This is a genomic window from Amycolatopsis coloradensis (assembly GCF_037997115.1).
Lineage (GTDB): Bacteria > Actinomycetota > Actinomycetes > Mycobacteriales > Pseudonocardiaceae > Amycolatopsis > Amycolatopsis coloradensis_A.
Map to the genome: position 1 here is coordinate 6440199 of NZ_CP150484.1, position 55896 is coordinate 6496094.

Here is a 55896-nt window from a genome sequence, read left to right on the forward strand (position 1 = left end):
TTCCGATCTAGGAAAACGCGTCTTCCTGGGGGAGGTCCCGGGTACCGGTCAGCTGCCGGGGCGGTCCACGTCACCGCGCCAGGCGCCGGACTCGTGGCCCCGGCTCTCGATGAACTCCTTGAACCGCTTCATGTCGCCCTTGACCCGGCGGTCGAGCACACCGAGTTTGTCGGCGACGTTCTCGGCGAAACCTTCCGGATCGATCTCCATCTGCGCCGTGACCCGGGTCTTGTTGTCGCCCAGGCGATGGAACGTGATGACGCCCGCGTGGTCGGGGCCGGAGTCCGACGTCCACGCGACGCGCTCGTCGGGATGTTGTTCGGTGATCGTCGCGTCGAATTCCCGGCTCACCCCACCGAATTTGGTCACCCAGTGGGTGTGGGTCGCGTCAATCTGGCGGATCTCCTCGACACCTTCCATGAACTGCGGGAAGCTCTCGAACTGAGTCCACTGGTTGTACGCGGTCGTCACCGGGACTTCGACGTCCACCATTTCGGTGATCGTGCTCATGCATCCTCCTGTCGGTTGGGTGCTTTTCGAGCCGGCACTTTCCGGCTACCCGGCGCTCAGCGGGGCGAAACACGCTGTGATTGACCGGCCGGGCCGCCGGGTACCCGGCGGGCAGAACGCTCCGAGGAGGTGCCCCATGATCGAAGAGACCCACCGGAAGCCGTCCGCAGAGAAGTCGGTCGGCGAACTGGTTTCCGATCTCAGCGACGAGGTCAAACACCTCGTCCGCGACGAGATGCGGCTGGCCGTGTTCGAGTTGCAGCGCAAAGGGAAGAAGATGGGCTTCGGTGCCGGATTGTTCGGCGCCGCGGGCGTCTTCGCGCTTTTCGGGCTGGCGACCCTGATCGCCGCGGTGGTGCTGGCACTCGCGCTGGTGATGCCCGCGTGGCTGGCGGCCGTGGTGACGGGCGCGGCGCTGCTGCTGATCGGCGGCCTTTCGGCCGTCGTCGGCAAGAAGGAGGTCACGAACGCGACTCCGCCGGTGCCGGAAGAGGCCATCGAAGGTGTCCGTGAGGACGTCGACACCGTCAAGCAAGGAGTGCGGTCATGACCGATTTCCCCAAGAACGCCGAAGAAGCCCGCGCCGATCGCGACGTGACGCGGGAAGAACTCACCGAGACTCTCGACGCGCTCGGCAAGAAAATGGACGTCAAGGCGAGGGTCAACGACAACCTCGACACCAAGGTCGACGAGGCGAGCGCCAAGATCTCCGAGAAGGTCTCCGAGCCCGCGGCGGAAAAGTTCCGTCGGGGCACCGAAGTCGTCCGTGCGAATCCCCTGCCTGTTTTCGCCGGTCTCCTGGCGTTGCTCATCACCATCCGGCTGATCATGCGAAAGAGGTCTTCGTCGTGAACAAGGTTCTCTACAAGCCGTTGAACATGATCGTCAGCGCCGCGGGCGGGGTGCTCGCCGGGATCGCGTTCAAGCAGGTCTGGAAACGCGTGAGCGGTGAAGAAGACGCGCCGAACGCCACCGACCGGGACTTCACCTGGACCCAGGTGATCGTCGCGGCCGCCACGCAGGGCGCGATCTTCGGCGCGGTGAAGGCCGCCACCGAACGGGCGGGCGCGGTCGGCTACCGCAAGGCGACCGGCGACTGGCCCACGGAGGACTGACGATGCGCGTGGTGATCATCGGAGGCGGGTTCGCCGGCTACAACGCGGCCAAGACCCTCCTCAAATCGGTCGGCGACGACACGGAAGTCGTCGTGCTGAACCCGACCGACTATTTCCTCTATCTCCCCCTGCTCCCCGAAGTCGCCGCCGGGATCCTCGAGCCGCGGCGGATTTCGGTGTCCATCCCCGGCACGCTGCGCGGTGTGCGCCTTGTGCTCGGTACCGCCAAGTCTGTCGACTTCGACGGCCGCAGCGTGAGCTACACCGACCCCGAGGGCCGCGAGCACTCCCTCGGCTACGACCGTCTCGTACTCGCCGCGGGCAGCGTCAACAAGTTGCTGCCGATCCCCGGCGTTCCCGAGTACGCCCACGGTTTCCGCGGTCTGCCCGAGGCCCTCTACCTGCGTGACCACGTCACCCGGCAGATAGAACTCGCCGCCTCGGCGCAGGATCCGGCCGAACGCGACGCGCGCTGCACGTTCGTCGTGGTCGGTGCCGGCTACACCGGCACGGAGGTCGCCGCGCAGGGGCCGGCCTTCACCGCCGCGCTCGCCGCCCGGCATCCCGAACTGAAGGATCAGAAGATCCGGTGGCTGCTGCTGGACGTGGCCGAGCGGGTACTGCCGGAACTCGACCGGCGGCTCGGCGCCACGGCGGACGAAGTGCTGCGCGAACGCGGCGTCGAGGTCCTGATGAAGACGTCGATCGACAACGCCGGCGAAAAGGGGGTCACGCTGACCTCCGGTGAATCCGTGCCGACCCACACCCTCGTGTGGTGCGTCGGGGTCCGGCCGGACCCGCTCATCGAGGACCTGGGGCTGAAGACGGCCAAGGGCAGGCTCGTCGTGACAGCGCAATTGAACGTCCCCGGACGGCGCGACGTCTACGCGTGCGGGGACGCGGCGGCCGTCCCGGATCTGACCAGGCCCGGCGAATACACGCCGATGACGGCCCAGCACGCCGAACGCCAGGGCAAACTCGCCGGGCGGAACGTGGCCGCGTCGCTCGGGTACGGCTCGCACGGCACCTACCGGCACCACGACCTCGGCTTCGTCGTCGACCTCGGCGCCCACCAGGCCGCGGCGAATCCCTTGCACATCCCGCTTTCCGGATTCGCCGCCAAGGCGGTGACCCGTGGCTACCACCTGCTGGCCATGCCGGGCAACCGCCTGCGCACCGCCACCGACTGGGCGCTGGAAGCGGTGACGAAGCGGCAGACAGTCCAATTAGGACTCGTCCGCTCGGGTTCGGTGCCGCTGGACACGGATTCTCCCGAACTCCCCCGCACCAACTGCTAGAGGAGAGACGCCCATGACCACCGAATCCGATCCTGTCCGCGCCGAAGGCCCCTCGGTCGTCACCGACGGCGGCGTCGAAGGGGCGAAACTGCTGGTCCTCGACCCCGCGGGCGAGGGCAAGCACGGTGAACTCCCGGCGACGTGGCGGCCGCTCGCGGCCCAGCGTCAGATCATCTGGTGCAGGCTGCCGGTGGACGGCGCGCTCAGCCAGGCCGAAGACGTGCTCGGCGACGCGGAACCCGGTGGCCCGCCGATCGACGTCGTGGCCGCCGGCGACTCGGCCGAGGACGCGCTGCGGCTGGCCGAACGCCACCCCGGAGCCGCGTCCCATGTCCTGCTGGTCGACCCGGTGCCGGACGAGTCCTCCGACCTCGCCGAACGGGTGCGCTCGTCCGGGACCGCGGTGGACGTGCTCCCCCACAGCACCGGCGAACCGTACAACCGGGTACCGCCGCCGCTGCCGCTCGGGCATCCGGACGTCGTCGCGGGGATCACCAGGATTCTCGAGGACGTTTAGCCGCCGGACGGCAGCGGTATCCGGCGACCATGAGCGAAACCGTTGCGGACCATGTTCTGACCAGGCTGCGCGAATGGAACGTGGAGCAGGTCTTCGCCTATCCCGGGGACGGGATCAACGGGCTGGTGAGCGCGTTCGGCGCGGCGGAGAACAAGCCCCGTTTCGTGCAGACACGGCACGAGGAGATGGCGGCGTTCGCGGCCGTCGGCTACGCGAAACTGAGCGGACGGCCCGGCGTCTGCATGGCGACGTCCGGACCGGGGGCGATCCACCTGCTCAACGGCCTCTACGACGCCAAACTCGACCACGTGCCGGTGGTGGCGATCGTCGGGCAGACGGCGCGCAGCGCGATGGGCGGCAGCTACCAGCAGGAGGTGGATCTGCAGGCGTTGTTCAAGGACGTCGCGAGTGAGTATCTCGTCGAGGTCAACGTCTCCGAACAGCTGCCGAACGCGCTCGACCGCGCCCTCCGCACGGCCATCGCGCAGCGCGCGCCCACAGCGCTGATCATCCCGGCTGATCTGCAGGAGGAGACCTACCAGCCGCCGCAGCACGAGTTCAAGCACGTTCCGTCCTCCCCGCCCGATCATCCGCGGGCCAGTGTCATCCCGCCCTCGGAAGAGGTCGCTCGCGCCGCGGAGGTGCTGAACGCGGGCGAAAAGGTCGCGATCCTGATCGGACAGGGCGCGCGCAACGCCGTCACCGAGCTGCGCGAGGTCGCCGAGCTCACCGGCGCCGGAGTGGCGAAGGCGTTGCTGGGCAAGGACGTCCTGCCCGACGACCTGCCGTACGTCACCGGCTCCATCGGCCTGCTCGGCACACGGCCGACGTACGAGATGATGCGGGACTGCGACACGTTCCTGATCGTCGGCTCGAATATGCCGTACGCGCAGTTCCTGCCGGAATTCGGTCAGGCCCGCGCGGTCCAGATCGACATCGATCCCCGGTTCCTCGGGCTGCGGTATCCGACCGAAGTCAACCTGCTCGGTGACGCGAAGGGCACGTTGCAACAGCTGATTCCTTTGCTGGAGCGCAAAACCGGCCGCGGCTGGCGGGAAAAGATCGAGAAGAACACCGGGGAGTGGCACGAGACGCTGACCCGCCAGGCGATGCTGGAGGCGGATCCGGTCAACCCGATGCGGATCGTGCACGAACTGTCCGAGCGGATCCCCGAAGACGCCATCGTCACCGCAGACTCCGGTTCGGCCACCAACTGGTACGCCAGGAATCTCCGGATGCGCGCCCGCATGCGGGGCACGCTCTCCGGCACCCTCGCGACGATGGGCTCCGGCGTCCCGTACGCGATCGGCGCGAAGTTCGCCCACCCCGACCGGCCGGTGATCGCCCTGGTCGGCGACGGCGCGATGCAGATGAACGGGATGGCGGAACTGCTGACCATCGCCCGGTACCGCGAACTGTGGGCCGATCAGCGATGCGTCGTCTGCGTGTTCCACAACGGCGATCTGAACCAGGTCACCTGGGAACTGCGTGCCATGGGCGGCTCGCCGAAATTCGAGCCGTCGCAGACCTTGCCGGAAGTGTCCTATTCGGACTTCGCGCTGGAGATCGGCCTGGGCGGGATCGCCGTCGACGATCCCGCCCGGCTCGGTGAAGCGTGGGACGTCGCGCTGTCGACCAACGTGCCGACCGTACTGGACGTCCGCTGCGATCCCGAGGTGCCGCCGATTCCGCCGCACGCCACCTTCGAGCAGGTGAAGGCGCTGACCGAAGCGGTCCTGAAGGGTGAGCCCGACGCCTGGCACCTGGTGGCGCAGGGGATCAAGACGAAGATGCAGGAAATGCTGCCTTCGCGCCGCTGAGATCAGATCAGGCGCTGGCGCCACCGTCGAGGACGATGTCGTGACCCACGACGTACGAGGACTCGTCCGAAGCCAGCCAGAGCACCGCCGCGGCGATCTCCTCGACCGCACCGATCCGGCCGAGCGGAATGACCGAACCGAGCCGTTCCGCGCGGTCGGCCTCGGATTCGCCGGGCCGGAACGACATCCCGGTGTCGGTGGCGCCGGGGCTGACCGCGTTGATCCGGATACCCTCGCCGATGTGGTCGCGGGCGGCGGTGCGCGTCAGCACGTCCACGGCGGCCTTCGAAGCGGCGTAGGCGGCCATTCCCGGCAGACGGTAGTGCGAGCCGATGTTGGAAGACATGTTGACGATGACTCCCCCGCCGCCCGCCCGCATCTGAGCGATCTCGTGCTTCATCGACAGCCACGTGCCCGTGAGATTCGTCCGCACGACGGCGTCGAAGCCCTCTTCGTCCAGATCCGCCGTCGGCGCGGGACTGCCGAGGATGCCCGCGTTGTTGAAGGCGATGTCGAGTTTGCCGTGCCGGCGCACGGTCTCGGCGACGAGACGCTCGACTTCGGGACCGGCGCTCACGTCGGCGGTCACCGCGTCGGCGGTTCCGCCGTCGGCCTCGATCTCCTTCACCGTCTGACGGAGCTTTTCGCCGTCCCGCCCGGAAACGACGACCTGAGCGCCTTCACGCGCGAACGCCGCCGCCGTGGCGCGGCCGATCCCGGAACCGCCTCCGGTGACCAGGACGACCTTGCCGCTGAATCGCTTCCCCACAGTAGTAACCACTTTCTGGTCCGATCGTTCCATTATTAGTGTTGGCGAGCGGCGTCGAGTACCGCGATGGCCTGCTTCGCGGTAGCCCTGACCCGCGCCGCGGGATCCGGCCCCTTGCCCAGCACCCGCATGCCCTGCAGAACGGTGAGCAGGAAACCGGCGAGCTCCTCCGGATCCGCGGCGGCGTCGAGTTCGCCCTGAGCCTTCGCGCGGCTCAACGCCATCCGCACGGCCAGTTCGAGCGCGTCCCAGCTGCGCTCGACCACCCGCGCGACCTCGGGATCCTTCGGCATCATCTCCATGGCGGCGTTGACCACGAAACAGCCTTTACGCCCCGATTCGCCCAGTATTTCGGCGAGATACCGGTCGATGAGCCGTCGCACGCCCGCGAGCGCCGGGCCCGGCCCGGCGAAGTCCTCGACGAACCGCTCGTTACCCCTGGCGATGTAGCGGTTCAAGGCCGTCAGGTACAGCTCGTGCTTGGTGCCGAACGTGGCGTAGAGACTCGCCTTGCCGATGCCGAGTTCGGCGACCAAGTCGCTGACCGAGGTGGCCTCGTACCCCTGCCGCCAGAACAGTTCCAGCGCGGCTTCGCAGGCCGCGTCGACGTCGAATTCCTTCACCCGGGACACGAAGAGAAGCCTAACCGCATCTGGACCGATCGGTCAAGAAAGCGCCCGCCGCAATTAGTCGCCTACTTGCGGGGGAGGGAAGCGACAGAGCCGGCTCAGGAGGCGGAATCGTAGGCCGACCGGGCCTCTTCCACCTTCGGCAGGTTCTCCGTCGACCAGTCCGCGAGGGTCGCGAAAAGCGGCGCCAGGCTCCGGCCGAGGTCGCTGATCTCGTACTCGACCCGGGGCGGCACCTCGGCGTGATAGGTCCGGGTCAGCAGGCCGTCGCGTTCCAGTTGCCGCAGCCGTTGCGTCAGCACCTTCGGCGTGATCGAACCGATGCGCCGCTCGAGTTCGACGAACCGCTGCCTGCCGAATTCGTTGAGCGCCCACAGGATCGGCGTGGTCCAGCGGCTGAAGACGAGGTCGACAACCGGGGCGATCGGGCAGGCCTGTTCGGGGGTCGTCGTGGCGTCGGCACGCATGAGGCCAAGGTACGCCGGGTTGCCGAGTTGTCATGATCCGGATACCCCACGGCCCCGCCGGTGCGCGTAACGTTCTGTCATGGACTTGACCACCGAAAGGCTCGTCGTCCGTGATTGGTCCGAGGACGACACCGAAGCCGCGCTGGCGATCTACGGCACCACCGACGTGACCCGGTGGCTCACCCCGGCGATGGACCGGGTGACCGACGCCGCCGCAATGCGTTCGGTTCTGCAGGCCTGGCAACAGGCGCAGCCGAATCTCGTGCCGCCGCGCGGGAGATGGGCGGTGCAGCGCAAGGAGGACGGCCTGGTCGTCGGCGGGCTGGGCATCCATCTGCTGCCACCGTACGAAGAGGACCTGGAGATCAGCTGGCAGCTGCATCCGGACGCCTGGGGCGAGGGTTACGCCTCCGAGGCCGCCCGCGCGCTGATCGGCTGGGCGTTCACTCAGGACACGGACGAACTCTTCGCCGTCGCGCGGCCGAGCAACGTGCGTGCCATCGCGACCGCGAAACGGCTCGGGATGATCTGGGTCGGGGAAACCGACAAGTACTACGGGCTTCGCCTGCAGGTGTACCGGATCCGGCACACCGACATCGTCTAGGCGCTGTCCACACGGGACACTTCGCCCGAGACGGCGTGACCCGCGCCGCGCCCGTCCGCCGTGGCGACGATCCGGCCTCGTTCGACGCGGATCGCGACTTCGGTCTCGTCGCTGACCGCGAGCACCCCCGCGGCCGCCGCCAGCGTCCCGGTCGCGTCGCACACCACGCGCAGTCGCGGCCGGAATGGTTCCGGGAAGGCCTGCCGCAGACCGCCGCACACTTCCGCGACGATCAGCCGGGTCAGCGGCACCAGCTCGGCGGGCTCACTGGTCACGACGACGACGGTGACTTCGCCGCCGGAGGCCCGGACGGCCTCTTCCGCGGCGGCCAGCCGGTGCGTGCCCAGAACCACGACCACGCCGTCGGCGGGTACGAAGGATTCGGCGCGCACGAGATCGACGGCCCCGGGCGGTGACCAAGGCCGGTCGGCCGCCTGTGCCGCGGGCGCGATCACCGGCGGCGTCCACCAATCGTTGAAGGCCAGCCCCGCCAGCCGTTCGCAGGCGCTCACGACGTCGAAGGGTTCGACGAGCCCCGGCGCGGCGGCCGCCAACTGGCCGGCGCCGTGCAGGGTGGTCAGCACGGTCTCCGCGAGCCGGACCCGGCGCGGAATCGGCGACCCCGGCGGCCGCTCCGGCGGGTCGAGCCGCTCCAGCGCGAGCCCCAGCAGGAGGCCGTTGAGCTTAACCAGCTGAGCGAACGGCCGCCGGACGCGCTCGTCCGCGAGTACTTCCGGCATCAGGTCGCGCGCGAGGCCGGCCTGATCGTCGTCCAAGGGAAATGCGGCCACTCTCGACCTGGCCAGTGCGCCCAGCGCGCCCTCGAGCGTCTCGCCGGGCACCGCGTGCGGCGCCCCCGCGGCCTGCTCGGCCAGCTCGGCCAGAACGGCGAAGTACAGCGCACGTTTTCCGGGGAAGTTCGAGTAGACCGCGCCGCGGGTGAGCTCAGCCCGCTCGGCGATGACGTCGATCTTGGCGTCCCGGAAGCCCTGTTCCGCGAACTCGTCACGCGCGGCGGCCAGCACCTTCGCGCGATTGCGCTCCTGCGTCTCCGCCCTGCTCAGCCGGACCATCGGCCTCCCGTCTGCCGGCACGTTGCCCTTGGACCCGGATCAAGATACCTTGACCATTCAGATGATGAGAACATCTGATTTGAACATTCGAACTGGGAGAGCCACCTTGACCGACGTTCCCGAGATCCTCCTGACCGACCCCGAGGTCCTGCGCGACCCGTTCACCGCCTACGGACCGATCCGTGAGCGCTCCCCGATCGCCAAACTCAGCGCACCCGGGTTCTCGATGTGGGCGGTGCTGCGCCACGAAGAGGCGCGGAAAATGCTGAGCGACCCGAGGTTCACCCTGAGCGCGAACAGCTACCAGCGGATGGACATCCCCGACCACTGCCGCCCGTACATGCGGACGATGCAGGAGGTCGAGGGCCCGGAACACCTCCGGCTCCGGCGGCTCGTCGCCCCCGCGTTCACCCCGCGCAAGGCCGCCGCCCTCCGCCCGGGGATCGAGCGGCTCGTGGACGACCTCCTCGACGAACTCGCCGGGCAAGACCGGATCGACCTGGTCACCGCCTTCGCGCGTCCACTGCCGGTCGACGTGATCTGCGCACTGGTCGGCATCCCCGCGGCCGACCGCCCGCGGTGGCGCGAATACGGCGCCCTGGTCTCGGCAGGCGACGGCGCGGGACTCGCGAAAGCGGTCCCCGGGATCGTCGAGGGCGCGCTCGCCGCCATCGCGGACCGGAAACTCGACGCGGGCGAGGACGTCGTCTCGCAACTGCTCCGGATCCAGGCCGAAGACGGCGACCGGCTCAGCGAAACCGAACTGGTCGCCCTGGTCTGGCAACTCGTACTGGGTGGCCAGGTGCCCGGAAACCTCATCGCCAACGCCGTCGAAATCCTGCTCTCCCACCCCACACAGCTGGCCGAGCTCCGCGAGGACCCGGCGCTCATGCCCGGTGCGGTCGAGGAAGTGATGCGCTGGCAGAGCCCGCAACTGCTGACGATCCCCCGATTCGCCACCACGGACGTCCGGATCGGCGATGTCGTCGTCCCCAAAGGAGAACCTGTTACCGTCGCGATCGCGGCGGCGAACCGGGACCCGAGGGCGTTCGGAGACCCGGACGTCTTCGACATCCGGCGCGCGGCGGGGCCCGCCTGGCATCTCGCCTTCGCCCATGGGCCGCACTTCTGTCTCGGCGCTTCCCTGGCCAAGGTTCAGGCCGAGGTCGCGCTGACCGCCCTGCTGCGCAGGTTCCCCGATCTCGCCCTCGCCGACGGCCTGCTGCGGATCCCGGACCCGGGCACCTGGCGGCTGAACGCATTGCCGGTCACCCTGCACTCCACGGTTGCGAACTGAAACACGTTCTAATAGCGTGACCGGATGTGAGACACGGGATAGTGCTGTTCACCAGTGACCGGGGTATCAGCCCGGCGGCCGCCGCGCGGGCGGCCGAAGCCGCGGGCTTCGACACCTTCCACGTGCCGGAACACACGCATATCCCGGTCAAACGGGAGGCACCACATCCGCGCACCGGCGACTCGTCGCTGCCCGACGACCGTTACCTGCGGACGCTGGACCCGTGGGTCGCGCTGGCGACCGCAGCGTCGGTGACCACCCGGATCCGGCTCGCGACGGCGGTGGCCCTCCCGGTCGAGAGCGACCCGATCACGCTGGCGAAGACGATCGCCAGTCTCGATCACCTCTCGGCCGGGCGGGTCACCCTCGGCGTCGGCTTCGGCTGGAACGTCGACGAACTGGCCGATCACGGCGTCCCCGGCGGCAAACGGCGAACGGTCCTGCGCGAGTACCTGGAAGCGATGCGCGCGCTCTGGACACAGGACGAAGCCTCGTACGAGGGAGAGTTCGTCTCGTTCGGCGCCAGCTGGGCATGGCCGAAACCGGCTCAAGCGCATATCCCCGTCATCGTCGGCGCCGGCGGCACGGAGAAGACGTTCCGCTGGATCGCGAAGTCGGCCGACGGCTGGCTCACCACGCCCGGCGACACGGACATCGAGGACAAAGCCCGGCGGCTGCGCGAGATCTGGCGCGAAGCGGGCCGCGCCGGCGAACCGGAGATCTCGGCGCTCGGCGTCCGCCCGGATCCGGAGAACCTGGCCAAGCTGGAGGCGGCCGGGGTCACCGAGACGATCTTCGGCCTCCCGGACCGCTCCCCCGACGAGGTCGAGGCATGGCTTCAGCGCCTCGCCGGGAAACTCAGCCTGCCCGCTGGGAGTCGATGAGGTACCGGCCGCCCTGCTGGACCAGGACGAAGGTCTCCCGCTCCGTCGTGGTCCCGCCAGAGGCCCGCACGTAGGTGAGCGTCGCCGTCACCGTGTTGCCGGATTCGGTCACGTTCGACACGGTCACCGCGCTGAACTGCTTCCAGTAGTTCGAATACCGCTCGAAGCTCTGGTTCCTTTTCTGCTTGAAGTTGTCGCTCAACGTCGCGAACCCCGCCTGGAGGTTCCCCGGGATGAGCGCGTAGTACGCCGCGAGCGCCTGACCCGGCGTCTGCGCCGGAGGCGGCGCGGACGAAGACGACGAAGACGGTGTCGAGGGCGGCGCGGACGACGGCGATGGCGGCGGCGCGACCGGCTCCGACGTGGTCGGGACGGCGGACTGCGACGGGGAGGGCGGCGGCGCCTGGCCGGACGGGGTCTCCTCGTCGCGGCTGAGCACCACGACCACGGCCGCGGCGGCGGCCGCCGCGAGCACGAGGAACACGGCGATCACGCCGATCAGCATTCCCTTGCGCGCCTTCGGCGGCGGTTCTTCGGCGACGAGCGTCGTCGGCTCCCCCGCCGCGAGCGCCCGCAACTCCCGCTCGGTCTCGGCCATCGTCGGCCTGCTGTCCGGCCGGACGTCGAGGAGCCGGTTCAGCAGCGGCGTCAGGATCCCCGATTTGGTCGGCGGGGTGATCTCGCCGCTCGACGCGCGGTACAGCAACGCGATCGGGTTCTCGGCCGTGCCGTACGGCGTGCCGCCTTCGAGGGCGGTGTAGAGCGTCGCGCCGAGCGAGAACACGTCGGAGGCGGACGTGGCGTCCTCGCCGCGGGCCACCTCCGGCGCCAGGAACGCCGGTGTCCCGGAGATCTCGCCGGTCGCGGTGAGCTGGACGTCGCCCATCGCCCGCGAGATCCCGAAGTCGGTGATCTTGACGGTGTCGTCGTGGCCGAGCAGGACGTTGCCGGGCTTGATGTCGCGGTGGACGATGCCCGCCCGGTGCGCGGCCGCCAGCGCCGAGCACAGCTGGATGCCGAGGCGGATGACGTCGTCGACCTCCATCGGCCCTTCGCGCAGTTTGTCCGCGAGACTGGTCGAAGGCAGGTACTCCATGATGATCCACGGGCGGTCCTGCTCGTCGATCACGCCGAAGACGGTGATGGCGTGCGGATGCACCAGCCGCGCGGCGATCCGCGCCTCGCGCAGCGCGCGGTTCTTGGCCTCGTCGGCCTTCTGCTCACCGGCTCCGTGCGGCAGAAGGAGTTCCTTGACCGCGACCGTGCGCTCCAGGTTCTCGTCGCGCGCCCGCCACACGGTGCCCATGGAGCCACCGCCGACGGGCTCGATGAGATCGAACCGGTCGGCGAGGCGGCGGATCTCCTCCATTATCGACGTCCCCCTGGAGCTGTGGTGTTCGCGCGAACCTTGCCAGCATGCCAGGAACGCGCCGGGAGGCAGGACCCGGCAGGGTGGTTCGCGACGCGGTGTCGGTCACGTCGACGGAGGGGCCGTTCAGCGGAACATCACCCCATCGGCTGCCCGAAAGTTCGTATCCCGGCCTGCCGGGGGCGCACTTTACTTCTCCGGTGTGACCTTTTTCCGGGAAAGGGGGGCGATGCGGGAACCCATCGGCGGACGCGGCGTGCTCGAAGGCGCGTTCGCGTTGCTCGAAGCGCTCGACGAACACGGCGGGCAGGCCGGGCTGACCCAGCTCGTGCGGGCCACAGGGCTGCCGAAGACCACCGTGCACCGGCTTCTGGACCAGCTGGCCGACCTGGGCGCGGTCGAGCGGGCGGGCCGCGGCTACCGGATCGGTTCGCGGGTGTTCCGTCTCGGGCGGTTCTGGCTGCCCGAACTCCGGGGTCTGGCCAAGGAGCGGCTGCCGTCGCTTTCGGCGCGGATGCGCGCGAGCCTGGTGCTCGTGGTCCCCAGGGAAGGTCGCGCGCTGGTCGCCGCGGGCGCCGTCCTCCCCGCCGACGACGTCCCCGTGTGGCCGGGCCGCCCGCTTCCGCCGGGCACCGCCGCCGGACGGCTCCTCGCGGCTCATCACCCCGCGCTCGCCGAACCGGACACGGACGCGCTGGAGATCCGCGCGGCCGGGTACGCGGCCGAAACGGAGACGATCACGGAAGGACTCTGCTGCGCGGCCGTCGGCATCAGGACCCCGGACGGCCGGGTCGGCGCGGCACTCGCCGCCGTCCTGCCCGCCCGCCGCGACCCGGTATCCGCGGTGGCCGGGCTGACGAGCACCGCACGCTCCTTCGGCGCCGCGCTCGCGGAATGTTCACGACCGAACCGGGCCGGATGATCGGCGAACCGCGAACAATCCGCGATCAACGCGGAACCGGATGCCCCGCCGAAAGCAGGCGGAATATTTCCGACGAAATCACCGATACCCCCTCACCGTGCGTCCGCGACCGGCGCCACCCAGTGCCGAAATCATGATCACCCTTGCCCAGCAGGCTGTTTGCGTGACCGATCGCGTACCGGACCGGCGACCGCGCGGCGATCAATTCACCGTTCCCCGCTTTTCGGGGCCGGTTCCGAACCGGTGCCGCGCACGTACTGTTCAGGAATTCTTTCGAACAGGAGGGAATTCCTTGAAAAGACATTCCTGGAAAAGACGTGGCGCGGCCGTGGCCACGTTTCTCGTCATGGCGTCGGCGGCGTCGGCCACCACGGCCGTCCCGGCATGGGCCACGGGGTCTTCCGGCCGCCCCGTGGTGGCCGGGATCGACCTGGAGCGGGCGACGATCCCCGATCTGCAGCGGGCGATGCGCTCCGGACGGCTGTCCTCGGTCCAGCTGACCGCCTTCTACCTGCAGCGGATCCGCAAACTGAACCCGACGCTCCACGCGGTGCTCACCACGAACCCGGATGCGCTACGGCTCGCCGCGGAGAGTGACGTACGACGGCACCGGCACCGGTCGAAGGGCCCCATGGACGGTATTCCGGTGCTGCTCAAGGACAACATCGACACCGCGGACCGCCAGCCGACCACGGCGGGCTCGACAGCACTGCTGGAATCCCGCCCCTACCGCGACGCCGGAGTGGTCGAAAACCTGCGCGAGGCCGGAGCGGTCATCCTCGGCAAGGCCAACCTGTCGGAGTGGTCGAGTTACCGCTCCACGAGCTCGTCGAACGGCTGGAGCCCGCTCGCCGGGCAGACCGCCAACCCCTACGTTCTCGACCGCAACCCGTGCGGCTCCTCGTCCGGCTCGGGTGTGGCCGTCGCCGCGCACCTGGCGACCGTCGCCGTCGGGACCGAGACGGACGGTTCGATCTCCTGCCCGTCCGGCGCCAACGGCATCGTCGGGGTCAAGCCGAGCCTTGGGCTCGTCAGCCGCAGCGGGATCGTGCCGGTGTCGAAACAGCAGGACACGGCGGGTCCGATGGCACGCAACGTGGTCGACGCCGCGATCCTGCTCGCGGCGCTCAACGGGGCCGACCGTCGTGACCCGATCACCGTCGACGCCGCCCGGCAGTCACTCGACGACTACACGCGATTCCTGCGCCCCCACGCTTTGCACGGGAAACGCATCGGAGTTTGGCGCGAGGTCTACACGCCGGACGACACGACGAAGGCGGCGTTCGAGCAGGCGCTGAGCAGGCTCCGGAAGCTCGGCGCGACCACGGTCGAGATCACCATCCCCTATCTGGACGTCATCGCGGCCAACGAGTTCCCCGCGATCAGGACCGAGTTCAAGCACGACATCAACGCCTACCTCGCTTCCACCGGCGGCAAGCACCCCGCCGACCTGGCGGGGCTGATCCAGTACAACCTGGACCACGCGGCGGTCGAAATGCCGTACTGGACCCACAACCTGTGGGACCGGTCCCAGGCGACCACCGGCGATCTCACCGATCCGGCGTATCGCGCGATGCGGGAAGCCGCGACGAGCGCCGCCCGGCGGGGCCTCGACGAAACACTGCGCGGCGAGAAGCTCGACGCGATCGTGGCGCCGACGAACAACGCCGCGTGGAAGACACAGCTCGGTGTCGGTGACGGCGCGCTGTTGATCGACTCGTCCGGCCCGGCGGCCGTGTCGGGCTACGCCAACCTGACCGTTCCGATGGCGTACGCCGGACCGTTGCCACTGGGTCTGTCGATCATGGGCGGGCGGTTCAGCGAACCGTCGCTGCTGGCCATCGCCTATGCCTTCGAGCAGGACACGAAGGTCCGGCGGCTGCCGACCTTCATCCCGTCCATCGGCTGAACCGTGGGTCGTGGGTGGCCCGGACCCCGACATCGTCAAGACNACGTGGCCACGCGCGAAACCGGGCTCGCGGAACAAACGGTCGCCCAGATGCGTAGTCGGGCCACCCACGACTTGTGGCCTCTCCGGTCTCCTGAGCGTCGCGACCGGACCGGTCACGCGGGCACTGTGTGGATTTCTGGTCATCCAACGCCCCAAAATCCACACAGTGCCCCCTTCAGTGCGCACCACGCCCCCGTCTAGTGGACCAGGAGCCCGAGGCTGCGCTCGGCCTCGGCGACCGCGGCGTCGCGCTCGACGTGGCCGTCGATCACGAGCGTGGCCAGCCCGTGGAGCAGGCACCAGAGCGTGACCGCGAAACCACCCGGATCGTTCCGCTCCCCCACCCGGTCGGCCAGCAACGCACAGGTCACCCGGTGCGCCTCGGCCAGTTCCGGGTACGCGGCGCGGTCACCGATCCCGGCGCCCGCCATCAGCCGGTACAGCGCCGGATTATCCAGGGCGAAGCCGAGGTAGGACCGTCCGAGCGCGGTCACCGTCCCGGCGCCGCAGGCCCGCAGGCGGTCCTGCACTTCGGCGTGCCCCTCCAACGCGACCGCCACCAGCAGCGCGTCCTTGTCGCGGAAATGCCGGTACGGCGCCGCGGTGGACGCACCCACCTTCGCGACCGCGGCGCGCAGGCTCACCCCCTCCGGACCTCGTTCGACGAGAAGTTCCCGTGCGGCGAGGACGAGCGCACGACGAAGATCCCCGTGGTGATAGGCACGTTTGATGATCATGGCGGACCCCCCAGCCCTTGATGCCACGCGAACGCCTCACCTTAACGGGTGCGGAACCGGCCGTGAGCGCTTCGGGGCGTTCCGTGTCCGTCAGTCCCGCCGAGCGGCACCACAAAGCCGCAGGACGCTCTCGGCAAGCGCGTCGACGCCGTCTTCGAGCGTCAGCTGCTGCGCGTCGACGGCGTGGCCGGCGGCGTGGCCGAGCGCCACGATCGCGTTGACGAGCCAGGGATTCGCGAGGCCCTGGTCGAACTCACCCGACACCTTGCCCCTGGTGAGCAGCCGGTCCAGATGATCGGCCACCGCCGAATGCCGGTCCCGGTCGGCTTCGGGATCGTTCTCTTCGGCGGCGCCGGCGGGCAGGAGCGGGTAGCGCCGGAACATCCTCCAGCCGACGTCGAGCAGGCGCAGCATGGCGTCGGCGGCGGGCCCCTCGTCGAGCCGCGCGGCGTCCATCTCGTTCGCGGCCTCCTCGGACACCGCGTCGATCACCGCGCTCAGGAGCGCCTCGCGGGTCTTGAAGTGCGCGTAGACGGTCTGTCTGCTCACCCCAGCCGCTCTCGCGATGTCCTCGACGCTCGCATGGGCTTGTGTGCCTAGGACTTCCTTGGCCGCGGCGAGGATCGAAGCGACACTGCGATCGGCGTCGGTCCGCCGTCGCCTCTGCCGCCCCTCGGCTAGCTCGGACATGTTGTCAACCCTAACCCAGGCCGCTATGTTTGACAGCATGTCAAAGATAATGTCGGGTCTCGTCACCGGTGTCGCCCTTTTGTCGACAGGTCTGCTCGCGGGGGCGTTCGGCTACGGCGCGGTCAACGTCGCCGCCACTTTCGACGTCGTCCCGCTCGACGTGCGGCTGACCTTCCACACGGCGCTGATGCAGCGGAACGGCGTCGTCATGCAGACCGCGATGGCGCTCGCGGCGATCAGCTCACTCACGCTCGCCTTCCTGAGCCGAGGGCGGCCGCGGCAGCTGGCCGGCGTGGCCGTGGCCCTGGTCGTGACGTCGTTTCTGGTCACCCGCTTCGGGAACGTGCCCATCAACGGCCGGATCAAGGTCTGGGCGACCACCTCGGCACCGGCCGACCACGCGGCGATCCTCGATCAGTGGGAGACCTACAACGTCGTCCGGACCGTCGCCGCGCTCATCGCTTTCGTGCTCGTCATCGCCGTTTCACGGCTCAAGCTCGCCGACCGCGTCCTCACTCCGGCGCCTCAGCCAGGCTGATCCGCGAGATCGTTCGCCGCGACATACCCGAAGGTCATCGCCGGGCCGATCGTCGATCCCGCTCCCGCGTAACTGTTGCCCATCACCGCCGCGCTGGCGTTCCCGGCGGCGTACAGGCCGGGGATGACCGAGCCGTCCGCCCGCAGGACCCGCGCCCGCGCGTCGGTGCGCATCCCGCCCTTGGTGCCGAGGTCGCCCGGGACGATCTTGAAGGCGTAGAAGGGCGGCTCCCAAAGCGGCGCGAGGCACGAGTTCGGCAGAACGTACGGATCGGTGTAGTAGTGGTCGTAAGCGCTGGCGCCCCTGCGGAAGTCACTGTCCACACCGGACAGAGCCTGCCCGTTGAACCGGTTGACCGTGGCCCGCAACGCCTGCGGCGGGACACCGATCGCGCTGCCGAGCGACTCCACGGTCCACGCCTTCTTGACCGCCCCCGCCGAGTACCACTCGTCGGGAAACGGCAACAGCGGCGCGACGTCACGGAAGAGATACCGGTTGCGGTAGTGCTGGTCGACGACCAGCCACGCGGGAATGGTGGGCGACGTCGGGTTCCGGTCGTACATCGTGTGCACGACGTCGCTGTAGGGCGCCGCTTCGTTGACGAATCGCTTGCCTGCCGCGTCCACCATCAGCCCGCCGGGCAGGGTCCGCTCGGCGAGGCAGAAGTACGGTTCGCCGGGGAGCGGGATCGCCGGTCCCCACCAGGCGTCGTCCATCAGGTCCAGGGCCGCTCCGGCACGCTTACCCGCCAGGATCCCGTCCCCGGTGTTCGACCGGGCGCCGACAGTCCATTGTGTACCGATCGGCTGGCGCTGGTATTCCGCCCGCATGGCGGCGTTGTGCTCGAACCCGCCGGAACCGACGATGACGCCGCGCCGGGCTTTCACCACGCCCGCCGCGACGGTCACGCCGGTGACCTTCCCGTTCTCGATGACGAGATCGGTCAGGGGCGTGTTCAGCCAGACCGGGACCCCGGCGCGCTGCAATCCGGCCCGCAGTCCCGCGGCCAGCGACTGACCCATGGTGAGCGGTTTCTGCCCGGCCAGCGCGGCGGCCGTGCCGCGCGCGAGGCAGGCGGCCACCACCGCGGCGCCCTTCGGGTTGACCGCGGCCAGCGCGAGCCACTTGTAGTCGGCGCTGAAGACGACCATCCCCGCGGGCGTGGCGAGGTAGGGCGGGTTCAGATTGGCCAGTTCGGCGCCGAGGACGTTCCCGTCGAGCTGATCGGGCTCGATCGAGCGGCCGCCGGGCATCCCGCCGGGCAGCTCCGGGTAGTAGTCGCTGTAGCCCTCCATCCAGCGGAACCGCAGCGGGCTGTTGGCCATCACGAAGGACAGCATCGCCGGCCCGTTGGCGAGGAAGGCCTCCTGACGCGAGGCGGGGATCGACGGGCCGACCACGGCGGCCAAGTACCGTGCGGCCTGTTCCGGGGTGTCGCGGACGCCGGCCTCGGCGAGCACCGGATTGCACGGAATCCAGATCCCCGCCCCGGACCGGGCGGCCGAACCACCGAACTTCGCCGCCTTCTCCAGCACTACGCAGCTGAGGCCGCGTTTCGCCGCGGTCAGCGCGGCGGTCATCCCCGCCGCGCCCGCCCCGACCACGACGACGTCGTACTCACCGAGCACCGTGGAGGCGGCCGAAGCCGCCCCGGCGAACGGCAGTCCCGAAGCGAGCGCGAGCCCGGTGCCGAGCAGGACCTGGCGCCGGGACAGACCGGAATCGGGACCCATGAATCCTCCTCGCGTGGGGATCGAGCGAGGTCATGTTCTCCAGCCGGCCGAAAAAGTGAAACAAGTTCTACCCGCTTGGAGCAGGCGGGACCCGCCGCGCTCGGCCGGTCACCTCAACCGGCGCGGACATTCAGCCCAACGCACGGACTAGATCCAGCGCCCGGCCGAGAGTGGTGAGCCGGTCGGCGACCGTCTCCCCCGCCGGGTACAGCCGGACCGTGTCGACCCCGGCGTCCCGCCAGACGCGCAGCCGTTCGGCGACCATCGGTTCGGTGCCGATCAGTGTCGTGCCGAGCACCATCTCGTCGGTCACCGATGCGGCGGCGCCCTCCCTGTCGCCCGCCTGCCATCGCTCCCGCACCGCCGCGGCCGCTTCGGCCCAGCCTTGCCTGCTGTAGGCGTTGTTGTAGAAGTTCGTCTTCGCCGAACCCATCCCGCCGAGGCTGAACGCGAGTTCGGGCTTGCGGGCCGCGACCGTCCCGCGCAACTCGTCCTCGTCCGCGGCGAAGGCGACCTCGGCACCTTGGCAGACTTCGAGGTCCGCGCGCGATCGGCCCGCCTTCGCGAGGCCGGCGTCGAGATGTGAGAAATAGGCCTGCGCCCCCTCGGGGACGAAACTGGTGCCCAGCCAGCCGTCCGCGATCTCACCGGTCAGCTCCAGCAGCTTCGGCGAGAGCGTGGCCAGATGGATCGGGATATCCGGATTCGGCGCCGTCGACAGCCGCATCGGCTTGCTCTCCCCCGGCAGCGGGATCTCGAATACCTTGCCGGAGAACGAGATCTTCTCCCCCGCGAACGCCTGGCGGATGATCGCGACCGTTTCCCGCATCCGCGTCAGCGGCCGCGCGAACGGAACCCCGTGGAGCCCCTCGATCACCTGCGGTCCCGACGCGCCGAGCCCGAGGGCGAACCGGCCGCCGGAAAGCTCCGAGAGGGTCAGCGCGGTCTGCGCGATCGCCACCGGGGTCCGGGTGCCGAGCTGGATGATGCCCGAGCCGAGCCGGATCCGCTCGGTCCGCGCGGCGAGATAGCCGAGCACGGACGGCGCGTCCGAACCCCAGGCCTCGGCGACCCAGCACTCGTCGAGACCGAGCTTTTCGGCCTCCAGCACGAAATCCAGCGTCTCCCGCCGGCCGCGGGACGCCTCGACCGTGGTCGCCGTCCGCATCACGCGCCGTCCGCCTCGGCGCGCTCCTTGATCGCGGCGAGGGTCCCGGTCATCGCGTTCTCGAACTCGCGCAGCCGGACGAAGACGATCTTCTCCTCCTTGTCCGGCATCTGGTCGATGGCCAGCGAGAGACCGGACCGTCCCGGCCCCATCTGCATCCATTGCCGGAGCTTCGTCCCGCCGTTCTCGGGCTCCAGCGTGAAGCGCCACACCGCGGTCGGCGTTTCGGGGTCCTGCACCGCCCAGGCGAAGACACGCGGCGCCTCACATTCGACGACATACGACGTCGTCTCCCATTCGCCGAACGCGTCGTGCCTGCTGTGGCCGACGAACCGCCTGCCGACCGCGGCTTCGCCGGCCGCGCCGTCGCACCATTCGGCCGATTGGAGTTCCCGGCTCATTGCGGGCATAAGCCGTACATCGGACACGATCGACCAGACCCGCTCCGGAACGGCGTCGACCCACGCCTGCACCTCGACCGTCGGCTTGTCGGCGTACTTCGCGCCCGTCCACTCCATCGTGGTCACCCTCCCATGCCCGTGACCTCGATAGTTGCGTAGATGAACTTACGTTGTCAAATCCTCTTGCGGGGCGAATCGGCGTACGACGTCAGGGCGGCTCGCGAGCTTCGGCGGGTAGCCGCTGCCGAGCCGGGCCCGCGTGTTCTCGGCGGTGAGCGGCCGGGCGCAGTGCGCGCAGACGACCTCCGCGTGAGTGTCGTGCCCGCAGGTCTCGTGGTGGAGCGCGATCGGCGGCCCGTCGTCCCCGGAGAGCCAGCGGTCGCCCCAGCGCGACATGGCGGCGAGCACCCCGTAGAAATCCGAGCCCTTCTCGGTCAGCACGTAGTCGTAACGGACGGGGTCGGCCTGGTAGGCGCGCTTTTCCAGCAACCCTTCCGCGACCAGGCGGCGCAGCCGGTCGGCGAGGGTGTTCCGCGCGATACCGAGCTGCTGCTGGAACTCGTCGAACCTGCGGATCCCGTAGAACGCCTCCCGCAGGACCAGCGGCGTCCACCAGTCGCCGAGCAGGTCCATGGTGCGCGCGATCGAACACGGCCACTGCGCGAACGAAGTCCGTTTCATACCCGCGAGCCTACGCCCGGCAGAATTGATCCGGTCGTTCCCACACTCATTCTCCGGCACTCAGGCACTGGCACGAAATGTTGCGATCCGGTCAAGGATATCTCGCGCGTTAATATCGCCCACCCGCTTCCGCAGACTTTCCGACAGTGGCCGTAGACGATCTCGCGTCCGCGCGGAACGGATTCCGTCCGCGATGTCCATCGCGGCGAAACCGACCTCCGCCGCCCGGTCGAGATCACCCTCCAGCGCGTGGTCGACCGCGAGCCAGATCATCGTCAGCGACCGGCTGCGCACCATGTCCGGCCCATAGCCCTCGATGGCGTCGGTGAGCGCGGGAATGGCCTTCCGGCTGTGGCGGACGTCGACGAGCCTGGCGAGTTCGGTGCGCACCGTGCCGATCATCGCGGCCAGGTCGTTGGCCGTGAAGAAGGCCGACCACGACGGGACGGCGTCGTCGGCGGAGTCCGCGAATTGTTCCGGGGCAAGGGAAATCTTGTCGAGCGCCTGGCGGACGTCCCCGAGCAGCGCATAGGCCCACGCCTCGTTCGCCGACAGGATCGCCTGCGACAACGGCCGTCCGGCGCGGCGTGCCGCGACCTGTCCCTGACCGAACTGCTCGAGCGCCTCCGTCGGCGACCGATGATGCAGGTACATCCGGCCGAGCCGGTAGCGGATGTTGGCGAGGAGGTCGTCGTCACCCGCCTCCGCCGCGAGGTCGAGCGCGCGACGGAAATGCCGCTCCGCCCGCACCGGGCGACCCGAGTCGAACTCCGTCCAGCCCTTCAGGTTGTGCAGGTCCGCGACCACGCCTGCCAGCCGCCGGGCCAGCGGGTCGGACATCATCCCTCGCCGCAGCGCGGCACCGTACGGCTCCAGCACGCGCAGCAGTTCCCGGCAGGACCCGCCGCCTTCCCGGTAGTCACGCGCCCGGAGCGCGGCGATGACGCTCTCCAGCCGGTCGACGTCGGCCTGCCCGACGCGCATCGGGAGCCGGTCAATCACGGCGACACCCCTGGACGCGGGGCACCGCCGGCGCGATCCCGAAACCCGGCGGAGAAGAAACACGTCCGGGCATCGTCCGCCCGCCTGGCCCTTGATTCGTTTCCCGCCGCGCGAGGTCTTCCTTGGGAATGACGACGGTGATTCGTACGCCCATTACCGCTCCCTCCCGATCCGCAACGATCATGCTCGTCGAGGTCCAGGACTGAGCCGCGCCGGTCTCCTGGAAACATTTGAACGACGCGTGCTGATGTTAAACCGCCAAGAATACGGATTCACTCCGCCAAATGGCTGCCCATATTTCCTTCATCGGAATATGCACGTGCGAAGTCTCTTTCTTTTGCACGACTGATCGCCTTTCCGCTTGCTCACCGCACGTGCCCACCGAAGACGGTGAGTGAGCACATGAGACGCAGCTCTCAGCCGAACGTGTGAACCTTGTCAACTCGGGTCACGAAAAGGCTTCACATTGCGTTATCCATAGCTGAAGATCAACAGCAACCGAACGTAAGGGGCTGAAGCATTGGACAGGGAAAGCGACCTCATCCGGGGGACGATCGTCTTCGGCCTGCGCACTTTCGGTGCGGACCCGCTCCCCGTGCGGGCCGACCTCGAATACGACCCCGAAGACCCCTACGCCGTCGTGGTGGCCTACCACTCGGGCGGCGGGACGGTGCGTTGGATGTTCGGCCGTGACCTCCTCGCGGACGGCCTCCTCACCCCATCGGGTGAGGGCGACGTGATCATCAGCCCGGCCGACGACACCTCGATCGTGATCTTCGCGCTCAGCGCGCCCGACGGCTGCGCTGTCCTCGAAGCTCCGGCGCAGGAGCTGGCCGAGTTCCTCGACCGCACCTACGACGTCGTGCCCGCCGGCTCCGAGCCGGAATGGTTCGACTTCGACCAGGAGATCGGCAAGCTCGTCACCGAGTCCTGACACGCCTGACCCCAGTGGCGGCACCGCCTCCCGCGATGCCGCCGTCCGCGCCGGGTCAGCCGAGTTCGCGGAGCCCCGGGACGACCTGTTCGGAGAACGAGCGCAGGAACCGCTCCTGGTCGTGGCCGGGACCGTGGAAGACGAGGTGGTTGAAGCCCGCCTCGACGTACGGCTTGATCTGCTCGACGGCGTCCGCCGGGTCGGAAGTGACGATCCAGCGGCGGGCGACCTGCTCGATCGGCAGCGCGTCCGCGGCCTTTTCCATTTCCGCCGGGTCCTCGATACCGGCCTTCTGCTCCGGCGTCAGCGAGAGCGGCGCCCAGAACCGGGTGTTCTCCAGCGCCTGCGCCGGATCCGGGTCGTAGGACAGCTTGATCTCGATCATCTTGTCGATGTCGCCGGTGCTGCGGCCGACCTGCTCCGCGCCTTCCGCCACCGCGGGCAGCAGCTTCTCGGTGTAGAGCTCCATCCCCTTCCCGCTGGTGCAGATGAAGCCGTCACCCTGCTTGCCGACGTACTTCGCCATCACCGGGCCACCGGCCGCGATGTAGATGGGCACGCCGCCCTCGGGGCGGTCGTACACGGTGGCGTCGGTGGTCTGGAAGTACTCGCCCTCGAACGTGACGCGCTCCTCGGACCACAGCTTGCGCATCAGCTCGATCGCCTCGCGCAGCCGCGCGAACCGCTCCTTGAACGCCGGCCACTCGATCCGGGCGACCGCGACCTCGTTGAGTGCCTCACCGCTGCCGACGCCGAGCAGCACCCGGCCCGGGTACAGGCTGCCGAGGGTGCCGAACGCCTGTGCCACCACGGCCGGGTTGTAGCGGAAGGTCGCCGTCAGCACGCTGGTGCCGAGCACGACCCGCTCGGTGCGCTCGCCGACCGCCGCCATCCACGCGAAGGAGAACGGCGCGTGCCCGCCCTGGTGCCGCCAGGGCTGGAAATGGTCGCTGACCATCACGCTGTCCAGCCCGACCTGCTCGGCGAGCACGGAGTACTCGACGAGGTCGCGCGGGCCGAACTGCTCGGCCGACGCCTTGTAACCGATCTTCAGTGCCATCCGGGGTCACCACCTGGGCTCTTGGGTTGTTCCGCTCTTCACCTTGGCACAGAGTCGATCAGCTCCGCCCATGCCTCGGCGGGGTGAAGAGTGTCGGGAACACCACTGTGTCACCGGGAATGCGTGGAAAGACCCCGTACCCACCCTCGCCCTCCGGGACCGGCACGTGGTGATGAACTGTGCCGTTTGCGCCGTCACCTGTGCGTCGTGCTGGGCGGAGTTGTGATCGGGGAGTCGAACCCCACGCTGCCCGCCACGTACCAGGCGAGCCGGAATACCGCCGGCCCTCGGCTTGTGCCCGCTTCCCGGAGGGCTACCTGCTTTCCACGTTCAGTCCAAGAGGTCGGTCTCCCAGTTGGTGCGCTGGATCTCGACGTCGACCACCCGGATCTCCCCCGCGACCCGGTCCGCGCGGGATCGCAGTTCCGCGACCGGGAGCGCCGAAAGGTATCGCAGTTCCGAACGGAGCTGGCGGCCGTAGCCGCCCTGGTTGCGGCCTGCCGCGGCGTCGGCGGCCGCGGTGAGGACACCGTGCCTGAGCCGGAGGACGTCGCGGCGCGCGATCGCGTCGGTGATCGTGCCCTCCCCGAGCGGGGTCACGGCGTTGGTCCGGTTGATCCGCTGGATCAGCGATTCCAGTTCGCCCAGCGCGGTTTCGGCTTCGACGAGCAGGGCGGAGGCGTCTTCCGACGGTTCCTCGCCCTCCTGGTGCCGCGCGTTGTCGACGATCCGGGAGCGCAGCGCCTCCACCTTCTTGGTCACGTCGGCGCGCAGAGCGAGCGCTTCGGCCAGCTTGATCCGAGACATGCCGGGAATTATCACCAAGATCGATGACCGACGCATCCCGTTTTCAGCCCGCCAGGGAATGCCTCTGATAGGACGAATCCGGCTCGGTGAACTCGATCCCGTTCTCGTCCAAGGCGTTGAAGACGGTGAACCGGCCTCGCGGGAAGACGAAACCGAGCGCGACCATGCCGTTCGCCATGTCCCGCGTCGCGCAGTCGAGCAGCTCGACGTCCTGGAGCACCTGCCCCTCCAAAGCGGACAGTTCCGCAAAGACGTCCTGCCGCCACCGGAGTGGGCTGGGCTCGGCCGGATCACCCCAGTCCCATGAGGACTTCCCGTACGGGTCGATCGTGTTCCAGGTCAGGGAGAGCTCGTCGAACTTCCAGTGCGTGATCTCCAGCCGTTCGGCACCGAAGTCCACCACCACGGGCGCGTCCGAGAGCCACTCGGCGTACTCGACGAACCACGTGAGGTGGACGCGCTGGAGTCGTTCACCCGCCAGCTCACGCAAACGATTCCCGTGGGCCCTCCGGATCGTGTCGAGTCCGGAGAGCCACACGGGTGCATAGCCTTCGATGTCGAAGAACGCCACCGAAGGAGTATGGCGGGTCAGTCGTAGGACAGTGCTTCCACCAGCTCGCCGCTGTCCGGGTTGGGCAGAGCCCTCGCCACGTCGGCCTGTGCCACGATGCCGACGAGCTTGTGGCCGTCGATCACCGGCAGGCGCCGGACCTTGTGGTTCGCCATGGTGCGCATGATCTCCTCGGCGTCGTCGTCCGCGCCGATCGTCACCGCCTCGCCCTGGGCGAGTTCCGAGGCGTGCAGTGCCCTGGGGTCCTTGCCCTCGGCCAGCACCTTCACCACGATGTCGCGGTCGGTCAGCATGCCCTTGAGCTTGCCGTCCTCACCGCAGATCGGGACCGCGCCGACCGACTCGGCGGCCATCTTCTTCGCCGCGTCGAGCACGGTTTCGGACGCGGACACGCAGGTCGCGCCCGCGGTCATGATCTCTCGTGCCGTGGTCATCGCATCGCTCCTTCCATCAGGATCCGCATACCGGATACCCGGCATCCGCGTGCCGACACCTCAAGCCGCCGACGGCTCCAGCAGGATCTTGATCGCGCCGTCCTGTTTCTTCTGGAAGATCTCGTAGGCGTGCGGTGCCTCCGCCAGCGGGAGCTTGTGCGTCGCGAAACCCTCGACGCCGAGCGGGTCGGCGGGGTCGGTGATCAGCGGCATGATGTCGTCGATCCAGCGCCGGACGTTGGCCTGCCCCATCCGCAGGGTGATCTGCTTGTCGAACAGCTCCATCATCGGCAGCGGGTCGATCATGCCGCCGTAGACGCCGCTCAGCGAGATCGTCCCGCCGCGCCGCACGCAGTCGATGGCCGCGTACAGCACGCTGAGCCGGTCGATCGCGGCCTTCTCGGTGACCTTGGCCCCGATCGGATCGGGCAGGAGGGCGACGAGATTCTGCGCCAGCCGCCCGACCGGGGCGCCGTGCGCCTCCATCCCGACGGCGTCGATCACCGAATCCGCTCCCCTGCCGCCCGTGGCCTCACGGATGACGTCACCGAGGTGCTTGTGCTCACGCGTGTCGTAGGTGACGACGCCTGCCGCGGCGGCCTTCGCGAGCCGTTCCGGCACCAGGTCGATGCCGATCACCTTGCCCGCGCCCCGGTGTTTCGCGATCCGGCAGCAGAACTGGCCGATCGGGCCCAGCCCGAAGACCACGACCGTGCCGCCCTCGGGGAGGTTCGCGTAGTCGACGGCCTGCCAAGCCGTGGGCACGACGTCGGAGAGGTACACGAAACGCTCGTCCGGCGGGCCGTCCGGCACCTTGATCGGGCCGTAGTGGGCCTGCGGGACGCGCAGGTATTCGGCCTGGCCGCCCGGGACCTGGCCGTAGAGCTTGGTGTAGCCGAGCAGCGCGGCGCCCTTGCCGCGGTCGGTGACCTGCGTGGTCTCGCATTGCGACTGAAGGCCGCGGTCGCACATGAAGCAGTGACCGCAGGAGATGTTGAAGGGGATCACGACGCGGTCGCCGGGCTTCAGGTCCGTCACCCCGGACCCGACCTCTTCGACGACACCCATGGGCTCGTGACCGAGGATGTCTCCCTCGTCGATGAAGGCGCCGAGTACCTCGTAAAGGTGCAGGTCGGAACCGCAGATCCCGGTCGAGGTGATCCGCACGACGGCGTCGGTCGGTTCGAGGAGTTTCGGATCCGGGACGGTGTCCACCCGGACATCGCGTTTCCCGTGCCAGGTGACGGCCTTCATGGTGCTCCCTTCGGCGGTGTTTTCCGTTGCCCGCCGGATGCCCGTCCGCGCATCCGGCAAACCTCGCCGTTCCGTGCCACCGTGGAGCCATGCGAACCCGGATGCTCGCCGTCACCGTCGACTGCCGTGAGGCCGAAGCGCTGGCCGCGTTCTGGAAGGAAGCACTCGGCTACCCCGAGACCGAACGGTGGACCGACGGTCACGGGGTGACCTATGTCGAACTGAAGAGCCCCGATGTGCCGAGCCTGCTCTTCCAGCCGGTCCCCGAGGGGAAGCCGGGCAAGAACCGGCTGCACCTCGACATCGCGCCCACCGAACTCGAGCAGCGCGAGGAGGTCGCCCGGCTCGTGGCCCTCGGCGCGAAGATCCTCGAAGACCCCGAGTCGGACCACTGGGTGGTCATGGCCGACCCGGAAGGGAACGAATTCTGCGTGCTGCCGCGGCGCTGACCCACTTGGGCTCGTGAGTGGTAAGGACGGTTAGAACCGTCCTTACCACTCACGAGGGTTGTCTCTCAGGCGGCCTCGTCGTCGCTTCGCGCCGACCGGTCGGAATGCAGCCCCAGCATCTCCAGCAGCATCCGGCAATCCGTCGCGTCGCGGGCGTTCGCGACCACCGCTTCGGTCGCCTTGCGCAGCACCGCCGCGCGCACCGCGGTCGCCCCACCGTCGACCAGTTCCTCCACCGGACGCATTTCCTCGAACGGGTTCCCCATGACCCACCTCCATCGTCCCCTTCGTTGATACCCGATTCCGGCGGCGAAAGCCCCCGCGTTCTTGCGGTTCCGGCGGCGNGGAAAGGCGGCCACGGCCGGCTTCCGAGGAGATCAGCACTCGCCCGGTAGCTCGCAAGGCGGAACAGGGCCTGCTCACATTTCGCGGTCGCGCATGATCCACCTCCCTTTCGGCCGGCGCACCGGTGGGGAACGGGCGCGTTCTCGCACAGTTTGCGGGCTGTCTTCGCACCTGCGCATACCCGGTGGCCGTGTTGTGACCCGGGTAATGGGAAGGTTGTGGCACCATCTGCCGCGCAGCGGGAAGAAAGGTGCTTCTGGTGACCGAGAATTCCGGCTCGGCCAGATCGGGGGAGACCGGTAGAGCACGCCCGGTTTCGACGGCCGCGCTGACCTTCGGGCGCGCATTGCGGCAACGACGGCAGGCGCGCGGGCTGGCCTTGCGGGAACTCCAGAAACTCGCCTATGTCGACAAAAGCCTCATCAGCCGGGTCGAACGCGGGCTCACCCCGCCGAGCGCGGAATTCGCCGAAGCCTGCGATCGCGCGCTTGGCGCGGGCGGCGCCCTGATCGTACTCGCCGAAGCCGCCCGCGCGGAACCCTATGTGCATCTTCCCCCGCCGCCGGATCATTTCGTCGGCCGTGCGGAACACTTGGCGCTGCTGGACGAAAAAGTGTTCACCGAAGCGGCCAAAGTGGTCTTCGTGGCCGGTCCGCCCGGGGTCGGGAAGACCGCGCTCGTGCTGAATTGGGCGAACCGGCGGCAAGAGGAGTTCGACTGTGTCCTCTGGTCGGATCTTCGCGGCTATGCGGCAGGTTCTCCGGCACAACCCGCGGACATCCTCGACGATCTTCTGCGCTGCGTCGGTGTCCGCCCCGACCGTGTCCCCGCCGAGGAACACATGCGGCTCGCGCTCCTGCGGGGCCTGTTGCGCGGCCAGCGCACGCTCGTCGTGCTGGACAACGCCCTCGACTCGCACCAGGTGCGGCCGGTGCTGCCGGGCACTCCGGACACCACCGTGCTGATCACCAGCAGGCGACGGTTGTCCGGACTGGTCGTCGGCACCGGCGCGGTCCAGGTTTCCTTGGAGCCGCTGCAAGATCTCGAAGCGGCGCGGCTCATGGCCGATCTCATCGGCGACGAACGCGCGGCAGGCGATCCCGAAGGCGTCGGCAGCCTCGTCCGGCTGTGCGCGGCGCTGCCGCTCGCGGTGAACATCGCCGCCGAACGGGTCGCCACGCATCCCCATCAGAGCGTCGGCGACCTCGCCCGTGAACTCGTCGCCGAGGGACGAAGGCTGGAACTGCTCGCGGTCGACGACGACGCCGTCGGGGTCCGGGCCGCGTTCAGCTGGTCGTACCGCGCGCTGGAGGCCGACACCGCCCGGATGTTCCGGCTGCTCGGCCTCCATCCCGGGCCGCGGTTCACCGCGGGCGCGGCGGCCGCGCTCGCCGGTCTGCCGGAACACGACGCGCGACGGCTACTCGACAAGCTCGTGCAAGCGCATCTCGTCCAGCAGGTCGGCGCGCGGTACTACCGGTTCCACGACCTGCTCCGCGTCTACGCCGCCGGAGAGGCCGCCGCCGCGCGATGGCGGGAGGAGCGGCAGGCGGCGGTCTCCCGCCTGACCCACTGGTACCTCTACGCCGCCAACGCGGCGAGCTGGACGCTGACCCCGGCGCGCGACCACCACATCGACCTGGGTCCCGCGCCCGAAGGCGTCGAGCCGCTCCGGTTCGCCACGTTCGACGAGGCCTATATCTGGTGCACGTCGGAAATGCCGAGCATCACCGGTGTCGCCCGGCTGGCGCTGGACCACGGGCTGTACGAGGTCGGCTGGCGGCTGCCGGTGGAACTGTTCGACTACCACCTGCTCGGCAGGCCGTGGCAGACGTGGATCTCCAGCCACGAGGTGGCGATCGAGTCCGCGGAGGCGGGCGGCGACCTCGGCGGGCTGGCGTGGTCGGCGATCAACCTCGCCGAGGCGCACCGGCGGCGCGGCGACCTCGACCGCGCGCGCGACCTGTTCGGCCGGGCCGTCGAGCTCTCGGAAGAGATCGGCGAGAACCCGAGCCTCGGCTGGGCACTGGTCGGGCTCGGCAACATCGCGCACGAGCGGGAGGACTACGCCGAAGCCGTGCGGCTCGCCGGGCAGAGCGTGGAGGTGAACACCCGGATCGGCTACCGGCTCGGCGAAGCGACCGCGCGGGTCCACCTCGGCCGCGCGTACCGCGACCTCGGCGAACGAGACCAGGCTCTCGACCACGGACTGCGCGCCTTCGAGGCCTACGCGAAGGACGCCGACCAGCACGGCATGGGGTTCGCCCTGGTGCCGCTGGCCAGGACCTGCCACCGGTTCGGCGATCTCGAGCAGGCGCTCGAGTACTGCGAGCAGGCGCTGACCGCCTACCGGAACTGCGGCGACGTCTGGGGGCAGGCCGACGCGCTCGACGAACGCGGCTGCGCGCTGGCCGCGCGGGGACAGGCCGACGAGGCCATGGCGGTCTGGCGCGACGCGCTCCAGCTCGTCATGGATCTCGACGACCGGAAGGCGAGCGTGCTGCGGGGCCGTCTCGAAGGCGCGGTCTAGGGACGCTGGCCGGTCGCGGCTCACCACCTGGCGCGCTTGACCGTCCACAAGGGACACCGGTTCAGGTCGCGGCGTCCCTTATGGGCGCTTTGCCCGGGGGTCGTGAGTGGTAATGATCGTTCTAACCCTCTTTGCCACTCACGACCTCCACCCTGAACTGTACAAACAGACATCAATCGGTCATTTCGCCGCCCAAAAGTGTCCCTTGTGGACACTCCGGACGTGGCCAGCTCCCGTCGTCCAGCACCACGCCACGAAGCGCTCCTTACCACTCACGAGAGCCGCACCGGCAGGTTGTGCAGACCGCGGGTGATCGCGCTCGGCCACCACACAAGCCGGTCCTCCGGCACGGTCAGCGTCATCGACGGCGCGCGGCCGAACAACGTCTCCAGCGCCGCGGACGCCTGCATCCGCGCGAGCGCGGCGCCGATGCAGACATGCGGGCCGACGCCGAAGGCCACGTGCCGCACCGGCCGCTCGCCCGGCCGGAAGGCGAGCGGTTCGGAGTGCACCTCCGGATCGCGATTGGCCGCCAGCAACGACAACAGGATCGGATCGCCCGCCTCCATCCGCTGCCCGGCGAGTTCCATCGGTTCGGTGACGAATCGCCAGCTCGTGTTCTGCAGCGGGGTGTCGCGGCGCAGGACCTCCTCGATGACGAGCGTCAGGTGTGCGCCGTCGGCGCGGGCGCGGGCCGCCTCCTCCGGATGCGTGATGAGGGTCAGCGCGGTGGACACGATGAGGCTGATCGTCGTCTCGTGCCCGGCGATCAGGGACAGGAACGCCGTCGCGGCGACCTCTTCGGTGGTCAGTTTCCCGGCGGCCTCCTGTGCGAGGAGGTCGCTGATCAGGTCCGCACCCGGTTCGGCGCGTTTGCGGGCGACGACGTCGGCGAGCAACGCGTCCAGGTCATCGGTCGCCTTGAGCATCGACGCCATGTCCGTGACGTCGCCGGCGGCGACCACCAGCGCGGGCGGGCGGACCTCGTCCAGCAGGCCGTCCGGGATGCCGATCAGCTCGCAGATCGACCGGATTCCGAGTGGATAGGCGAAATCCTCGACGAGGTCGCCCTCGCCCCTGTCCAGTATCGGGTCGAGCAGTTCGTTCGCGAGCCGATGCGTGCGGTCGCGTATGTGCAGCAGCCGCCGCGGGCCGAAGGCACCGGCACAGGCCTTGCGCAGCCGTGCGTGTTCTTCGCCCTCGAAGTTGTTCATATGCCCGATGAGCGTCGGCCGGTGATCGGCGGGCAGCCCGAGATTGGCCTTGCGCCAGTGGTCCGCCGCGACGGACGGGCATTTGGACAAACGCGGGTCGGCCATCGCGGAAACGACGTCCGCGTGCCGGGTCAGCAGCCAGGCCCAGGTGTTGCCGGGAAGCGGAAGCCGGAACGCGGGGGCGTTCGCCCGGAGCCATTCGTAGGCGGGTGAGGGATCCCTGTCGAATTCCGGGCCGAACAGCACGGGAACCGCGGCGGCGTCGTATTCGGCATCAGGCATACGAGCCACGATGCCAGCTCGTGGCGGAAGAGCGTCCGGCGAACGCGGGTATCGGCCTGTCTCACGCGATCGTCAACGCGGTCCCCCTGTCACCCCCTTGTGGTGACCCAGCAAGATCGAAGCGGGTGCGGTGCGTAGCAGTGGGAGGTGACCCTCGTCAGCGAGTTCGGCAAGCACGACCCTGACGCGGTTTCGGTGCGGCCGCGCGGTTCGCTCCGGGATTTCGCCGACACCGTCGGCCTCGCCGCCGCCCGCGTCTGGCGGCTGCGTGGCCGTGCCTGGAACACCCTGCGGCATCCGGCGGGGTGGGAACTGTGGCGGCTGCCGCCCGCGGCGGTCTTCTGGATGCTCGGCACCGAGATCGCGGTCGCGGCCTGGGCGCTGTACAGCGGTTTCAAGGCCTCCACCACGACCACCGATCTCGTCCGCTTCGGCGTGATCGCGTGTTGCGCGATCTGGTACGTCGTCCAGACGCAGCATCCCGAGGAGCAGCGCCGAGCCGACGACCGGCGCGGCGAACACATCGACCAGACCGCCGTCTGGCTGGGCGGCGGGGCCGTTCTGCTGCCGCCCGCGTTGTCACTCGCGTTGCTGCTGATGGTGCGCGTGCAGCGCTACTCCATCGCGCACAAGGCGATGACGACGTTCCTCTTCACCACCGCCGCGCACGCCGCCTCCATTCTCGGCGTGCACACGATCACCGAACTGACGGCACTGCACACCTGGCTCGAATCGGGCACGCTCCCCCAGCGACCGGGTGACATCGCGGTCGCCGCCGTCGCGCTGGTGGGTGCCGCGCTCTGGTACTTCGCGTCGCAGACGCTCCTGATCAGCATCGCGCGCGGCCTCGCGTGGGGCGGCTGGCGGCGGCAGAAGCTGATCGGCAGCTGGGCCGACAACGCGGACTTCGTCTACGCGCTGCAACTCGCCGCGTGCACCACGATCCTCGGCGCGGTCAACATCGCGCTGGTGCCGCTCGTGATGATCGGGGTCGCGCTGCGGTCGACCCGGCTCTCGCAGGTGCTGGCGGACACGATCGCGCGCAGCCAGCGTGACCGGAAGACCGGACTGCTGACCGAGGACTCCTTCCACGCCCCCGCGGCCCTGCGGCTGCTCGAAGACCAGACCGGACGGCGGCCGACGGCGTTCCTGATGCTGGACCTCGACCATTTCAAGCAGTGGAACGACAAGTACGGGCATTCCGGCGGCGACATCGTGCTCGGGTGCGTCAGTGCCGTGCTGCGGCAGAACACCCGCTCCACCGACATCGTCGGGCGCTGGGGCGGCGAGGAGTTCTCGGTACTGCTGCCGGACACCACCCGCGAAGAAGCGATGCGGATCGCCGAGCGGATCCGGGCGGCCGTCGCGAAGACCGCCATCACCGGCCTGACCGAACTCGCCAGCGGGCACGCCACCAACGAGCCCCGCGCGGTGGGGCCGATCCACGGCTGCACCGTGTCGATCGGCGTCGGGCTCTCGCCCGAACACTCGACGGACTATGGCGAACTCTTCCGCGCGGCCGACGCGGCCATGTACCAAGCGAAACGAAGCGGGCGGAACCGGGTGGTCGTGGCGCCATCCGCGATTCCTCCTTCGCCGCGGGCTCCGACGTCTCCCTTGAGCCGAGCCGGAGACTCGCGCCGCGACTGACACGCGTTCAGTCCTCTGAATGCGTTCGGCGAGCGTCAGCGGCGGGTCACGAGGCGGGTCTCGAGCAGATCGCCGACCACGCGGGTCTCCACGCCGGTCCGCCGTTCGAACGCGGAGCCGCGCAACGGCCATAACGCGACCAGCACGACACCCACCGCCGCGCACGCGGCCAGCACCAGCGCGGCGACGAACTGGGCGGCTCCGGCGGTCGCCGTGCTCAGCACCGCGAAGCCGATCAGGACGATCACGGTGGGCAGCACCGCGGCCAGCGCGACCAGGAAAGCGGGGGTGCGGCGCAGGTCCCGGCGCCGGGTGGTCAGCCAGGCGGCGAGCAGGCAGGCGAACGACGCAGCCAGCAGGCAGGCGCCCGCCGTGTCGCTGAGCCGATGCCAGCCCAGCGCGATGGTCGACGACGCGACCCAGGCGACGGCGACGCCGCCGATCCCGATGATCGCCGGGCGGAATCGTTGCGGCAGAACGAAAGCGAGCGCCATCAGAATGGCCATGGCGGCGCTGACGTGCCCGCTGGGGAAGCTGTTGTGCCCCGGCCCGCGGCCGCCGTCGGGCAGTTCGGGACGGACGAGGACGTAGAGCTTGAGCAACTGCGCGGCGACGAGCGGGAGCACGAGGACGCTCAGCGCGGGGACCAGGAGGCCGGGTTTGCGCCGGAGCAGCGCCAGGACGACCAGCCCGATCCCGGCGGCGCCGATCACGAGCACCATGTCCTGGTCACGCAGCGGTCCCGCCCAGTCCATTGTGGACCACTGGCCGGACTGCGCGCTGCGGACGACGCCGTTCTCCGCGAGCTGCCCGGCCGACGTGTGCACGAAGAGCACATAGGTCACGAGGAACGCGACGGCCAGTCCCAGTCCGGTGGCGAGCTGGAACACGGCCCTGGACAGGGTCCGCCGGGTCTCGGCGTGCCGTCCCGGCAGCGGACGGCGGGCGGGGGTCGGCTTCGCTTCGTGGGTGAGTAGGGCCATGCGTCTCACTGTCCCCACGGCGTTTAGCCATGAGGTCCGGACAATGTCATGGTTCTGCTACAAGATCGAGCCGAGTCGCACACGCGCGAAGACATCCGAATAATGGCGGCGTGGCAAGTGTCCTTGTGATCGAAGACGACGCGTCCGTGCGGGAGGGGCTGGAACTCGCGCTGCGCCGGCAGGCGCACACCGTCCACACCGCCGAGAGCGGTGAGCTCGGGCTGGAGAAACTGCGGGTGTTCCAGCCCGACATCGTCGTGCTGGACCTGATGCTCCCCGGCATCGACGGCTTCGAGACCTGCCGCCGCATCCGCTCGGCGGGCGAGGTGCCGATCATCATGCTCACCGCCCGCAGCGACGACTTCGACATCGTGGCCGGGCTGGAGGCAGGCGCCGACGACTACGTGACCAAGCCGATCGAACCCCGCGTGCTCGACGCCCGGATCCGGGCGGTGCTGCGGCGCGCGGTGAGCGAGAAGCCCGCGAACGACGACGCCGCCGGGGAGCGGCACGGCGGCCTGGTCATCGACCGGGCGGGGCTGGTGGTCACGAAGAACGGCGAACCGGTCTCGCTCACCCCGACCGAGCTGAAACTGCTGCTGGAGCTGTCTCGCACGCCAGGACAGGTCTACAGCCGCCAGCAGATCCTCTCCGCCGTCTGGGATCACGACTACCTCGGCGACTCCCGGCTGGTCGACGCCTGTGTCCAGCGGCTGCGCGCGAAGATCGAAGACGTTCCCGCTAAACCCGAACACGTCCAGACCGTCCGCGGCTTCGGGTACCGGTTCGGCCGTTCATGAGGCTGCTCTCCGGGCTGCGGCCGCGGCTCATCCTGGCCTTCGCGGCGATGACGATCATCGGGGCGGCGGCCGCGGCGGGGGCCAGTTACGTCTCGGCGAGGAACGCGATCCTCAAGGCCGTCCAGGACGCGGCGATGGACCAGCTGAAGGACCGGGTCGGCGCCTACGACCGCCCACTGTCCACGCCACCGACCCAGGACCAGCTCAACGACTTCGCGGGCAGCCTGCGGTTGAACGCCGTCGCGGTCCACGGGACCCTGCGGTCGGTCAACGGCCCGGACCTGACCCGGTTCTCGACCGAACTGCGGCGGACGGTCGCGGGCGACATCCGGATCCAGTTCCAGCGGCTGGACCGCGACACCGGCCCCGAACTCCAGGTCGGCCTGCCGGTGCTGACGCGGCAGCCCGACGGGTCGATGGGGGCCAGCGGCATCGAGGTGTACTCGCTCACCTCGCTCGTCCAGCAGCAACAGGCCATCGACGAACTCGCGAAATCGGCCTGGCAGATGGCCGCGCTCGTCCTTCCGCTGGCCGCGGCGCTCGCCCTGCTCGCGGCGAGACAGGTGCTGAGACCGGTACGGGCGCTCAACACCGCCGCCGCCCAGCTCGGTGAGGGCAGGCTCGACGTCCGGCTGCCCGCCAAAGGGTCCGACGAGCTGGCCGAACTGGTCACGACCTTCAACAACACCGCCGCCGAACTGGAGCGCACCGTCGGGGAGGTGCGTGCCATGGAGGCCGACGCCCGCCGGTTCGTCGCCGACGTCTCGCACGAGCTCCGCACGCCACTCGCGGCGATGAACGCGGTCACCGACGTCCTCGACGAGGACGCGGACACCCTGCCGCCCGACACCGCCGTCGCGGCGCGGCTGGTCTCGGGCGAGACCCGGAGACTGACCCGGCTGGTCCAGGACCTGGTCGAGATCTCCCGGTTCGACGCGGGCCGCGCCGAACTCGTGCTCGACGAATGGGATCTCGCGACGGCGATCAGGGACAGCCTCGACGCCCGCGGCTGGCGCGAGGGCGAAGACCTGGTCACCGACCTGCCGGAAGGTGTCCTCGCCCGGGTCGACCGGCGGCGGCTCGACCTGATCGTGGCCAATCTCGTCGGCAACGCGTTCCGGCACGGCGCGGCGCCGGTCGAAGTCCGCCTGCGCGCCGGCGACGACGGCGTCATCCTGGAGGTCGAGGATCACGGGCCCGGCATCGATCCCGAGGTCCTGCCGCACGTGTTCGACCGGTTCACCAAGGCCGACACCGCCCGTGCCCGCTCCGAGGGCAGCGGGCTCGGCTTGGCGATCGCGCTGGAGAACGCTCGCCTGCACGGTGGCGACATCACCGCCGCCGACACCGGGCACGGCGCCCGGTTCGTCCTGCGCCTGCCGCACCGGACGGAAGGAGGGACGCGATGAGAAGGACCCGGGTACTGCTCGCGCTCGCGGCCGCGACGCTCGTGACGGCCTGCGGCGTCCAGCCGACCGGCGTCGTCCCGGCCGGGCCCGGCCCGTCGATCCGCGCGACCACGGGGACCTACGTTCGCGCCGGTCTGACGCTGTACTTCGTCTCCGACGGCCGTGTCATCCCGGTGACCCGGCCCACCGAAGGCTTCATCTCCCCCGAAGGCGCGATCACGCTGTTGCTGAAGGGGCCGACGGAGCGAGAAGCCGCGCAGGGGCTCACGACGTTCGTCCCGCCGGAGATCGGGCGGGTCGAGGTGTATTCGGGCAACCCGACATCCATCGTGCTGCCGTTCCCCGTCCGCAAATTGTCCAACCAGGCCATCAACCAGCTGATCTGCACGACGATCGCGGCCTCGGCGGACACCGGACGGGCTCCGGTCGCCCCGGGAGTGAACGTGTCCTCGCCGGACGGGAAGATGTACTTCCAATCCTGCAAAGCGGATTGAATTCATCACTCACAGTGCTCACATAAAAGCACTTCTTGTGTCTGTACGGACGTGAGCTCCTTTTGGTTCACCGATCAAGGTAACTGTGGGCGAACACACTCGGGCGTGACATTGCCGTGTCCTTTTCGTAATGTTGCCCGGAGCTCGCGGCCCCCGACGCGAGTTCCCGTCCCCGAAGTGGTGAGTGATCAGAGAAATGGCCGGCAGACATCGCAAGAACAAGGCTCCGCAGTGGAAGCTCCCCGCGGGTATCGCGGCAGCGGTCGCCACGGCGCTCCCGGCGTCGATGTGGCTGACCACCGCAGGTACCCCCGACGTCGAAGCGGCCAGTGCCGCGCTCGCGGTGAAGGCTCCCCCGGCCTCCAGCGTGACGCCCCCGCCGTCGACCAGCAGCACCCCGCCCTCCAGCACAAGCCCTACCCCCTCCACGGCCCCCTCCCCCGCGACCTCCTCGGCTCCCCCGAAGCCGACGACGTCGACCAAAGCCCCCGCGCCGGTCAAGAAGACCGTGCCCGCCGCGACGGCGTGTTCCACCGACCTCGCCGGCACCAAACCGCACGTGGCCCAGGTCGGTAACCACGTCAAGGCGAAGTTCGGCGTCAAGAACGTCGGCGGTGTCGCCGGCCGGGCGAACGCCAGCGACCACCCCTCCGGCCTCGCGCTGGACTTCATGGTGGACACCGCCACCGGCAACGCCATCGCCGAGTACCTCCTGGCCAACCAGAAGGACTTCGGTGTCACCTACGTCATCTGGCGTCAGCGCTACAACGACGGCAGCGGCTGGGACACCATGGAGGACCGCGGCGGCGCGACCGCCAACCACATGGACCACGTCCACGTCTCCTTCGCCAAGAGCGCGAAGGTGAACGTCAGCTGCTAACGATTCCGGGCGGGCCGCTCGCCGGGCTGGATCACCGGTCGTCCGACGACCTCTTCCACGCCTTTGACGGCGAGCCGGTCCGCCCGCTCGTTCTCCGGATGCCCGGCGTGGCCCTTGACCCAATGCCATTCGACGTCGTGCCGTGAGGCGGCTTCGTCGAGACGGCGCCACAGGTCGGCGTTCTTGACCGGTGTCTTGGCCGAGGTCATCCAGCCGTTGTTCTTCCAATTCCGCACCCAGCTGGTGATGCCGTTCCGGACGTAGGTGCTGTCGGTGTAGATGTCGACGGTGACCCGGCGCTTCAGGCTTTCCAGCGCCTCGATGGGCGCGGTCAATTCCATCCGGTTGTTCGTGGTCGGCCCGGGATCCCCGCCGTAGATCTCCTTCTCGACGGTGCCGTACCGCAGCACCGCGCCCCAGCCGCCGGGACCGGGATTCCCGCTGCACGCGCCATCGGTGTAGATCTCGACTTCCGCCACCGGGACACCCTAGCGACGGGTTCAGTCCGGCAGCAGCGGCACCCACGGCCGCTCGGCCTGCCCGAGATGCACCGCACGCGTGATGGATTTCGACCCGAACCGGTCCCGGACGGTGTCGAGCGTCGAATCGAGCGCGTCCCTCGGCTTCGCCCCGAACGGCAAGGCCAGCTGGATCGCGTCGTCCTTCGACAGATTCGTGAGCGCGAGCCCGATCAGCGTGAGCCCGCGTTCGTCGATCAGCGGTCTCGCCGCCGCGAGCAGGTCACGGGCCGCCGCGACGATCGCGCCGGTCTGTTCCGTCGCCTCCATGAGGGTGTGCGAACGCGTCGCCTTCGTGAAGTCGGCGAACCGCATCCGCAGCACGACGGTGCGGCACACCCGGTGCGCCGCCCGCAGACGACGGGCGAGGCGATCGGCAAGGGTCAGCAGCATCGCGTCGAGTTCGGCGGGTGACCGCGGCCTGCTCCCGAGCGCGTGCTGCGCCCCGATCGACCGGCGGCGACGGCCCGTCTGCACGCGGCGAGGGTCGTCGTTGTGGGACAGGGCGTGCAGATGGGCCCCGACGCCGCGGCCGAGCATCCGGACGAGTTCCTTCTCCCCGAACCCCTCCATCTGCCCGACCGTCGTCACGCCGCGCTCGCGGAGCTTCCGCGCCGTCACCTTGCCGACACCCCACAGCCGCTCGACCGGAAGCGGGTGCAGGAACTCCAGCTCCTTGTCGTGCGGCACGACGAGGAGGCCGTCGGGTTTCGCGACGCCGCTGGCCACCTTCGCGAGGAACTTCGTCCTGGCAACGCCCACGGTGATCGGCAGGCCGACCTGCTCCAGGACGTCCTTGCGCAGCTTCGCCGCGATCCGGCTCGGAGTACCCGCGATCTTCAGCAGCCCGCCGACGTCGAGGAAGGCCTCGTCGATCGAGATGCCTTCCACGAGCGGCGTCGTGTTGCCGAAGACCTCGAAGACCGCCTTGCTCGCCGCCGAATACACGTGCATCCGGGGCGGAACCACGATCGCGTCCGGGCACAACCGCCGCGCCTGGCCGCCGCCCATCGCCGTGCGGACACCGAACGCCTTGGCCTCGTAACTGGCCGCCAGCACCACACCGCCGCCGACGATGACCGGCCGCCCGCGCAGCTTGGGGTCGTCACGCTGCTCGACCGACGCGTAGAACGAGTCCAGGTCGGCATGCAGGATGGAACCCTCGGTCGTCATAGAACATATGTTCGCATCAAACGGCCCAGCGACCAAGCGCCCCGCTAACCTGGCCCTGGTCGACGTAGTGAAAAAGGGGGCCACATGCGGCGACTCTCACCAGGGGCGACAGCGGCGGCCGCGGGAGTGGCCGCCCTGACCTCGATCGCGGCCGGCGTGGTGGGAAACCTGGCGACCGACACCGTCGGTGAGATCAGCGCCGGATGGAAACCGGTCATCTGGACGGGGCTCGGCCTCTTGGCGGCCGCACTGACGTTCTCGGCGATCCAGAACGCCTTGAGATCCGCGCGCGATCCGGCGTCCGCCACCGATGTCCCGGACGCCGGATCGGCCGAGCACGGCGAACACGATCGCCGGGCGAGGCCGTGGCAGGTCAAGGCGGTGCTGACGGTTTGGGCCCTGATCGCCATCGCCGGTATTGCCGGTGCCGCGCTCGCGTTCACCTCGCCTGGTTTCTTGGACATCGGCACGCTCTACCTCACGTCCTTCCAGCTCGAACGCAATTCGAGAGGCGGCTGGGAGATCACTCCTCCCGCAGGCATCGCGTTGGGCATCGTGGTCTTCGCGTGGAGCATCCCCCCGTTCCTCGCTGGTGCGCACGCCTACCGCGCCGTTCCTGCTTCCGTCGGCGAAACCACTCGCACACTCGCCGCGTGCGTCGCTTTCGTCTTCGCCGGCTGGTCCGTCTTCTCCGGAACACTCGCCTGCATGGCGGCGCTCCGGCAACTGGTGTCGCCGGGTGTTGCCATTTACGTGGCACTGATCGGTCTCCTGGCCGTGATCTTCACCGCGTGGGGTTGGGCCAAGGAAGCGGAAACGCTCAGTCGAACGGCGGCCCAGAACAGGAAACCCGGTGCTTGAAGATCTCTCCGTCCCGGATCTCGGCGGAGTACGTCGGCCTCGGCGAGATCGCGCGCCAGGCGTTCAGCACCTCCTCCGACTCCCAGTACTCGAAGATGTTCACCCGGCCCGGCTCGATCGTGTCCGCCGAGATCACCACGTCGAGACACCCGGGGTGGGCCCGCGCCTTCTCGACGATCACCTGGTGCCCGGCCACGTACCGGTCCCGTTCCTCCGGGTCGACGTACACCTTGCCCGCCACGATCACGGTCATCTAGCTATCCCTTCGTCCGGTCGGTTCACCCCACCGACGAACGCGGACGCCGGGAACCGACACGGGCGCGGACGAAATCCGTCACCGATCGTCCGCCGGCGAAACACCAGATCGCGATCACCGGGTCGCAGATCGCGCAGCCGAACGACGAATGCTCGGCGAACGGGATGATCGGGGCGCCCTTGAGGTGGTGGACGACGTCCCAGCCGGTGTGCAGCAGCCAGGCGATGCCGATGAACGTCCAGGATTCGAGGCCGAGGTAAGCCACATAGGTCACGAGCGCGGTGAACGCGAACTCCCAGATCCCGAAGCCGCCACCGCTCAGATAGGCGGCGCCCGCCCCCGCCACCATGACCGCGTTGAAGCGGCGGCGGTGCGGTTCGTGGATCAGCGACATCAGCACGACGTAGACGAGGCCGACGAGAATCGGCGCGATGATCATCATGGCTCGACGCTAGAACCGGCCGGGGTCCGCTCCCAGTGGCGTGAACGACGCCTTCCAACGGGATCTCGCCATCGGGTGGGTACGGTGCGGTCATGCACACCGTCGCGGTCCTCGCCCTGGACAAGGTGATCCCGTTCGACCTCTCGACGCCGATCGAGGTCTTCACCCGGACCCGGCTCGCCGACGGCAGCGCCGGTTACCGGCTGCTCGTCTGCGCCGAACACCCGGACGTCGACGCCGGGCACTTCACCTTGCGCGCGCCGTGGGGACTGGAGGCGCTGCGCGAGGCCGACACGATCATCGTCCCCGGCACCGCGGATCCGACCGGACCGTTGCCGGAAACCGTCCGCGACGCGCTCACGTCGGCCGCCGCGAGAGGCAAGCGGATCGCCTCGATCTGTTCCGGCACCTTCGTTCTCGCCGCCGCGGGCCTGCTCGACGGCCTCCGCGCCACCACGCACTGGGTCGCCGCCGAAGCGCTGGCCGCGGCGTACCCCGGAATCGAGGTCGACCCGGACGTACTCTATGTCGACAACGGGCAGATCTTGACGTCCGCGGGCGCCGCCGCCGGCCTGGATCTGTGCCTGCACCTGATCCGGCGGGACCACGGCTCCGCGATCGCCGCCGACGCGGCCCGCCTTTCGGTCATGGCGCTGGAACGTGAGGGCGGGCAGGCGCAGTTCATCGCGTTGCGGCATCCGCCCGCTCCCCGCGGCGCGGCCTTGGAACCCACGCTCCTCTGGATGCAGGAGAATCTCGCGCGCGAACTCACCTTGGCCGACATCGCCACACGCGCCGGGATGAGCACGCGCACGTTGATCCGCCACTTCCGCGAGCAGACCGGGACGACACCATTGCAGTGGCTGCACCGGGCGAGAGTCCGGCAGGCGCAGCATCTGCTGGAGACCACTCAGTACGCCGTCGAACGAATTGGCGCCGAAGTCGGTTTCGGTTCGCCCACGGCGTTCCGCGACCGGTTCAAGCGCATGACGGGCGTCAGCCCCGGCACCTATCGACGCGCTTTCCGTTAAGCGGCGCGGGCCAGAGCGGTGTCCGAGGCCCGCGCCCGGGCCTGTTCCGCGAATCGCTTCCGGGCGGCGACGACTCTGAGCCAGCGTTCCGAGCGCTCGGCGTCCAGATCGGAGGTGGCGCGGGCGAGCACTTCGGCGGCGCGTGCGGCGGAATCGATCTCGGCGGCGGCGCCGAGGTAGTCGCCCACGTCGATCAGCTTGTAGGCGTGACGCATCTCGGTCTGCGCGGTCGAGTAGATGGCGTAGGCGGCGAGGTTGTTCGCCAGCGGGCCCAGTGAATGCGACATCGGATTCTCCGTTCCTTCTCTTACTCACACGTCGAACGGGCACGCATCGGTTCGACACGGCGGACGGATTTTTCTCGAGGGTTGCGCCGGGTGGCCGATTCACGACAGCCTGAAGCGCATGCCAGCCCGAGCGGCGTCGTTCCGCAGTGTTTTCGCGGTCGCCGGATTCCGCCGGATCTGGCTCGCGCATCTGCTCTCGGTCGCCGGCGACCAGCTGGCCAGGGTCGCGCTCACGGTGCTGGTGTTCGACCGGACGTCGTCGGCAGGGTGGGCCTCGGCGGCGTACGCGCTGACCTTCGTGCCCGATCTCCTCGGTGGCGCGCTGGGCGGCATCGCGGACCGGTTCTCACGACGCACCGTGATGGTGGTGACCGACGTCGGCCGCGCCGTCCTGATCGCGCTGATGGCAGTGCCCGGGCTCCCGCTGCCCGTCGCGGCCGCGCTGTTGTTCCTCGTGCAGCTCATGGCCGGGCCGTTCCACGCGGCCCGGCAGGCGATGCTGCCGGATCTGCTCGATCCGGACCGGCTGGTCGTCGGCCAGGCCGTCATTTCGTCCACGTACCAGGCCGGGCTCGTGGTGGGCTTCGGCGCGGGGGCCGCCGTCGTCACCGGCCTCGGCGTGCCGGGCGCGCTGCTGATCGACGCGGGAACGTTCGCGCTGTCGGCGCTCATGCTCCGCTTCGGGCTCGAACGATTCCCACCCTCGGCACCCGCCCACCACGAACGCCCGTCCCTGATCGCGGGCTGCCGTCTGGTGGCACGCGACCGCAAGCTGCGCTGGCTGCTGCTCATCGCCTGCTGCTGCGGTTTCTACGTCGTGCCCGAGGGCCTCGCCGTCCCGGTGGCCGCCGAACTGGGCGGCGCGGGCGCGTTGCCGTGGTTGCTGGCCGCGAACCCGGTCGGTTCGGTGCTCGGCGGCATCCTGCTGAGCCGCGTCCCGCGCGAGCGGCAGATCCGGGTGCTGGGCGCGCTGGCGGTGGCGAGCAGCCTGGTGCTGATCCCGACCGGCTGGGCTCCGGGCCTGGTCACCATCGTCGTGCTGTGGACGATCTCGGGTGTGTTCTCCGCGCACGACATGATCACGCAGACGCAGTACAGCCTGGCCGCGCCGCCTGCCCATCGCGGTCAGGTGATCGGGGTCGCGATCGCGGCGTTGCGGGCGGCTCAGGCGGCGGGGATCGCGGCGGCTGGGCTGCTGGCCCAGGTCGTCGCGCCGACCACCGTGGTCACCGTCGCGGCGGCCGCGGGTGTGGTGGTCGCCGCTGTCGCCGGGGTGGGCTGGTCACGGGCGGTGTCGTCCCGCCGCGGCCTGGCGGAATCCGAAGATCCCGTGGGGCCGGTCGGCGGGACGACACCCGTTGGCGAGCACGGTTCCTGACACATCACGTCCAGTTGTTGTCACGACGGGTCGTCCAGTTATTGTCACGCACTACGTTCACCTCCCTTCGCGAAGCCGCGCGCTCGTGGGCGAGATCACTCACGTCCAGTTGTTGTCACGCATGTCGTTCACCTCCCTCGAAATAGCGATCTATCCGGCAAAACACTCACCAGTTGTTGTCCTGCATCGGTGCACCTCCCTCGTTTCGGTTGGGCTGTCCGGGGGAATTCGGCGCCGCCGGTCCTATCGTCCGGACAACGAGGGTCGTCGCCGTCCCGGTTCGATTACGGTGTAGATCACCGACGGAAGAGGGTGCGTGGACGGACGACTCGGCGGCGCGCGGCGGCGACTCAGGGCCTGGCACCTGTGGAGCCTGCCGCGACCTGTGCGTTCCTACGTCCTGGTCGTGAATCTCATCGCAATCCTCTCGACCGCCGCCACGGCTTGGCTGATCCCGGTGACCGGTACCGACCTGGTCCGATTCGGCGTCTTGACGCTGTGCGCGGCCATCGCGATCGAGGGCACCCGGCAGATCGAACGCCAACGGGAGTACGACAGAGCACCGTCGGTCGCCTACGTCGACACCAAGGCGGTGTGGAGTGTCGCCGCCGTCATCGCGCTGCCGCCGGTGCTCGCCGCCGCGATGGTCGTGGTGACCTACACCATCGCATGGCTGCGGATCTGGCCACACCAACGGCCGGTTCTCCCCCATCGGTGGATCTTCTCCGCCGCGACGGTCCTCTGTGGCACGCAAGCCGCCGTCGTCGTCCTCAGCCTCGGCATGCGCCACTACCCCGGTGCGCCCGATTCCGGGCTGCTCGCCGGGCTGGGCGACCTCGCCGTCATCATCGTGGCCGCGGCCTTGCGGTGGGCGATCAACACCGCGCTGGTGATGATCGCGATCGCGCTCTCGTCGCCGCCGAAGTCGATCAGCGAACTGTTCTCCGGGTTCGGCGACCAGATCCTCGAGGCGGGCGCGCTCGGCCTCGGTCTCGTGACGGCCGTCGTCCTCGTGCAGGCCAACCCGCTCGTGCTGGTCGGGGTCGTCATCGCGCTGGTCGCGCTGCACCGCGGGCTCCTGCTGACGCAGTACCGGCGCGACGCGCACACCGACGCCACCACCGGTCTCGTCACGAAACGCCGCTGGCGTCAACTGGCCGAAGAGGAGCTGGGCCGGACGCGTGCCGGACGCAAACTCGGCGTGCTGTTCCTCGACCTCGACAATTTCAAGACGATCAACGACACCTACGGCCATCCCAACGGCGACCTCGTCCTGCGCGCCGTCGGCGACGCACTGCGCGCCGAGATCCGCGAACAGGACGTCTGCGGGCGGTGGGGCGGCGAGGAGTTCGCGATCGTCATCCCGGACATCCACGGCGAGGAGACGCTGCTCCACGTGGCCGAACGGATCCGGCACCAGGTGGCGGTGGTGTCGGTCGCGCTGCCCGATCGCGACACTGTGCTGACCGATCTGACGGTGTCGATCGGCGGGGCGCTGTATCCGGCGGCCAACATCACCAGCGTCGACGACCTGCTCGTCGCCACCGACATGGCGCTCTACCGCGCGAAACAAGGCGGCCGCAACAGGGTCGAATTGGCTCCGCCCGCGCAGTAGTCTCCCCTCGTCCGGGGAGGCGCGATGGAGCGATTCGCTCGGGGGTCCGGTCGGTCTGGTGGTCGAGATCCAGGTCCTGGTGCTGACACTGGTGTCCGGCCGGTACGGCTTCCATCGGGACGAGCTGTACTTTCTCGCCGCCGGGAAACGGCTCGACCGGGGTATGTCGATCAGCCGTCGCTGACGCCCTTGCTTGCGCAGGATCTCCACCGACCGTCTTCGGCGCCACTCCCGCCGGCCTGCGCGTGGTCGCGACGCTGTGCGCCGCCGCGACGGTGATCCTGCCGGCACTGGTCGCCCGCGAGTTCGGCGGCGGCCGCGGCGCGCAGGTGCTCACCGCCGCGATGACCGCGCTTGCGGCGTTCGTCGTGGCTCGCGATCGGCGCCGTCGTCGGCATCGGGCTGGAGGTCAAGTGGCTCGTCCTGCTGATAGTCGCCTCGATCGGTCTGGCGGTACTCGCCGTCGGCCTGCGGACGGTGTTCCACACCGGCTGGCTCACCGCCGGGATCCTGCTCGCGCTCGTCCTGGCGGCGCCCGGCCTGATCTGGCAGGCCGCGCACGATTTCCCTTTGCCGACCGTGGCTTCCGGCATCAGCGAGGACGACGGTGCGGAGAACCGGATCCTGTTCGTGCCGATGCAGTTGCTGTATCTCTCCCCCGTGGCCGTGCCGGTCTGGATCGCCGGCGGACTCAGGCTGTGGCGCGATCCTGACCTCCACTGGGCCCGCTCCCTGGCGCCGGCCTATCCGGTGCTGTGCGTGATCTTGCTGGCGCTGGGCGGAAATCCGTACTACTCGGCGCCGCCCCCTCGCTGTCGCCCTGGCTTTCGTGGGTGCGGTGGTGTCTCTCGTCGTCGGGCTGCCTCTTTTGCCGCCGTCCGCGCTGGCGCCGGTCCTGGCGGTGAACAAGGGGCAAGGCGAGCAAGTCGGGTGGCGAGAGCTGGCTTCTTCGGTCGCCCGGGTTTGGGAGCGGATCCCGGCGGAACAGCGCTCGACCGCGCTGATCTTCACGCGGAACTACGGACAAGCCGGGGCTTTGGAGCACTACGGGCTTCCCGCGGTCCACTCGGGGCATATGTCCTATGAGGACTGGGGCCCTCCTGCTAACGCCGCAGGCCCTGTGGTCGTTGTGGGGCCGTATCTTCCTGCGTGGTTCACCGGTGCCACGAGGCGGCTGTGCACGACAATGGTCTCGGAGTGGAGAACGAGGAGCAGGGAGTGCGAATTTCCCTGTGTGCGAGGACTTCCCGGCCTTGGTCGTCACTGTGGGGCGAGTTGCGGCATTACTACTGATCGGGCCGTTGCCGGAAAACGGCGACGGACCATGGCGCCGAGGGATGCGAAACCTGTCAATCTCGCACTGGCCGACTCCGTCGCTGTCGGCCTCCAGGAGAAGCCCTGCCACTACTCGGCGAAATCACGCAGAATCTGACGGTTCTGTTGCCGTGTAACGGAAAATGTCTCAAGGTCGGAAACTGTCGTTGGCCGGTTGTAGCTTCTGTGTGTGGATACCCGCAACGCCGCTGTGGCGCTCTTGAAGGAAATCACCTCGTCTGATGTGTTGAAGGAGGTCAATGCCGCACTGGATTCGTTGGAGGACGGCGATACTGTCGACGCCGCTGTCGCGGCATCGGAAGGGATCGCACGGTTGGAGGCGGTCCGGTTCCGTGCGCTCGCGCAGCTGAACCGGCACCGTGGCGGGGTGTCGAGTGTGGTGCAGGAGGTCGCGTTCGCGCTGTCCGTTGTGGATGGTCACGCGGCCGGTCTGGTGTCGACGGCGGCGGCGTTGACCACCCGCCTGCCCCGAACACTGGGGCTGCTGGACCGCGGACAGGTGGGCGGCTACGGGGCGATGAAAGTCGCCACCGTCACCGCGTGGCTGTCCGACGACGACGCGCGTGCGGTGGACGCGGTGCTGGAAGACCGGCTGCCCGGCCGGAACTCCGACCAGATCCGGAAAGCGGCCAACCATGCGGCGGTGATGGCCGACCGTGACGGCGCCGCCCGACGCGCGGAGCGGCACCGCGCCGGGCGCCGGTTGTCGATCCGGCACGGCGAGACCGGGGTCGCCTCGATCGAGATCGAAGACGGGCCCGTCGAGAAGGTCACCGCCGCCTACACCCGGATCGACCGCGAGGCACGCGCGCTCAAGACCGGTGGCGAGACCCGCACCCTGGACCAACTCCGCGCCGACGTCGCCTTGGATCTCCTGCTGGGCGGCCAAGGCGGCAAGACCGAACGGTGCGAGGTCTTCCTCTACATGGACTTGAACACCTATCTGGGGGTGAACGAGGATCCGGCCGAGCTGGCCGGGCACGGGCACATCCCGGCGCCGCTGGCCCGGCAGATCGCGTCCGGCCCGGACACCGTGCTGCGGCGGATCATCACCGACCCCCTCTCAGGGCAAGTCCTCGACCTCGGCCGGGACCGGTACCGGCCCACCGCCGGGCTGGACGAGTTCGTGCGGGTCCGGGACCGGGAATGCCGAAGACCCGGTTGTCACCGTGTCGCCCAGGCCTGCGATCTCGACCATTCCGTGCCGTGGCAGCACGGTGGCCACACTGCCGATACTGAGCTGGTCGACCTGTGTCGCCGCGACCACCGCCTCAAAGACGAACCCGGCTGGACCTACCACCTAACCGCCGACGGCACCCTCACCATCACCACCCCCACCGGACACAGCTACGACAGCACACCACCCCCACTACACGAACCCCGCGTCGAGAAACCACCCTTCTGAACCGTCGCCGAAAAACGACCACGGGTGATGCACTCGCGGAGCCAAGCCCCGGTCGTTGCCGGATTTCGGCTACGGGGACCCCCGCGTAGCCCCTATGCAATGACATCTCGCAGTCCGTGGCTACGCCCGCCGATGCCGCAAACGTCCGCCGCCCTAGCCGCGCGCCCGACATCCACCGTCCCCAGCCGTCGCCGAAAACGGCCACAGCCCGATCGAGGGCGCACTGCAGTCACCAACGCCTGGCGACGCACCGTCTCGCACGTACTCCCGACTCACCACCCGATCGGAGCGTCGTCGAAAACCGACCACGACACCCCAGAGCCACTCGCCACGCCCCAACAGCCGAGCACCCCAGTCCCGGCTGTCGCCGAAAACGGCCACCCTCGCCACACCGGACGGAACAAGCCCCGAGCCACCTCGATGAAACCGGCGTGAACACCGGATGACACCTCGCGAACCCGGCTACCAAGCCGAACCCCCAGTTGTCCACTTCGTCACGTCATCAGGCCCCTCGACTAGGTGTTCCAGGACACTTTTTGGCGGGTTCCTACAAGACCCGGCCCTCGGCATGCGCCACCGGCGACATTCTCGTACCGGCCGGTAAGAGGCAGGCTGTTAGACAGGTACAGGAGACTGTCCCGCGCGTGATCCGGCGGGACGTCAGCTGTTGTGTCGCGTACTTGGGAGGCTCAGTCGGTGTTCAGTCGTGTCGCCATCGTCAACCGCGGAGAAGCCGCGATGCGGCTCATCCACGCCGTCCGCGAGCTTTCGGCGGAGACCGGACGGCGGATCGAGACCGTCGCGCTCTTCACGGACGCGGACCGGTCGGCGACGTTCGTGCGGGAAGCCGACATCAGCTACAACCTCGGCCCCGCGTCGGCGCGCCCCTATCTGGATTTCGCCGTGCTGGAGCGGGCGCTGACCGAGACCGGGGCCGACGCGGCCTGGGTCGGCTGGGGTTTCGTGGCCGAGGATCCGGCCTTCGCCGAGCTGTGTGAGCGGCTGGGCGTCACCTTCATCGGGCCGAGCGCGGACGCCATGCGCAAGCTCGGCGACAAGATCGGCGCGAAGCTGATCGCCGAAGAGGTCGGCGTCCCGGTCGCTCCGTGGAGCCGCGGCGCCGTCGCGGATCTCGACGCCGCCATCAAGGCCGCCGACGAGATCGGCTACCCGCTGATGCTCAAGGCGACCGCGGGCGGCGGCGGCCGCGGTATCCGCGTCATCACCTCCGCCGACGAGCTCAAGGACGCCTACGAGCGCACCAGCCTGGAGGCCGAGCGAGCCTTCGGCAGCGGCGTCGTCTTCCTGGAGCGCCTGGTCACCGGCGCCCGGCACGTCGAGGTCCAGGTCATCGCCGACGGCCAGGGCATCGCGTGGGCGCTCGGCGTCCGCGACTGTTCGGTGCAGCGCCGCAACCAGAAGATCATCGAGGAGTCCGCCTCCCCGGTGCTGGCCCCCGAGCAGGCCGACGAGCTCAAGCGGTCCGCCGAGCGGCTCGCGCTCGCGGTCGGCTACCGCGGCGCCGGCACGGTTGAGTTCCTCTACCACCCCGGCGACAAGCTGTTCGCGTTCCTCGAGGTCAACACCCGCCTGCAGGTCGAGCACCCGATCACCGAGCTGACCACCGGCATGGACCTGGTGAAGGCCCAGCTGCACGTCGCTTCCGGCGGCAAGCTCGAAGGCGTCCAGCCCGCCGAATTCGGTCACGCCGTCGAGGCGCGGCTCAACGCCGAGGACCCGGACCGCGACTTCGCACCGTCGCCCGGCCGCATCGCGCGCCTGGACCTGCCCGCCGGCCCCGGTATCCGCGTCGACACCGGGGTCAGCGAAGGCGACACGATCCCGGCCGACTTCGACTCGATGATCGCGAAGATCATCGCCTACGGCCGCGACCGTGACGAGGCGCTCGGCCGTCTGCGCCGCGCGATGGCCCAGACCACGGTCATCATCGAGGGCGGCGCCACCAACAAGAGCTTCGTCCTCGACCTGCTCGACCAGCCCGAGGTGATCGACGGCAGCGCCGACACCGGCTGGATCGACCGCGTCCGCGGCGAAGGCAAGCTCGTCACCCACCGCCACTCGGCGATCGCGCTCGCGGCCGCCGCGATCGAGGCATACGAGGACGAGGAAGCCGTTGAGCGCCAACGGCTTCTCTCCACCGCGCACGGTGGCCGCCCGCAGGTCCAGCACGAGAGCGGCCGTCCGCTCGACCTCAAACTGCGCGGCGCCGCGTACCGCGTCAGCGTCGCCCGGATCGGCCACCGCCGGTTCCGCGTCGGTGTCTCGGCGGGCGGCGGCGACATCCACCCCGCCGACGTCGAGGTCGACCGGTTCGACGAGCACACCGGCCAGATCACCGTCAACGGCACCCGGTTCCGCCTGGTCACCGGCACGCACGGGCCGATCCACCTGGTCGAGGTCGACGGCGTCACCCACCGCGTCAGCCGGGACGAGGGCGGCGTCGTCCGCTCGCCCGCGCCCGCGCTCGTCGTCGCGACACCGCTGGAGGTCGGCGCGGAGGTCGAGGCCGGCGCGCCCGTGCTGGTGCTGGAGAGCATGAAGATGGAGACGGTGCTTCGCGCGCCCTTCCGCGCGAAGCTGCGTGAGTGCGTCGTCTCGGTCGGCAGCCAGGTCGAGACCGGCGCTCCCCTGCTGCGGCTCGAGCCGCTGGCGGAGGAAGGCGCGGAGGTCGCCGAGGACGCGGGCAGTGTCGAGATCGAGCTGCCCGCCGAACCGGACGGAACGTCGGCGGCGCAGCGGATCACGCGGGGACAGCAGGATCTGCGCAGTCTCCTGCTCGGCTTCGACGTCGACCCGCACGACGAGCGCCGCACGCTCAGCACGTACCTCGCCGCCCGTGCCGAACTGGAGGGCAACGGCGACCGCCCGCTGGAGGGCGAGGTCGAGCTGCTGACGGTATTCGCCGACCTCTCCGAGCTGATGCGCAACAAGCCGGCCCGTGAGGACGCCAAGACGGACACCCGGGTGCACAGCTCCCGCGAGTTCTTCCACACCTATCTGCAGAGCCTCGACGTCGAACGCGCCGGGCTCTCGGAGTCGTTCCAGAACAAGCTGAAGAAGGTGCTCGCGCACTACGGCATCAAGGACCTGGAGCGCACGCCGGAGCTGGAAGAGGCGGTCTTCCGGATCTTCCTCGCCCAGCAGCGGACCTCGTCCGACGTCGCGGTCGTCACCGCGCTGCTGCGGCAGTGGCTCACCGAACCGCAGCCGTTCGAGTCGATGCGGGAGCCGGCGGGTAAGGCGCTGGAGGCGCTCATCGCCGCCACTCAGCTCCGTTTCCCGGTGGTCGGCGACCTGGCGCGCAGCGTGGTGTTCCGCTGGTTCGCCCAGCCGCTGCTCCGCCGCACCCGCGCCGAGGCGTACAGCGAGGTCCGCAAACACCTGCGGCACCTCGACCTGCACCCGGATTCGCCGGACCGCGCCGAGCGGATCGCGAGCATGCTGGCCAGCGCGCAGCCGCTGGTCCGCCTGCTCGGGCAGCGGATCGGCCGCCCCGGCACCGACCACGGCCCGCTGCTGGAAGTCCTGAGCCGTCGCTACTACGGCAACCGCGCGCTCACCGGTGTCCAGCAGGTGACCGTCGGCGGCTGCACCTTCGTCACCGGTGACTACGCCGACGAGAACGAGCGGTTCCACATGGTCACCACCGCCGTCGACCGCGCCGGTCTGCCCGGCGCGGTCAAGGCGGTCGCCGACCTCGCCGCGCAGCTGCCCGCCGACACCGACGTCGAGGCGGACCTCTACCTGACTTGGGACGACGAGTCCGCCGACGACGACACGATGGCGGCCGGGCTGCGCGAGGTCCTCACGGCCGAGTCGCTGCCGAGCCGGATCCGGCGGATCACCACGACGGTCGCCGGGCACGGCGGCGCGGTGATGCACCACCACTTCACCTTCCGCCCGTCGTCGACCGGGTTCAGCGAGGAGCGGCTGATCCGCGGTCTGCATCCGCTGATCGCCCAGCGGATGCAGTTGCAGCGGCTGGCGAACTTCGACCTCACGCGGTTGCCCTCGGGCGACGAGGACGTCTACCTGTTCAAGTGCGTCTCGCCGATGAACCCGGCGGATCAGCGGCTGGTCGCGCTCGCCCAGGTCCGTGACCTGACCCCGTTGCGGGACAACGACGGCAAGCTGCTGGCGCTGCCCGCGGTCGAGGGCACGCTGGCGGGCTGCCTCGACGCGATCCGCGAGGTGCAGGCGAAGCTTCCGCCGAAGAAACGCTTCGACACCAACCGGATCATGCTGTACGTGTGGCCGACCAGCGAGCTCACCGGTGAGGAGCTGGACACCGTCGCGCAGCGTGTGCAGCCGTCGACGGCGGGCGCGGGTCTCGAAGAGGTCCAGTTCCTCGGCAGGCAGCGCGACCGCGCGACCGGCGAGGTCAAAGAGGTCGCTGTGCGGATCGGCTACGACGTCAGCGGCGGCGTGCAGATGTCGCTGTCCGAGCCCACCACCCAGCCGATCCTGCCGCTCGACGACTACCGCCAGAACGTCCTGCGCGCCCGTCGCCGCGACACGGTGTACCCGTACGAGCTGACCGAGATGCTCGGTTCGTTCACCGAGTACGACATGGACGACACGAACACCCTCGTCCCGGTCGACCGGAAGAAGGGCCGCAACAAGGCGGCGATCGTCGCCGGTGTGGTCACCACGCCGACCGAACGTCACCCCGACGGCGTCAAGCGCGTCGTGCTGCTCGGTGACCCGACGAAGGCGCTCGGCGCGCTGTCGGAGCCGGAGTGCTCGCGGGTGATCGCGGCGCTGGACCTCGCCGAACGGCTCCAGGTCCCACTGGAGTGGTACGCGCTGTCGGCCGGTGCCCGGATCTCGATGGAGTCCGGTACCGAGAACATGGACTGGGTCGCGGCCGCACTGAAGCGGATCGTGCACTTCACCCAGAACGGCGGCGAGATCAACATCGTCGTCGCCGGGATCAACGTCGGCGCCCAGCCGTACTGGAACGCCGAAGCGACGATGCTCATGCACACCAAGGGAATCCTGGTGATGACGCCGGATTCCGCGATGGTGCTGACCGGCAAGCAGTCGCTCGACTTCTCCGGTGGCGTCTCGGCGGAGGACAACTTCGGCATCGGCGGCTACGACCGCGTGATGGGCCCGAACGGCCAGGCGCAGTACTGGGCGCCGAACCTCGCCGCGGCGCGTGACGTGCTGATGTCGCACTACGATCACACCTACGTGGCGCCGGGCGAGTCCGGCCCCCGCAAAGCGGTCACGAACGACCCGATCGACCGGGACATCTCGTCGTTCCCGCACGCGGCCGTCGACAGCGACTTCACCACGGTGGGCCAGATCTTCTCGCGGGAGGCCAACCCCGACCGCAAGAAGCCGTTCGACATCCGCACCGTGATGCGCGCGCTGTCGGACCAGGACCACCCGGTACTGGAGCGCTGGCCGGGCATGGCGGACGCGGAGACCGCGGCCGTGCAGGACGTACACCTCGGCGGGCGGCCGGTCTGCCTGCTCGGGATCGAGTCACGATCGGTGCCGCGCCGCGGCTTCCCGCCCACCGACGGCCCCGACACCTACACCGCGGGCACGCTGTTCCCGCGGTCGTCGAAGAAGGCTGCGCGGGCGATCAACGCGGCCAGCGGCAACCGGCCGCTGGTGGTGCTGGCGAACCTGTCCGGCTTCGACGGCTCGCCGGAGTCGATGCGGAAGCTCCAGCTGGAGTACGGCGCGGAGATCGGCCGGGCGATCGTCAACTTCGAGGGTCCGATCGTGTTCACCGTGATCTCGCGCTACCACGGCGGCGCGTTCGTGGTCTTCTCGAAGGCGCTGAACCCGAACATGACGGTGCTGGCGCTGGAAGGCTCGTTCGCCTCGGTGCTCGGCGGCGCGCCCGCCGCGGCGGTCGTGTTCGCGGGTGAGGTCAACGCGCGGACGGCGGCCGACCCGCGGGTGCGGTCGCTGACGGAGAAGCTCAGCGGGGCGACCGGTGCCGAACGCGCCGCGCTGGCCGCGGAACTGGCGGAGCTCCAGTCGTCGGTGCGGTCCGAGAAGCTGGGCGCGGTCGCGGCCGAGTTCGACGGCGTGCACAGCATCGAGCGTGCGGTGAAGGTCGGTTCGGTGGACGCGATCATCAGCGCCGCCGAGATGCGGCCGCGCATCATCGAGGCGATCGAACAGGGCCTGGCCAAGCAGTAGTACTCAACCGCGATGAAGGGGCCTTTCCTAGCAAAATTTGCCAGGAAAGGCCCCCTTCATCTCACGGGTGGGAGGGCGGATCAGGCGGCGGGTCCCCGAAGTCCTCCGGCGCGATCTTGTCCAGCGCCTCCCGGAACTCCTCGACCGCCCGTTCCTGCGCGACCGGATCCGACGGCACCGCGGGCAGTTCCGCGTCCGGGTCGCTTCCGACGATCTCGACCCGCACGGAAGCGACCTCCAGCACCGCGTCGGCCACCTCGATCCCGACCCCGGCGCGCAACCCGATCGCGACCGCGTCACTCGGCCGCGCAGAAACGCGGATACCGGAATCGAGCACCAGGTCGGCGAAGAAGATGCCGTCCCGCAGCGCGGTGACCTGGACCCCGGTGACCCGGTGCCCGAACGACTCGACCACCTGGCCGATCAGTTCGATCGTGCCCGGCCGCGGCAGCCGGATCCGCTCCTGCGCGAGCGCCACCGCGCTCGCCTCGGGGCCGCCGATCGTGATCGCCAGCCAGCGGCGTTCGCCCTCCCGCTCCCTCAGCAACATCACCGGTGCCGCTTCCGGAGCCAGGACTGCCATCCCTTCGACATCCATGGGGATCATGCGCGGTACCTCATTCCCTCGGTCGGGCGGTGTCGTCCTTCAGTGCCTTGTCCGCCACCACTTCCGAAGGGGTGGCCTGGTCGCGACGCTGGAACGGGGTCGTATGCCCCTCGGCGCGCAGCCTGGGGATCATGTGGGGGTAGTGGAGTTCGAACGCCGGGCGTTCGGACCGAATCCTCGGGAGGTCGAAGAAGTTGTGCCGGGGCGGCGGACAGGTCGTCGCCCATTCCAGGGAATTCCCGTGGCCCCACGGATCGTCCACTTCGACGACCTCCCCGAACCGGTAACTGCGGACGACGTTCCACAGGAACGGCAGCACCGAAGCACCGAGCAGGAAGGCGCCGATCGTGGAAATGGTGTGCAGCACCGTGAAACCGTCGGTGCTCAGGTAGTCGGCGTAACGGCGCGGCATTCCTTCGTTGCCGAGCCAGTGCTGGACGAGGAACGTCGCGTGGAAGCCGATGAACGTGGTCCAGAAATGGAGCTTCGCGAGCCGCTCGTCGAGCATCCGCCCGGTCATCTTGGGGAACC

56 protein-coding genes (1 of these 56 cut by a window edge) are annotated in these 55896 nt (G+C 69.3%); 28 read left to right on the top strand and 28 right to left on the bottom strand.

Annotated elements, in window-relative coordinates; all coding sequences use genetic code 11:
• Positions 1-48: 48 nt before the first annotated feature.
• Complete coding sequence (locus LCL61_RS30165) at positions 49-510, bottom strand: SRPBCC family protein (protein ID WP_340682898.1); 462 nt, start codon at positions 508-510, stop codon at positions 49-51.
• 136 nt (positions 511-646) lie between these two features.
• Here LCL61_RS30165 and LCL61_RS30170 point away from each other — a divergent pair, with 136 nt between their 5' ends.
• Genes LCL61_RS30170 through LCL61_RS30195 form a run of 6 tightly spaced genes read left to right on the top strand, consistent with a single transcriptional unit; the run spans position 647 to position 5260 of the window.
• Entirely contained in the window at positions 647-1060 is a 414-nt protein-coding gene (locus LCL61_RS30170) for a phage holin family protein (protein WP_340682899.1), read from the top strand.
• Positions 1057-1362, top strand: a complete 306-nt coding sequence (locus LCL61_RS30175) for a DUF3618 domain-containing protein (protein WP_340682900.1) — start codon at positions 1057-1059, stop codon at positions 1360-1362. Before LCL61_RS30170 ends, LCL61_RS30175 begins: the two co-directional genes overlap by 4 nt.
• Positions 1359-1625 (top strand): DUF4235 domain-containing protein, encoded by a 267-nt coding sequence (locus tag LCL61_RS30180; RefSeq protein ID WP_340682901.1) that lies wholly within the window; start codon positions 1359-1361, stop codon positions 1623-1625. The genes LCL61_RS30175 and LCL61_RS30180 overlap by 4 nt, the downstream gene beginning before the upstream one ends.
• 2 nt (positions 1626-1627) lie before the next feature.
• On the top strand, positions 1628-2923 hold the full coding sequence (locus tag LCL61_RS30185; RefSeq protein ID WP_340682902.1) for an NAD(P)/FAD-dependent oxidoreductase: 1296 nt from the start codon (positions 1628-1630) through the stop codon (positions 2921-2923).
• A gap of 13 nt (positions 2924-2936) precedes the next feature.
• Complete coding sequence (locus tag LCL61_RS30190; RefSeq protein ID WP_340682903.1) at positions 2937-3440, top strand: hypothetical protein; 504 nt, start codon at positions 2937-2939, stop codon at positions 3438-3440.
• A gap of 29 nt (positions 3441-3469) precedes the next feature.
• Entirely contained in the window at positions 3470-5260 is a 1791-nt protein-coding gene (locus tag LCL61_RS30195) for a thiamine pyrophosphate-requiring protein (protein ID WP_340682904.1), read from the top strand.
• A gap of 7 nt (positions 5261-5267) precedes the next feature.
• Here LCL61_RS30195 and LCL61_RS30200 read toward each other — a convergent pair whose 3' ends face one another.
• The 3 genes from LCL61_RS30200 to LCL61_RS30210 form a co-directional block, all read right to left on the bottom strand.
• Positions 5268-6029 (bottom strand): glucose 1-dehydrogenase, encoded by a 762-nt coding sequence (locus tag LCL61_RS30200; RefSeq protein WP_340682905.1) that lies wholly within the window; start codon positions 6027-6029, stop codon positions 5268-5270.
• A 35-nt stretch (positions 6030-6064) separates the two neighbouring features.
• Complete coding sequence (locus LCL61_RS30205; protein WP_340682906.1) at positions 6065-6661, bottom strand: TetR/AcrR family transcriptional regulator; 597 nt, start codon at positions 6659-6661, stop codon at positions 6065-6067.
• A gap of 95 nt (positions 6662-6756) precedes the next feature.
• A complete protein-coding gene (locus LCL61_RS30210) occupies positions 6757-7125 on the bottom strand; it encodes a helix-turn-helix domain-containing protein (protein ID WP_340682907.1) in 369 nt (122 codons plus the stop codon).
• 79 nt (positions 7126-7204) lie between these two features.
• On the opposite strand from LCL61_RS30210, the gene LCL61_RS30215 reads away from it, so the two are divergent.
• On the top strand, positions 7205-7729 hold the full coding sequence (locus tag LCL61_RS30215) for a GNAT family N-acetyltransferase (RefSeq protein ID WP_340682908.1): 525 nt from the start codon (positions 7205-7207) through the stop codon (positions 7727-7729).
• Here the strand turns inward: LCL61_RS30215 and LCL61_RS30220 are convergent.
• On the bottom strand, positions 7726-8802 hold the full coding sequence (locus LCL61_RS30220) for a TetR/AcrR family transcriptional regulator (RefSeq protein WP_340682909.1): 1077 nt from the start codon (positions 8800-8802) through the stop codon (positions 7726-7728). The two genes, LCL61_RS30215 and LCL61_RS30220, sit on opposite strands and share 4 nt — an antisense overlap.
• 106 nt (positions 8803-8908) lie before the next feature.
• On the opposite strand from LCL61_RS30220, the gene LCL61_RS30225 reads away from it, so the two are divergent.
• Together LCL61_RS30225 and LCL61_RS30230 are read left to right on the top strand one after the other, a co-directional pair.
• On the top strand, positions 8909-10099 hold the full coding sequence (locus LCL61_RS30225) for a cytochrome P450 (RefSeq protein WP_340682910.1): 1191 nt from the start codon (positions 8909-8911) through the stop codon (positions 10097-10099).
• 26 nt (positions 10100-10125) lie between these two features.
• Complete coding sequence (locus LCL61_RS30230; protein WP_340682911.1) at positions 10126-10983, top strand: LLM class F420-dependent oxidoreductase; 858 nt, start codon at positions 10126-10128, stop codon at positions 10981-10983.
• Here LCL61_RS30230 and LCL61_RS30235 read toward each other — a convergent pair.
• The gene (locus tag LCL61_RS30235; protein ID WP_340682912.1) at positions 10958-12352 is read right to left on the bottom strand and encodes a serine/threonine-protein kinase; all 1395 of its coding nucleotides are present in this window, start codon (positions 12350-12352) and stop codon (positions 10958-10960) included. The two genes, LCL61_RS30230 and LCL61_RS30235, sit on opposite strands and share 26 nt — an antisense overlap.
• 229 nt (positions 12353-12581) lie before the next feature.
• Between LCL61_RS30235 and LCL61_RS30240 the strand changes: the two genes are divergently transcribed.
• On the top strand, positions 12582-13274 hold the full coding sequence (locus LCL61_RS30240; RefSeq protein WP_340682913.1) for an IclR family transcriptional regulator: 693 nt from the start codon (positions 12582-12584) through the stop codon (positions 13272-13274).
• Between the two features lie 346 nt (positions 13275-13620).
• The gene (locus LCL61_RS30245; RefSeq protein ID WP_340688711.1) at positions 13621-15183 is read left to right on the top strand and encodes an amidase; all 1563 of its coding nucleotides are present in this window, start codon (positions 13621-13623) and stop codon (positions 15181-15183) included.
• A gap of 239 nt (positions 15184-15422) precedes the next feature.
• Here the strand turns inward: LCL61_RS30245 and LCL61_RS30250 are convergent, their stop codons facing one another.
• Together LCL61_RS30250 and LCL61_RS30255 are read right to left on the bottom strand one after the other, a co-directional pair.
• On the bottom strand, positions 15423-15962 hold the full coding sequence (locus LCL61_RS30250) for a TetR/AcrR family transcriptional regulator (RefSeq protein ID WP_340682914.1): 540 nt from the start codon (positions 15960-15962) through the stop codon (positions 15423-15425).
• A 90-nt stretch (positions 15963-16052) separates the two neighbouring features.
• Positions 16053-16652, bottom strand: coding sequence for a TetR/AcrR family transcriptional regulator (locus tag LCL61_RS30255; protein ID WP_340682915.1), 600 nt, complete (start codon positions 16650-16652; stop codon positions 16053-16055).
• 37 nt (positions 16653-16689) lie between these two features.
• Between LCL61_RS30255 and LCL61_RS30260 the strand changes: the two genes are divergently transcribed.
• Positions 16690-17190, top strand: a complete 501-nt coding sequence (locus tag LCL61_RS30260) for a DUF1772 domain-containing protein (protein WP_340682916.1) — start codon at positions 16690-16692, stop codon at positions 17188-17190.
• Here the strand turns inward: LCL61_RS30260 and kstD are convergent.
• From kstD to LCL61_RS30285, 5 genes are all read right to left on the bottom strand, one after another.
• A complete protein-coding gene (gene kstD, locus LCL61_RS30265; protein WP_340682917.1) occupies positions 17178-18923 on the bottom strand; it encodes a 3-oxosteroid 1-dehydrogenase in 1746 nt (581 codons plus the stop codon). The two genes, LCL61_RS30260 and kstD, sit on opposite strands and share 13 nt — an antisense overlap.
• Positions 18924-19053: 130 nt before the next feature.
• Positions 19054-20091 (bottom strand): LLM class flavin-dependent oxidoreductase, encoded by a 1038-nt coding sequence (locus LCL61_RS30270; protein WP_340682918.1) that lies wholly within the window; start codon positions 20089-20091, stop codon positions 19054-19056.
• Positions 20091-20609 carry an SRPBCC family protein gene (locus tag LCL61_RS30275; protein WP_340682919.1) on the bottom strand — a complete coding sequence of 173 codons (519 nt, stop codon included), beginning with the start codon at positions 20607-20609 and terminating at the stop codon, positions 20091-20093. Before LCL61_RS30275 ends, LCL61_RS30270 begins: the two co-directional genes overlap by 1 nt.
• A gap of 48 nt (positions 20610-20657) precedes the next feature.
• On the bottom strand, positions 20658-21173 hold the full coding sequence (locus LCL61_RS30280; protein WP_340682920.1) for a helix-turn-helix domain-containing protein: 516 nt from the start codon (positions 21171-21173) through the stop codon (positions 20658-20660).
• A 60-nt stretch (positions 21174-21233) separates the two neighbouring features.
• Positions 21234-22157, bottom strand: coding sequence for a hypothetical protein (locus LCL61_RS30285; protein ID WP_340688712.1), 924 nt, complete (start codon positions 22155-22157; stop codon positions 21234-21236).
• A gap of 538 nt (positions 22158-22695) precedes the next feature.
• Here LCL61_RS30285 and LCL61_RS30290 point away from each other — a divergent pair.
• On the top strand, positions 22696-23109 hold the full coding sequence (locus LCL61_RS30290) for an SsgA family sporulation/cell division regulator (RefSeq protein WP_034319553.1): 414 nt from the start codon (positions 22696-22698) through the stop codon (positions 23107-23109).
• Between the two features lie 55 nt (positions 23110-23164).
• Here LCL61_RS30290 and fgd read toward each other — a convergent pair whose 3' ends face one another.
• The 5 genes from fgd to LCL61_RS30315 all read right to left on the bottom strand — a co-directional run bounded on the left by fgd (position 23165) and on the right by LCL61_RS30315 (position 27235).
• Positions 23165-24169 carry a glucose-6-phosphate dehydrogenase (coenzyme-F420) gene (fgd, locus tag LCL61_RS30295; protein WP_192745079.1) on the bottom strand — a complete coding sequence of 335 codons (1005 nt, stop codon included), beginning with the start codon at positions 24167-24169 and terminating at the stop codon, positions 23165-23167.
• Between the two features lie 330 nt (positions 24170-24499).
• Entirely contained in the window at positions 24500-24976 is a 477-nt protein-coding gene (locus tag LCL61_RS30300) for a DIP1984 family protein (protein ID WP_340682921.1), read from the bottom strand.
• Between the two features lie 43 nt (positions 24977-25019).
• A complete protein-coding gene (locus tag LCL61_RS30305; protein WP_340682922.1) occupies positions 25020-25547 on the bottom strand; it encodes a hypothetical protein in 528 nt (175 codons plus the stop codon).
• A 17-nt stretch (positions 25548-25564) separates the two neighbouring features.
• The gene (locus LCL61_RS30310; protein ID WP_125674654.1) at positions 25565-25981 is read right to left on the bottom strand and encodes a CBS domain-containing protein; all 417 of its coding nucleotides are present in this window, start codon (positions 25979-25981) and stop codon (positions 25565-25567) included.
• Between the two features lie 60 nt (positions 25982-26041).
• On the bottom strand, positions 26042-27235 hold the full coding sequence (locus LCL61_RS30315) for a zinc-dependent alcohol dehydrogenase (protein ID WP_340682923.1): 1194 nt from the start codon (positions 27233-27235) through the stop codon (positions 26042-26044).
• Between the two features lie 89 nt (positions 27236-27324).
• On the opposite strand from LCL61_RS30315, the gene LCL61_RS30320 reads away from it, so the two are divergent.
• Entirely contained in the window at positions 27325-27684 is a 360-nt protein-coding gene (locus LCL61_RS30320) for a VOC family protein (RefSeq protein WP_340682924.1), read from the top strand.
• 65 nt (positions 27685-27749) lie between these two features.
• On the opposite strand, the gene LCL61_RS30325 is transcribed toward LCL61_RS30320, so the two are convergent.
• Positions 27750-27950 carry a hypothetical protein gene (locus LCL61_RS30325; RefSeq protein ID WP_340682925.1) on the bottom strand — a complete coding sequence of 67 codons (201 nt, stop codon included), beginning with the start codon at positions 27948-27950 and terminating at the stop codon, positions 27750-27752.
• A 338-nt stretch (positions 27951-28288) separates the two neighbouring features.
• Here LCL61_RS30325 and LCL61_RS30330 point away from each other — a divergent pair, with 338 nt between their 5' ends.
• The gene (locus tag LCL61_RS30330) at positions 28289-30559 is read left to right on the top strand and encodes a tetratricopeptide repeat protein (protein ID WP_340682926.1); all 2271 of its coding nucleotides are present in this window, start codon (positions 28289-28291) and stop codon (positions 30557-30559) included.
• A 272-nt stretch (positions 30560-30831) separates the two neighbouring features.
• Here LCL61_RS30330 and LCL61_RS30335 read toward each other — a convergent pair whose 3' ends face one another.
• Positions 30832-32055, bottom strand: a complete 1224-nt coding sequence (locus LCL61_RS30335; RefSeq protein ID WP_340682927.1) for a cytochrome P450 — start codon at positions 32053-32055, stop codon at positions 30832-30834.
• A 147-nt stretch (positions 32056-32202) separates the two neighbouring features.
• Here LCL61_RS30335 and LCL61_RS30340 point away from each other — a divergent pair, with 147 nt between their 5' ends.
• Positions 32203-33705, top strand: coding sequence for a GGDEF domain-containing protein (locus LCL61_RS30340; RefSeq protein ID WP_340682928.1), 1503 nt, complete (start codon positions 32203-32205; stop codon positions 33703-33705).
• Positions 33706-33740: 35 nt separating this feature from the next.
• On the opposite strand, the gene LCL61_RS30345 is transcribed toward LCL61_RS30340, so the two are convergent.
• A complete protein-coding gene (locus LCL61_RS30345; RefSeq protein ID WP_340682929.1) occupies positions 33741-34688 on the bottom strand; it encodes a phosphatase PAP2 family protein in 948 nt (315 codons plus the stop codon).
• Positions 34689-34798: 110 nt separating this feature from the next.
• Here LCL61_RS30345 and LCL61_RS30350 point away from each other — a divergent pair, with 110 nt between their 5' ends.
• The 4 genes from LCL61_RS30350 (at position 34799) to LCL61_RS30365 (ending at position 38271) form a co-directional block, all read left to right on the top strand.
• Complete coding sequence (locus LCL61_RS30350) at positions 34799-35488, top strand: response regulator transcription factor (RefSeq protein ID WP_340682930.1); 690 nt, start codon at positions 34799-34801, stop codon at positions 35486-35488.
• Positions 35485-36897 (top strand): HAMP domain-containing sensor histidine kinase, encoded by a 1413-nt coding sequence (locus LCL61_RS30355; RefSeq protein WP_340682931.1) that lies wholly within the window; start codon positions 35485-35487, stop codon positions 36895-36897. Before LCL61_RS30350 ends, LCL61_RS30355 begins: the two co-directional genes overlap by 4 nt.
• Positions 36894-37391, top strand: a complete 498-nt coding sequence (locus tag LCL61_RS30360) for a hypothetical protein (RefSeq protein WP_340682932.1) — start codon at positions 36894-36896, stop codon at positions 37389-37391. The genes LCL61_RS30355 and LCL61_RS30360 overlap by 4 nt, the downstream gene beginning before the upstream one ends.
• Positions 37392-37587: 196 nt before the next feature.
• Positions 37588-38271 (top strand): hypothetical protein, encoded by a 684-nt coding sequence (locus tag LCL61_RS30365; RefSeq protein WP_340682933.1) that lies wholly within the window; start codon positions 37588-37590, stop codon positions 38269-38271.
• Here LCL61_RS30365 and rnhA read toward each other — a convergent pair.
• The gene (gene rnhA / locus LCL61_RS30370) at positions 38268-38750 is read right to left on the bottom strand and encodes a ribonuclease HI (protein WP_340682934.1); all 483 of its coding nucleotides are present in this window, start codon (positions 38748-38750) and stop codon (positions 38268-38270) included. The genes LCL61_RS30365 and rnhA overlap by 4 nt on opposite strands.
• A gap of 21 nt (positions 38751-38771) precedes the next feature.
• Complete coding sequence (dinB, locus tag LCL61_RS30375) at positions 38772-39962, bottom strand: DNA polymerase IV (RefSeq protein ID WP_340682935.1); 1191 nt, start codon at positions 39960-39962, stop codon at positions 38772-38774.
• Between the two features lie 84 nt (positions 39963-40046).
• On the opposite strand from dinB, the gene LCL61_RS30380 reads away from it, so the two are divergent.
• The gene (locus tag LCL61_RS30380) at positions 40047-40823 is read left to right on the top strand and encodes a hypothetical protein (protein WP_340682936.1); all 777 of its coding nucleotides are present in this window, start codon (positions 40047-40049) and stop codon (positions 40821-40823) included.
• On the opposite strand, the gene LCL61_RS30385 is transcribed toward LCL61_RS30380, so the two are convergent.
• Positions 40783-41076 (bottom strand): antibiotic biosynthesis monooxygenase family protein, encoded by a 294-nt coding sequence (locus LCL61_RS30385; protein ID WP_340682937.1) that lies wholly within the window; start codon positions 41074-41076, stop codon positions 40783-40785. The genes LCL61_RS30380 and LCL61_RS30385 overlap by 41 nt on opposite strands.
• A gap of 25 nt (positions 41077-41101) precedes the next feature.
• A complete protein-coding gene (locus LCL61_RS30390; RefSeq protein WP_340682938.1) occupies positions 41102-41521 on the bottom strand; it encodes a DUF6010 family protein in 420 nt (139 codons plus the stop codon).
• A gap of 92 nt (positions 41522-41613) precedes the next feature.
• Between LCL61_RS30390 and LCL61_RS30395 the strand changes: the two genes are divergently transcribed.
• A complete protein-coding gene (locus LCL61_RS30395) occupies positions 41614-42552 on the top strand; it encodes a GlxA family transcriptional regulator (RefSeq protein ID WP_340682939.1) in 939 nt (312 codons plus the stop codon).
• Here LCL61_RS30395 and LCL61_RS30400 read toward each other — a convergent pair.
• Positions 42549-42839, bottom strand: a complete 291-nt coding sequence (locus LCL61_RS30400; RefSeq protein ID WP_340682940.1) for a hypothetical protein — start codon at positions 42837-42839, stop codon at positions 42549-42551. The genes LCL61_RS30395 and LCL61_RS30400 overlap by 4 nt on opposite strands.
• A gap of 118 nt (positions 42840-42957) precedes the next feature.
• On the opposite strand from LCL61_RS30400, the gene LCL61_RS30405 reads away from it, so the two are divergent.
• The 6 genes from LCL61_RS30405 (at position 42958) to LCL61_RS30430 (ending at position 54758) form a co-directional block, all read left to right on the top strand.
• Positions 42958-44217, top strand: coding sequence for an MFS transporter (locus LCL61_RS30405; RefSeq protein ID WP_340682941.1), 1260 nt, complete (start codon positions 42958-42960; stop codon positions 44215-44217).
• 385 nt (positions 44218-44602) lie between these two features.
• Positions 44603-45832, top strand: a complete 1230-nt coding sequence (locus LCL61_RS30410) for a GGDEF domain-containing protein (protein WP_340688713.1) — start codon at positions 44603-44605, stop codon at positions 45830-45832.
• Between the two features lie 58 nt (positions 45833-45890).
• Positions 45891-46016: a hypothetical protein gene (locus LCL61_RS30415; protein WP_340682942.1), complete on the top strand. Its 126-nt coding sequence runs from the start codon at positions 45891-45893 to the stop codon at positions 46014-46016.
• Between the two features lie 170 nt (positions 46017-46186).
• Entirely contained in the window at positions 46187-46918 is a 732-nt protein-coding gene (locus LCL61_RS30420) for a hypothetical protein (protein ID WP_340682943.1), read from the top strand.
• 475 nt (positions 46919-47393) lie between these two features.
• On the top strand, positions 47394-48572 hold the full coding sequence (locus tag LCL61_RS30425) for an HNH endonuclease signature motif containing protein (protein ID WP_340682944.1): 1179 nt from the start codon (positions 47394-47396) through the stop codon (positions 48570-48572).
• A 696-nt stretch (positions 48573-49268) separates the two neighbouring features.
• The gene (locus LCL61_RS30430; protein ID WP_340682945.1) at positions 49269-54758 is read left to right on the top strand and encodes a carboxyl transferase domain-containing protein; all 5490 of its coding nucleotides are present in this window, start codon (positions 49269-49271) and stop codon (positions 54756-54758) included.
• Positions 54759-54819: 61 nt separating this feature from the next.
• Here the strand turns inward: LCL61_RS30430 and LCL61_RS30435 are convergent, their stop codons facing one another.
• Positions 54820-55365: a bifunctional nuclease family protein gene (locus LCL61_RS30435; protein ID WP_340682946.1), complete on the bottom strand. Its 546-nt coding sequence runs from the start codon at positions 55363-55365 to the stop codon at positions 54820-54822.
• Between the two features lie 10 nt (positions 55366-55375).
• Positions 55376-55896: the 3' portion of a cytochrome c oxidase subunit I gene (gene ctaD, locus LCL61_RS30440; protein ID WP_425342071.1), read on the bottom strand. It continues 1246 nt past the right edge of the window; only the last 521 of its 1767 coding nucleotides appear in the window; its start codon lies off the right edge, out of view; it ends in the stop codon at positions 55376-55378.

Bases quoted from the DNA above. Each gene is read 5' to 3' on its own strand.
- LCL61_RS30220 (WP_340682909.1), bottom strand. From the start codon at position 8,802: ATGGTCCGGCTGAGCAGGGCGGAGACGCAGGAGCGCAATCGCGCGAAG.
- dinB (WP_340682935.1), bottom strand. From the start codon at position 39,962: ATGACGACCGAGGGTTCCATCCTGCATGCCGACCTGGACTCGTTCTAC.
- LCL61_RS30165 (WP_340682898.1), bottom strand. From the start codon at position 510: ATGAGCACGATCACCGAAATGGTGGACGTCGAAGTCCCGGTGACGACC.
- LCL61_RS30235 (WP_340682912.1), bottom strand. From the start codon at position 12,352: ATGGAGGAGATCCGCCGCCTCGCCGACCGGTTCGATCTCATCGAGCCC.
- LCL61_RS30390 (WP_340682938.1), bottom strand. From the start codon at position 41,521: ATGATGATCATCGCGCCGATTCTCGTCGGCCTCGTCTACGTCGTGCTG.
- LCL61_RS30210 (WP_340682907.1), bottom strand. From the start codon at position 7,125: ATGCGTGCCGACGCCACGACGACCCCCGAACAGGCCTGCCCGATCGCC.
- LCL61_RS30185 (WP_340682902.1), top strand. From the start codon at position 1,628: ATGCGCGTGGTGATCATCGGAGGCGGGTTCGCCGGCTACAACGCGGCC.
- LCL61_RS30195 (WP_340682904.1), top strand. From the start codon at position 3,470: ATGAGCGAAACCGTTGCGGACCATGTTCTGACCAGGCTGCGCGAATGG.
- LCL61_RS30360 (WP_340682932.1), top strand. From the start codon at position 36,894: ATGAGAAGGACCCGGGTACTGCTCGCGCTCGCGGCCGCGACGCTCGTG.
- LCL61_RS30275 (WP_340682919.1), bottom strand. From the start codon at position 20,609: ATGGAGTGGACGGGCGCGAAGTACGCCGACAAGCCGACGGTCGAGGTG.
- LCL61_RS30175 (WP_340682900.1), top strand. From the start codon at position 1,057: ATGACCGATTTCCCCAAGAACGCCGAAGAAGCCCGCGCCGATCGCGAC.
- LCL61_RS30365 (WP_340682933.1), top strand. From the start codon at position 37,588: ATGGCCGGCAGACATCGCAAGAACAAGGCTCCGCAGTGGAAGCTCCCC.
- LCL61_RS30385 (WP_340682937.1), bottom strand. From the start codon at position 41,076: ATGACCGTGATCGTGGCGGGCAAGGTGTACGTCGACCCGGAGGAACGG.
- kstD (WP_340682917.1), bottom strand. From the start codon at position 18,923: ATGGGTCCCGATTCCGGTCTGTCCCGGCGCCAGGTCCTGCTCGGCACC.
- LCL61_RS30320 (WP_340682924.1), top strand. From the start codon at position 27,325: ATGCGAACCCGGATGCTCGCCGTCACCGTCGACTGCCGTGAGGCCGAA.
- LCL61_RS30310 (WP_125674654.1), bottom strand. From the start codon at position 25,981: ATGACCACGGCACGAGAGATCATGACCGCGGGCGCGACCTGCGTGTCC.
- LCL61_RS30215 (WP_340682908.1), top strand. From the start codon at position 7,205: ATGGACTTGACCACCGAAAGGCTCGTCGTCCGTGATTGGTCCGAGGAC.
- LCL61_RS30400 (WP_340682940.1), bottom strand. From the start codon at position 42,839: ATGTCGCATTCACTGGGCCCGCTGGCGAACAACCTCGCCGCCTACGCC.
- LCL61_RS30285 (WP_340688712.1), bottom strand. From the start codon at position 22,157: ATGCGCGTCGGGCAGGCCGACGTCGACCGGCTGGAGAGCGTCATCGCC.
- LCL61_RS30405 (WP_340682941.1), top strand. From the start codon at position 42,958: ATGCCAGCCCGAGCGGCGTCGTTCCGCAGTGTTTTCGCGGTCGCCGGA.
- LCL61_RS30170 (WP_340682899.1), top strand. From the start codon at position 647: ATGATCGAAGAGACCCACCGGAAGCCGTCCGCAGAGAAGTCGGTCGGC.
- LCL61_RS30300 (WP_340682921.1), bottom strand. From the start codon at position 24,976: ATGTCTCGGATCAAGCTGGCCGAAGCGCTCGCTCTGCGCGCCGACGTG.
- LCL61_RS30325 (WP_340682925.1), bottom strand. From the start codon at position 27,950: ATGGGGAACCCGTTCGAGGAAATGCGTCCGGTGGAGGAACTGGTCGAC.
- LCL61_RS30255 (WP_340682915.1), bottom strand. From the start codon at position 16,652: ATGTCCGAGCTAGCCGAGGGGCGGCAGAGGCGACGGCGGACCGACGCC.
- LCL61_RS30345 (WP_340682929.1), bottom strand. From the start codon at position 34,688: ATGGCCCTACTCACCCACGAAGCGAAGCCGACCCCCGCCCGCCGTCCG.
- LCL61_RS30315 (WP_340682923.1), bottom strand. From the start codon at position 27,235: ATGAAGGCCGTCACCTGGCACGGGAAACGCGATGTCCGGGTGGACACC.
- LCL61_RS30380 (WP_340682936.1), top strand. From the start codon at position 40,047: ATGCGGCGACTCTCACCAGGGGCGACAGCGGCGGCCGCGGGAGTGGCC.
- LCL61_RS30190 (WP_340682903.1), top strand. From the start codon at position 2,937: ATGACCACCGAATCCGATCCTGTCCGCGCCGAAGGCCCCTCGGTCGTC.
- LCL61_RS30240 (WP_340682913.1), top strand. From the start codon at position 12,582: ATGCGGGAACCCATCGGCGGACGCGGCGTGCTCGAAGGCGCGTTCGCG.
- LCL61_RS30270 (WP_340682918.1), bottom strand. From the start codon at position 20,091: ATGCGGACGGCGACCACGGTCGAGGCGTCCCGCGGCCGGCGGGAGACG.
- LCL61_RS30395 (WP_340682939.1), top strand. From the start codon at position 41,614: ATGCACACCGTCGCGGTCCTCGCCCTGGACAAGGTGATCCCGTTCGAC.
- fgd (WP_192745079.1), bottom strand. From the start codon at position 24,169: ATGGCACTGAAGATCGGTTACAAGGCGTCGGCCGAGCAGTTCGGCCCG.
- LCL61_RS30435 (WP_340682946.1), bottom strand. From the start codon at position 55,365: ATGATCCCCATGGATGTCGAAGGGATGGCAGTCCTGGCTCCGGAAGCG.
- LCL61_RS30280 (WP_340682920.1), bottom strand. From the start codon at position 21,173: ATGAAACGGACTTCGTTCGCGCAGTGGCCGTGTTCGATCGCGCGCACC.
- LCL61_RS30260 (WP_340682916.1), top strand. From the start codon at position 16,690: ATGTCAAAGATAATGTCGGGTCTCGTCACCGGTGTCGCCCTTTTGTCG.
- LCL61_RS30245 (WP_340688711.1), top strand. From the start codon at position 13,621: ATGGCGTCGGCGGCGTCGGCCACCACGGCCGTCCCGGCATGGGCCACG.
- LCL61_RS30335 (WP_340682927.1), bottom strand. From the start codon at position 32,055: ATGCCTGATGCCGAATACGACGCCGCCGCGGTTCCCGTGCTGTTCGGC.
- LCL61_RS30250 (WP_340682914.1), bottom strand. From the start codon at position 15,962: ATGATCATCAAACGTGCCTATCACCACGGGGATCTTCGTCGTGCGCTC.
- LCL61_RS30355 (WP_340682931.1), top strand. From the start codon at position 35,485: ATGAGGCTGCTCTCCGGGCTGCGGCCGCGGCTCATCCTGGCCTTCGCG.